Origin of the sequence: Mycolicibacterium sphagni (genome assembly GCF_002250655.1) — a bacterium.
Classification (GTDB): Bacteria; Actinomycetota; Actinomycetes; order Mycobacteriales; family Mycobacteriaceae; genus Mycobacterium; species Mycobacterium sphagni.
Genome location: NZ_NOZR01000033.1, coordinates 1 through 57,671, shown reverse-complemented (window position 1 = coordinate 57,671; position 57,671 = coordinate 1). Strand labels below are relative to the sequence as shown.

Annotated in this window: 41 protein-coding genes (1 of these 41 running past the window's edge); 24 read left to right on the top strand and 17 right to left on the bottom strand. The window is 63.8% G+C overall.

What is annotated here, in order from left to right; genetic code table 11:
* The 4 genes in view from CG716_RS26835 to CG716_RS26820 are tightly spaced (at most 16 nt apart) and all read left to right on the top strand, a layout consistent with a single transcriptional unit that may run on beyond the window.
* Nucleotides 1-288, top strand: partial view of a beta-ketoacyl synthase N-terminal-like domain-containing protein gene (locus tag CG716_RS26835; RefSeq protein ID WP_094484181.1) — the 3' end only. It extends 6,234 nt beyond the left edge of the window; only the last 288 of its 6,522 coding nucleotides appear in the window; the start codon falls outside the window, past its left edge; it ends in the stop codon at nt 286-288.
* 7 nt (nt 289-295) lie between these two features.
* On the top strand, nt 296-1,165 hold the full coding sequence (gene rfbA / locus CG716_RS26830; RefSeq protein WP_094484180.1) for a glucose-1-phosphate thymidylyltransferase RfbA: 870 nt from the start codon (nt 296-298) through the stop codon (nt 1,163-1,165).
* The gene (gene rfbB, locus CG716_RS26825; RefSeq protein ID WP_094484179.1) at nt 1,165-2,163 is read left to right on the top strand and encodes a dTDP-glucose 4,6-dehydratase; all 999 of its coding nucleotides are present in this window, start codon (nt 1,165-1,167) and stop codon (nt 2,161-2,163) included. Before rfbA ends, rfbB begins: the two co-directional genes overlap by 1 nt.
* A gap of 16 nt (nt 2,164-2,179) precedes the next feature.
* Nucleotides 2,180-3,616, top strand: a complete 1,437-nt coding sequence (locus tag CG716_RS26820) for a sugar nucleotide-binding protein (protein ID WP_094484178.1) — start codon at nt 2,180-2,182, stop codon at nt 3,614-3,616.
* 10 nt (nt 3,617-3,626) lie between these two features.
* Here the strand turns inward: CG716_RS26820 and CG716_RS26815 are convergent, their stop codons facing one another.
* From CG716_RS26815 to CG716_RS26800, 4 genes are all read right to left on the bottom strand, one after another.
* Nucleotides 3,627-6,566, bottom strand: coding sequence for an MMPL/RND family transporter (locus tag CG716_RS26815; RefSeq protein ID WP_094484177.1), 2,940 nt, complete (start codon nt 6,564-6,566; stop codon nt 3,627-3,629).
* A complete protein-coding gene (locus CG716_RS26810; protein ID WP_094484176.1) occupies nt 6,567-9,449 on the bottom strand; it encodes an MMPL/RND family transporter in 2,883 nt (960 codons plus the stop codon).
* On the bottom strand, nt 9,446-9,865 hold the full coding sequence (locus CG716_RS26805; protein WP_094484188.1) for an MmpS family transport accessory protein: 420 nt from the start codon (nt 9,863-9,865) through the stop codon (nt 9,446-9,448). Before CG716_RS26805 ends, CG716_RS26810 begins: the two co-directional genes overlap by 4 nt.
* A 546-nt stretch (nt 9,866-10,411) precedes the next feature.
* Nucleotides 10,412-11,809: a condensation domain-containing protein gene (locus tag CG716_RS26800; protein WP_094484175.1), complete on the bottom strand. Its 1,398-nt coding sequence runs from the start codon at nt 11,807-11,809 to the stop codon at nt 10,412-10,414.
* A 119-nt stretch (nt 11,810-11,928) separates the two neighbouring features.
* Here CG716_RS26800 and CG716_RS26795 point away from each other — a divergent pair, with 119 nt between their 5' ends.
* The 4 genes from CG716_RS26795 to CG716_RS26780 all read left to right on the top strand — a co-directional run bounded on the left by CG716_RS26795 (nt 11,929) and on the right by CG716_RS26780 (nt 16,098).
* Complete coding sequence (locus tag CG716_RS26795) at nt 11,929-12,912, top strand: sulfotransferase family protein (RefSeq protein ID WP_234818054.1); 984 nt, start codon at nt 11,929-11,931, stop codon at nt 12,910-12,912.
* Nucleotides 12,913-12,941: 29 nt separating this feature from the next.
* Nucleotides 12,942-14,210 carry a glycosyltransferase gene (locus CG716_RS26790; RefSeq protein ID WP_094484187.1) on the top strand — a complete coding sequence of 423 codons (1,269 nt, stop codon included), beginning with the start codon at nt 12,942-12,944 and terminating at the stop codon, nt 14,208-14,210.
* 64 nt (nt 14,211-14,274) lie between these two features.
* Entirely contained in the window at nt 14,275-15,105 is an 831-nt protein-coding gene (locus CG716_RS26785) for a TylF/MycF/NovP-related O-methyltransferase (RefSeq protein WP_420093231.1), read from the top strand.
* Nucleotides 15,106-15,108: 3 nt separating this feature from the next.
* Nucleotides 15,109-16,098: a Gfo/Idh/MocA family protein gene (locus tag CG716_RS26780; RefSeq protein WP_094484172.1), complete on the top strand. Its 990-nt coding sequence runs from the start codon at nt 15,109-15,111 to the stop codon at nt 16,096-16,098.
* Here CG716_RS26780 and CG716_RS26775 read toward each other — a convergent pair.
* Genes CG716_RS26775 through CG716_RS26765 form a run of 3 tightly spaced genes read right to left on the bottom strand, consistent with a single transcriptional unit; the run spans nt 16,095 to nt 19,770 of the window.
* Nucleotides 16,095-16,943, bottom strand: a complete 849-nt coding sequence (locus CG716_RS26775) for an alpha/beta fold hydrolase (protein WP_094484171.1) — start codon at nt 16,941-16,943, stop codon at nt 16,095-16,097. The genes CG716_RS26780 and CG716_RS26775 overlap by 4 nt on opposite strands.
* On the bottom strand, nt 16,894-18,543 hold the full coding sequence (locus tag CG716_RS26770; protein ID WP_094484170.1) for a GMC oxidoreductase: 1,650 nt from the start codon (nt 18,541-18,543) through the stop codon (nt 16,894-16,896). The genes CG716_RS26775 and CG716_RS26770 overlap by 50 nt, the downstream gene beginning before the upstream one ends.
* Before the next feature lie 60 nt (nt 18,544-18,603).
* Complete coding sequence (locus CG716_RS26765; RefSeq protein ID WP_094484169.1) at nt 18,604-19,770, bottom strand: glycosyltransferase family 4 protein; 1,167 nt, start codon at nt 19,768-19,770, stop codon at nt 18,604-18,606.
* A gap of 162 nt (nt 19,771-19,932) precedes the next feature.
* Here CG716_RS26765 and CG716_RS26760 point away from each other — a divergent pair, with 162 nt between their 5' ends.
* The 5 genes from CG716_RS26760 to CG716_RS26740 all read left to right on the top strand — a co-directional run bounded on the left by CG716_RS26760 (nt 19,933) and on the right by CG716_RS26740 (nt 25,345).
* Entirely contained in the window at nt 19,933-20,781 is an 849-nt protein-coding gene (locus tag CG716_RS26760) for a class I SAM-dependent methyltransferase (RefSeq protein WP_094484168.1), read from the top strand.
* Entirely contained in the window at nt 20,781-21,770 is a 990-nt protein-coding gene (locus CG716_RS26755) for a Gfo/Idh/MocA family protein (protein WP_094484167.1), read from the top strand. Before CG716_RS26760 ends, CG716_RS26755 begins: the two co-directional genes overlap by 1 nt.
* Nucleotides 21,771-21,860: 90 nt before the next feature.
* Nucleotides 21,861-22,856, top strand: coding sequence for a Gfo/Idh/MocA family protein (locus CG716_RS26750; protein WP_094484166.1), 996 nt, complete (start codon nt 21,861-21,863; stop codon nt 22,854-22,856).
* A gap of 40 nt (nt 22,857-22,896) precedes the next feature.
* Nucleotides 22,897-24,171, top strand: a complete 1,275-nt coding sequence (locus CG716_RS26745; RefSeq protein WP_094484165.1) for a glycosyltransferase — start codon at nt 22,897-22,899, stop codon at nt 24,169-24,171.
* A 1-nt stretch (nt 24,172) separates the two neighbouring features.
* Nucleotides 24,173-25,345 carry an acyltransferase family protein gene (locus CG716_RS26740; RefSeq protein ID WP_094484164.1) on the top strand — a complete coding sequence of 391 codons (1,173 nt, stop codon included), beginning with the start codon at nt 24,173-24,175 and terminating at the stop codon, nt 25,343-25,345.
* Here the strand turns inward: CG716_RS26740 and CG716_RS26735 are convergent.
* From CG716_RS26735 to CG716_RS26725, 3 genes are read right to left on the bottom strand one after another with little or no spacing between them, the layout of a single operon-like run.
* Nucleotides 25,342-27,540: an acyltransferase family protein gene (locus CG716_RS26735; RefSeq protein WP_094484186.1), complete on the bottom strand. Its 2,199-nt coding sequence runs from the start codon at nt 27,538-27,540 to the stop codon at nt 25,342-25,344. The genes CG716_RS26740 and CG716_RS26735 overlap by 4 nt on opposite strands.
* A gap of 24 nt (nt 27,541-27,564) precedes the next feature.
* Complete coding sequence (locus CG716_RS26730; protein ID WP_094484185.1) at nt 27,565-28,683, bottom strand: class I SAM-dependent methyltransferase; 1,119 nt, start codon at nt 28,681-28,683, stop codon at nt 27,565-27,567.
* A 47-nt stretch (nt 28,684-28,730) separates the two neighbouring features.
* Nucleotides 28,731-30,371, bottom strand: a complete 1,641-nt coding sequence (locus tag CG716_RS26725) for a GMC oxidoreductase (protein ID WP_094484163.1) — start codon at nt 30,369-30,371, stop codon at nt 28,731-28,733.
* Between the two features lie 175 nt (nt 30,372-30,546).
* Between CG716_RS26725 and CG716_RS26720 the strand changes: the two genes are divergently transcribed.
* The 6 genes from CG716_RS26720 (at nt 30,547) to CG716_RS26695 (ending at nt 38,163) form a co-directional block, all read left to right on the top strand.
* Nucleotides 30,547-31,815, top strand: coding sequence for a glycosyltransferase (locus CG716_RS26720; RefSeq protein ID WP_094484162.1), 1,269 nt, complete (start codon nt 30,547-30,549; stop codon nt 31,813-31,815).
* A gap of 132 nt (nt 31,816-31,947) precedes the next feature.
* Complete coding sequence (locus tag CG716_RS26715; RefSeq protein ID WP_094484161.1) at nt 31,948-33,330, top strand: nucleotide sugar dehydrogenase; 1,383 nt, start codon at nt 31,948-31,950, stop codon at nt 33,328-33,330.
* Nucleotides 33,331-33,378: 48 nt separating this feature from the next.
* Nucleotides 33,379-34,368 carry an NAD-dependent epimerase/dehydratase family protein gene (locus CG716_RS26710; RefSeq protein ID WP_094484160.1) on the top strand — a complete coding sequence of 330 codons (990 nt, stop codon included), beginning with the start codon at nt 33,379-33,381 and terminating at the stop codon, nt 34,366-34,368.
* A 12-nt stretch (nt 34,369-34,380) separates the two neighbouring features.
* A complete protein-coding gene (locus CG716_RS26705) occupies nt 34,381-35,604 on the top strand; it encodes an acyltransferase family protein (protein ID WP_094484159.1) in 1,224 nt (407 codons plus the stop codon).
* Nucleotides 35,601-36,875, top strand: a complete 1,275-nt coding sequence (locus tag CG716_RS26700) for a glycosyltransferase (RefSeq protein ID WP_094484158.1) — start codon at nt 35,601-35,603, stop codon at nt 36,873-36,875. Before CG716_RS26705 ends, CG716_RS26700 begins: the two co-directional genes overlap by 4 nt.
* A 10-nt stretch (nt 36,876-36,885) precedes the next feature.
* Entirely contained in the window at nt 36,886-38,163 is a 1,278-nt protein-coding gene (locus tag CG716_RS26695; RefSeq protein ID WP_094484157.1) for a glycosyltransferase, read from the top strand.
* A gap of 2 nt (nt 38,164-38,165) precedes the next feature.
* On the opposite strand, the gene CG716_RS30395 is transcribed toward CG716_RS26695, so the two are convergent.
* The 7 genes from CG716_RS30395 to CG716_RS26665 form a co-directional block, all read right to left on the bottom strand.
* Entirely contained in the window at nt 38,166-38,966 is an 801-nt protein-coding gene (locus CG716_RS30395) for an ABC transporter permease (protein WP_165774317.1), read from the bottom strand.
* A complete protein-coding gene (locus CG716_RS30390) occupies nt 38,963-39,718 on the bottom strand; it encodes an ABC transporter permease (protein WP_165774316.1) in 756 nt (251 codons plus the stop codon). The genes CG716_RS30395 and CG716_RS30390 overlap by 4 nt, the downstream gene beginning before the upstream one ends.
* Nucleotides 39,715-40,644, bottom strand: a complete 930-nt coding sequence (locus CG716_RS26685; RefSeq protein ID WP_094484156.1) for an efflux ABC transporter ATPase subunit, DrrA-related — start codon at nt 40,642-40,644, stop codon at nt 39,715-39,717. Before CG716_RS26685 ends, CG716_RS30390 begins: the two co-directional genes overlap by 4 nt.
* A gap of 111 nt (nt 40,645-40,755) precedes the next feature.
* The gene (locus CG716_RS26680; protein WP_094484155.1) at nt 40,756-41,802 is read right to left on the bottom strand and encodes an NAD-dependent epimerase/dehydratase family protein; all 1,047 of its coding nucleotides are present in this window, start codon (nt 41,800-41,802) and stop codon (nt 40,756-40,758) included.
* 27 nt (nt 41,803-41,829) lie between these two features.
* Nucleotides 41,830-44,028 carry an acyltransferase family protein gene (locus CG716_RS26675; RefSeq protein WP_094484154.1) on the bottom strand — a complete coding sequence of 733 codons (2,199 nt, stop codon included), beginning with the start codon at nt 44,026-44,028 and terminating at the stop codon, nt 41,830-41,832.
* Nucleotides 44,029-44,118: 90 nt separating this feature from the next.
* On the bottom strand, nt 44,119-46,320 hold the full coding sequence (locus CG716_RS26670) for an acyltransferase family protein (RefSeq protein ID WP_420093230.1): 2,202 nt from the start codon (nt 46,318-46,320) through the stop codon (nt 44,119-44,121).
* Nucleotides 46,321-46,391: 71 nt separating this feature from the next.
* Complete coding sequence (locus CG716_RS26665) at nt 46,392-46,892, bottom strand: DUF2505 domain-containing protein (RefSeq protein WP_094484153.1); 501 nt, start codon at nt 46,890-46,892, stop codon at nt 46,392-46,394.
* A 117-nt stretch (nt 46,893-47,009) separates the two neighbouring features.
* Between CG716_RS26665 and CG716_RS26660 the strand changes: the two genes are divergently transcribed.
* The 5 genes from CG716_RS26660 to CG716_RS31435 form a co-directional block, all read left to right on the top strand.
* Nucleotides 47,010-47,741, top strand: a complete 732-nt coding sequence (locus CG716_RS26660; RefSeq protein WP_094484183.1) for a class I SAM-dependent methyltransferase — start codon at nt 47,010-47,012, stop codon at nt 47,739-47,741.
* 13 nt (nt 47,742-47,754) lie between these two features.
* Nucleotides 47,755-49,032 carry a glycosyltransferase gene (locus CG716_RS26655; protein ID WP_094484152.1) on the top strand — a complete coding sequence of 426 codons (1,278 nt, stop codon included), beginning with the start codon at nt 47,755-47,757 and terminating at the stop codon, nt 49,030-49,032.
* 289 nt (nt 49,033-49,321) lie between these two features.
* A complete protein-coding gene (locus CG716_RS26650) occupies nt 49,322-49,549 on the top strand; it encodes an MbtH family protein (protein WP_094484151.1) in 228 nt (75 codons plus the stop codon).
* A 27-nt stretch (nt 49,550-49,576) separates the two neighbouring features.
* Nucleotides 49,577-54,142: a non-ribosomal peptide synthetase gene (locus CG716_RS31440; RefSeq protein WP_110883964.1), complete on the top strand. Its 4,566-nt coding sequence runs from the start codon at nt 49,577-49,579 to the stop codon at nt 54,140-54,142.
* Nucleotides 54,129-57,671 (top strand): non-ribosomal peptide synthetase (locus tag CG716_RS31435; RefSeq protein WP_474626736.1); only part of this gene is annotated, 3,543 nt, incomplete at its 3' end. The genes CG716_RS31440 and CG716_RS31435, both read left to right, overlap by 14 nt.

Genomic DNA, 57,671 nt, shown 5'->3' with positions numbered 1-57,671 from the left:
CTGGAGGCCATGCAGCAGGCGGCTCGGGCGCTGGCCCGGCTGGCCGGCCACGTCCCCACCGGTGCCGGTTACGAGTTCGAGCCCGTCGCCCTGGACCAGGTGTTCAGCTGGAAGTTCCGGGGCCAGGTGACGCCGACCAACAAGCGCACCCGATCCGAAATCGAAGTCCTGTCGGTGGAACGCGATGACCGCGGAGTTCTGGTCGTGTTCGACGGCCAGTTCTGGGTCGACGAATTGTGTATCTACGAGACGCGCGGGATGGGCGTGCGCGTCACCACGGCGTCATAATAGTGCGATGAGGGGAATAATCCTGGCGGGGGGCTCGGGGACCCGTCTGCACCCGATCACTCTTGGGGTATCCAAGCAACTGGTGCCGGTCTACGACAAGCCGATGATCTACTACCCGCTGTCCACGCTGATGCTGGCGGGTATCCGCGACATCTTGGTGATCACCACACCGCACGACGCGGACAGCTTCGAGCGGCTGTTGGGCGACGGATCGCGGTTCGGTGTGTCCATCACGTTCGCCCAACAGCCGTCGCCGGACGGTCTGGCTCAGGCGTTCACCATCGGCGCCGATTTCATCGGGGGCGAGAAGGTTGCGCTGGTGCTAGGCGACAACCTGATCTACGGACCAGGAATGGGCAACCAGCTCAAGAGCTTCGCCGATATCGACGGTGGCGCGATCTTCGCGTACTGGGTGGCCGAGCCGTCGGCCTACGGCGTCGTGGAGTTCGATTCCACGGGAATGGTGGTCTCGCTCGAGGAGAAGCCGAAACAGCCGAAGAGCAACTACGCGGTCCCCGGGCTGTACTTCTACGACAACGAGGTGGTCTCGATTGCCCGGGATCTGTCCCCGAGTGATCGCGGCGAGTACGAGATCACTGATGTCAACCGCGTCTACCTGGAGCAGGAACGGTTGCGGGTGCAGGTGCTCCCGCGCGGTACGGCGTGGTTGGACACCGGTACCTTCGACCAGATGACTGATGCTGCCGACTACGTGCGCACCATAGAACGCCGGACCGGTCTGAAGATCGGGGTGCCCGAGGAGATCGCCTGGCGGCAGGGCTTTCTCACCGAGGATGAAATGCGTGAGCGCGCTGAGAAGCTGGTGAAGTCAGGATACGGCTCCTACTTGCTGGACCTGCTGGAAAGAGGTTTCTAGTGACACAGCTTCTGGTTACCGGAGGTGCTGGGTTCATCGGATCCAACTTCGTGCATTACGCGGTGGAGCACACCGACCATCACATCACTGTGCTGGACAAACTCACCTACGCAGGGAACCGGGCGTCGCTGGCCGGGCTCCCCGAGCAGCGGGTGAGCTTCGTGCACGGCGACGTCGCCGACGCGGAGCTGGTTGACAAGCTGGTGGCGTCCGTCGACGGCGTCGTCCACTATGCCGCGGAAACTCACAATGACAATTCGCTGGACGACCCGGAACCATTTCTGCAGACGAACCTGATCGGCACGTTCACGTTGCTCGAGGCGGTCCGCAAATATGGTGTCCGCTATCACCACATCTCGACTGACGAGGTGTACGGGGATCTGGAGCTGGACGATCCCGCCCGGTTCACCGAAGCCAGCCCGTACAACCCGTCGTCACCGTATTCGTCGACGAAGGCGGGCAGCGACCTGCTGGTGCGAGCATGGATGCGTTCCTATGGGGTGCAGGCGACGATTTCGAACTGCTCCAACAACTACGGCCCCTACCAGCACGTCGAAAAATTCATTCCCCGTCAGATCACGAACGTGCTGCGTGGCACTCGTCCCAAGCTGTACGGCGACGGCCTCAACGTTCGTGATTGGATCCACGCTGACGACCACTCCTCGGCGGTGCTGCAGATCTTTGAAAAGGGTCGAATCGGCGAGACCTATCTGATCGGTGCCAACGGCGAAAAGGACAACAAGACCGTCGTCGAACTGATCTTGACGATCATGGGCCTGGACGCTGACGCGTACGAGAATGTTCCGGACCGGACCGGACACGATCTGCGCTACGCCATCGATGCGACCAAGTTGCGTGACGAACTCGGTTGGCGGCCAGAGTATCCCGACTTTGAGCATGGTCTGGCCGCAACGATCGAGTGGTACCGCAACCACGAAGACTGGTGGGCCCCCGCCAAAGATGCCACTGAAGCGTTCTACGCCCGTCTCGGGCAATGACAGGGAAGCGCAGACAATGACGGAGCTCGGCAAGGCACTCCGCGCTACAGAGACGGCGATTCCAGGACTGGTGCTCTGGGATCTGGCCGTTCACGGCGACAATCGCGGATGGTTCAAGGAGAACTGGCAGCGCGAAAAAATGGTGGCTGCCGGGATGCCCGACTTCGGGCCGGTTCAGAACAATGTCTCGTTCAACGAATCGGCGGGCACCACGCGTGGTATCCACGCCGAGCCGTGGGACAAGTACATCTCGGTGACCACCGGCAGGATCTTCGGTGCGTGGGTCGATCTGCGGGACGGACCGACGTTCGGGACGGTGGTGACCGCTGAGATCGATCCGTCGCGTGCCGTCTTCGTGCCGCAGGGCGTCGGCAACGGGTTCCAGACGCTGGAGCCCAACACCGCCTACACCTATCTGGTCAACGACCACTATTCACCCGACGGCGTGTACACCTCGCTGAATCCGGCGGACGAGACCATCGCCGTCGACTGGCCGATCCCGCTGGACCAAGCCGAGCTGTCTGCGAAAGATCGCGCGCAGGGCCCCCTTTCGGAGGTCGTCCCCGTCGCGCCCCGCAAGATTTTGGTGGTCGGCGCCAACGGCCAACTGGGCCGCGCCCTGCGCGAGTCGTACGACGGCGTTTCGCATGTCGAGTTCGTCGACCTCCCCGAATTCGATCTCACGTCAGCCGATTTCGCTTCGGCCCGCCCATGGCGCGAATACAGCACGATCATCAACGCCGCGGCCTACACGGCCGTGGACGTCGCCGAGACCGCCGAAGGGCGCGTTGCGGCGTGGGCCGCCAACGTCACCGGTGTCGCGAATCTGGCAAGGGTTGCGTTGGCGCACAGGCTGACCGTTGTGCACGTGTCGACCGACTACGTGTTCGACGGCACCGCGACCCGCCCCTACCGCGAGGATGATCCGATGGCGCCGCTCGGCGTCTACGGGCAGACGAAGGCTGCCGGCGATCAAGTCGTGGCCACGGTGAGCCGCCACTACATCCTGCGCACCTCTTGGGTGATCGGCGAGGGCCGAAACTTCGTGCGCACCATGCTTTCTCTGGCCGAACGGGGGATCGACCCGTCGGTGGTCGACGACCAATTCGGCCGCTTGACGTTCACCACCGAGTTGGCCCGGGCGATCCGGCACCTGATCGAGACTCGCGCGCCCTACGGGACGTACAACGTGACCGGCTCCGGGCCGGTCACCTCATGGGCAGATGTGGCACGCCATACGTTCGAGCTGGCCGGGCACGACCCGGACCGGGTGAGCGGCGTTTCGACCGCGGAGTACTTCGCGTCGGCCACGAATCCCGTATCGCCGCGGCCGGCGAGTGGTGTTCTCGACCTGACGAAAATCGAGTCCACCGGGTTCGTGCCCGCCGTCTCCGGCGAGAGCCTGGAGAACTATGTGCGGTTGGAGACCCGCGCGTCATCCGGGGCCGGCTAGCCCAACCGAATTAGACTGTTGTCCTTGGCATTTCAGCGGTGACCGTGTCGCCGTCGCGGTCCTCTCGGGGCAGCATGTAGGCCCGCACCGATGCGCGCGTACCTTGCGACCGGAGCATGGAGCTGGCCGGGCGCGGGCGTACCCGCTGCGGCCACCAGAACCAACGGCCGAGAAGCACAGCGATCGCCGGCGTCATGAACGACCGCACGACGAGGGTGTCGAACAGCAGACCCAGTCCGACGGTGGTGCCGACCTGACCGATGATCTGCAGATCGCTGGTAACCATCGCGGCCATGGTGAACGCGAAGACCAGGCCGGCGTTGGTCACGACCTTGCCGGTGCCGCCCATGGCTCGGATGATGCCGGTGTGGATACCGGCGGACAGTTCTTCTTTGATTCGGGATACCAAGAGCAGGTTGTAATCCGAGCCGACGGCCAACAGCACGATCACCGACATCGGCAGCACCATCCAGTGCAGTTTGATGCCCAGAATGTATTGCCAGAGCAACACGGAGAGCCCGAACGAAGCGCCCAGGGATAACGCCACCGTGCCCACGATCACCAGGGCTGCGATCAGGCTGCGGGTGATGATCAGCATGATGATGAAGATCAAACAGAGCGCGCCGACCGCCGCGATCCAGAGATCGTATTTGGAGCCGTCGCTGAAGTCCTTGAACGTGGCTGCGGTGCCGGCGATAGATATCTTGGCGCCCTGCAACGGGGTGGTCTTGAGGGCTTCCTCGGCGGCCGTTCGTATCTGGCCGATGCTGGCGATGCCCGCCGGCGATGCGGGGTCGTCCTTATGGGAAATGATGAACCGCGCGGATTTCCCGTCGGGGGACAGGTAGGCGGTCATTGCTCGCTGGAAATCCGGATTCTGGAAAACCTCCGGCGGCAGGTAGAACGAATCGTCGTCTTGGGCGGCGTCGAATGCCTGCCCCATGGCGCCGGTATCCGAATTCGAGTCGTCCAGCACGCCGAACGTGCCGGACATGGTGCTGTGCATTTTCAGCATCATGCCCCGCATGCCCTCCATGATCGCGATGATCTTGGGCATCTGTTCCAGGAGCTGCGGCATGATTTTGTCCAATGCTGCGAATTGGACAAGCATTTCTTTCATCTTGTCGTTGAGCGCACTGATGCCGTCGATCGCTTCGAAGATAGCTCGCACCGACCAGCACAGGGGAATGTCGTAGCAGTGCGGTTCCCAATACAGGTAATTACGGATCGGCCTGACGAAATCGTCGAAGTCTGCGGCGCTACCCATCAGCACTTTGATAACTTGCGACATTTCTACTGTCGTCAGAAATGATTTATGCGTGATGTCGTTGAGCTGCTTTTGCAACTCGTACATGCGTTTCATCAGCGCAATTTGTTTGTCCATCAACTTGACCTGCTCGAGCAGGTCATTCATGCGGGACTTCATGAAACTGATGCTGCCCTGCATTCCCGCGTTCTGCATGTCCATGAGGAACGGTATGGACGTATGCTCTATCGGCGTTCCCTCGGGCCGGGTGATTCCCTGCACTCGGGAGATACCCGGCACCTTGAAAATCGCTTTGGCCAATTTGTGCAGGATGAGGAAATCTGCCGGATTGCGCATATCGTGATCGGATTCGATCATCAGAATTTCGGGCATCATCCGCGCCTGGGTGAAGTGACGATCGGCGGCTGCGTTTCCCACGTTTGCCGGAAGATCCTGCGGAATGTAGAGCCGATCGTTGTAGCTCGTTTGGTAACCGGGGAGCGCAAGCAGACCGACCAGTGCGATCGCGATCGTGGTGATGAGAATCGGTACGGGCCAGCGAACCACCGCCGTGCCGATCCGTCGCCACCGTGCAGTCTTGATCCGATGCTTGGGATCGAACAGCCCGAGGCGGCCACCGGTTGCAAGAATCGCAGGAACCAGGGTAACCGCGACCGCGACGGCGACGAACAGACCGACCGCCGACGGGATGCCCATGCTTTGGAAGATCGGTATCCGGGTGGCGCTCAGGCAGAGCATTGCTCCGGCGATGGTCAAACCGCTGCCCAAGACGACCGGTGCGACGCTGCGGAAGGTGCTGTAGTACGCGGATTCGACGTCCTCGCCGGCCTGCCGCGCTTCTTGATAGCGACCGAAGAAGAAGATCCCGTAGTCGGTTCCGGCTGCCATCGCGAGGCCGACGAGCAAGCTGGTGGCAAACGTGGAGAGGCCAATGACGTTGTGATCGGCTAGAAATGCGACCGCGCCGCGGGCGATCAGTACCTCGAGACCGACCGTGAGCAGCAATCCCAGGACCGTGACTATCGAACGGTAGACGAAAAGCAAAACCGCCAAGATGATGACAGCTCCGACACCGGTCATCTTGATCATGGAGTGGTCGCCCGCATGCTGCATATCGGACACCAGTGCTGCCGGTCCGGTCACGTAGACCTTGACGCCGGGCGGCGCCGCAGTCCGTTCCGCGATGCTGCGGACTGCGGCAATTGACTGCTGGCCCAACGTCGTTCCGGTGTTACCGGCCAGATTCAATTGGATATAGACAGCCTTGCCGTCTTTACTCTGCGCGCCGGATGCGGTGAGTCGATCACTCCACAAATCCTGTACGTGCTGAACATGTTTCGTGTCGCTCCTGAGCGCGCGAATCAGCCCGTCGTAGTACGTATGCGCCTCGTCGCCGAGTTCCTGCTGACCTTCCATCACCAGCATGGCGAAACTGTCGGAGTTAGACTCCTTGAAGTTGCTCCCCATGTGCTGCATCGCGATCACCGATGGCGCGTCCTGCGGTGCCATCGGAACCGAATGGTCTCGGCTGACGGTCTCCAGCCAGGGCACGAAGAATGTCACGTAAACCGTGATCGCCACCCACGCCACGATGATGAGGGGCGATAGCGCTCGGATCGACTGCGCTATGCGCGGCCGACTGGGCGGTGTGGCCGGTTCGGCCCTGAGATCGGTAACCGACACTTACTTCTCTTGGTTCAACAACAAAGCGCGCACCAACGGACGCGGCCCGGTAGGTCGGAGCATCGAGCTTGCGGGGCGGGGGCGCACCTGTTGTGGCCACCAGAACCAGCGGCCCAGCAGCGCGGCGATCGATGGTGTCATGAACGCGCGGACCACCAGGGTGTCGAACAGCAGACCCACTGCGATGGTGGTGCCCACCTGGCCAATACTGATCACGTCGCTGACGATCATCGACGCCATAGTGAACGCGAACACGAGGCCAGCGGTGGTCACGACCTTGCCGGTGCCGGCCATGGCCCGAATGATGCCCGTATTAATGCCGGCGCCTATTTCTTCCTTCATTCTGGCGACCAACAACAAATTGTAATCGGAACCGACGGCCAAAAGAATGATCACCGTCATGACGAATACCGACCAGTGCAATTGTATTCCGAGCAGATACTGCCAAATGAAGACAGCCAAGCCGAATGATGCGCCCAACGACAGCAATACCGTACCGACGATAACCATGGCAGCAATCAGGCTTCTCGTCACAATCAGCATCACGACGAAGATCAGGCAGAGCGCCGAAACCACTGCGATGATCAAATCGTATTTCGTGCCGTTCACCAGATCTCGTACCAGGGCTGCGGTGCCGGCTAGCGAGATTTGTGACCCTTCCAGCGGCGTTCCCTTGAGTGCCTCCTCGGCAGCGCTCTTGATCGCGTCGACCCGAGCGATGCCGTCGGGCGATGTGGGGTCGCCCTTCTGTGAAATCAGCATCCGGGCGGCCTTCCCGTCCGGTGAGATGAAGATCTTCATGACCCGTTTGAAGTCTTCGTTCTTGAAGACCTCCGGCGGCACGTAGAACGAGTCGTCGTTCTGGGCGGCGTCGAACGCCTTGCCCATGGCGGTCGAATTGGTGCTGTTGTCGTCCATCTGTCCGAAGACGCCCGACATGGTGCTGTGCATCGTGAGCAGCATTCCGCGCATGCTCGTCATGATCGAGATCATCTCGGGGAACTGCGCCAGCAGCTGCGGCATGAGCACGTCCATCTGATCGAGATTGCCGACCAGTTCTTTCAGCTTGTCGGTCAGTCCGTCAACGCCGTCGAGAATGTCGAAAATGCTTCTGACCGACCAGCAGATCGGAATGTCGAAGCAGTGCGGTTCCCAGTACAGGTAGTTGCGAATGGGCCGGAAGAAATCCTCAAAATCGGCAATATGGTCCCGCAGCTGATCGGTAATTTCCTGCATTTCGTGCGTGCTCTTGACCATGGCGTGCATCGTCGATGACATCTGCTTCATCAAGTCGTACATATGCGACATGATGTCGATCGTCTGCCCCAACTGCTCGGCCTGCGTCAACAGGTCCGCCATACGCTGTTTCTGAAAGAACATGAATTGTTGCTGGCCGGCCTGCTGCGAGCTCATCAGGTAAGGAATCGTCGTGTGGGCGATCGGCGTTCCCTCCGGCCGGGTGACGGCCTGGACCTTTTCAATGCCCGGAACAGCAAGTACGGCTTTCGCCAGCTTGTTCAGCACCAGGAAATCTGCCGAATTGCGCAGATCATGGTCGGTCTCGACCATGAGAATCTCTGGCGACATCATTGCCGAAGGTGGGAAATGTCGCGCTGCGGCGTCGATTCCCTGAGCGGCCGGAATGTCCTTAGGCAAGAAGTGCTGGTCGTTGAAGTCGGGCTTGAATCCCGGCAACGTCAACAGGCCGACAAGCGTGACTGCCAGAGTCGCGACCAGAATAGGCCCGGGCCACCGGACGATCGCCGTCCCGATCCGTCGCCATCCGCGAGCCGCTGCTCTGCGCTTGGGCTCGAACAGGCCGAAACGGCTGCCGATGGCAATGACCGCCGGGACGAGCGTGAGGGCGACCGCGACCGCGACCAATATGCCAACGGCACACGGAACGCCGAGTGCTTCGAAGGCAGGCAAGCGGGTGAAGCTGAGGCAGAAGGTGGCTCCGGCGACGGTCAGACCGGTGGCCAAGACAACGTGGGCGACGCCGCGGTAGGTCGTGTAGAACGCCGTCTCTCGATCTTCCCCGGCCAGCCGTGCCTCGTGATAGCGGCCAATGAAGAAGATGCCGTAGTCGGTTCCCGCCGCGATCACCAGCGCCACCAAGAGGTTGACCGCGAAGGTGGTCAACCCGATGATCTCGTGATGGCCGAGTAGAGCGACGAATCCACGAGCGGCCTGCAGCTGTATACCGACCACTAACAGCAACGCGAGCACGGTGAGCGGCGCACGGTAGACGATGAGCAACGTCAGCAGGATCACCGCGATGCTGACCAACGTGATGGTGGTGACGGTGCTGTTGCCGCTGACGCTCATATCGGCAGCGAGCGCAGCTGGGCCGGTGACGTATGTCTTGACACCCGGCGGCGCCGGGGTCTGCGCGACGATGTGCTGGACAGCTTGTACCGACTCGTTGGCCACCGCGTCGCCCGGTTTGCCGGTCACAGCAATCTGAACGTAGGCGGCCTTGCCGTCGTCGCTTTGGGCGGCGGCACTGGTGAGTGGGTCACCCCAGAAGTTCTGGATGTGCTGGACGTGCTTGGTATCGCTTCGCAGCTGGCGGATCAGCCGGTCGTAATACTCGTGTGCGTCATCGCCGAGGGGTTGCTGACCTTCCAGGACGATCATCGCCGCGGCGCTTCCGGAGTTGGACTCCTGGAACACGTCGGTAATGCGCTGCGACGCGCGGAACGACGGTGCGTCGGTGGGGTTCGCGGATACCGCGTGCTCGGCCTCGACCTGCTCCAAGGTCGGAACTCCGAGGGTAAGGCCGACGACGACCGCCAGCCATCCCAAGATGACGAGCGCCGAGAACCGCCGGATTGTGTGCGCGACGAAGGGCCGGCTGGTCTCCAACTGATGGTTACTCATGCGGCCTTCAGAAGACAGGAGACAAAGGTGCTGACTTCGTGGGTGGCGGTCTTCTCGTCCTTGACGACGCCGTCCACCGATATCCGGCAACCGATGGTGTCGCTATTACCTTGCGCGGCAATGCTTCCAATACCCGCCGCTGCGGAGATCGGGAACTCCAAGGACCACGGCAGGGTCGCGTCTTGATGTACTGGGTTGCCGTCTTCGTCGAAGTAGCTGATCTGTGCCGTCGTTCCCGGGGGGCCGAAGATCTCGTACTTCATCTTCTTGGGGTTGTAAGGCTTGCCCTTTTCGTTCTTGGTGTCGCCATAGGAGAGGCTCTTCTCGCTCCCGAAGATGCCATGTAAACGGGACACGGTTAGCCCGCCGCCGGCAAGCACGGCGATCACAACCAGTGGAATCCACAGGCGCCTCAGCAATGTGAACACGAGTCCCCGATTTCGGCGGCCCTTTCGAGATCCACCTTCGACTCGAGGTGGGGGTGGCGGCGGGGCTACGACCTGGGGCGGGTTGTCCTCGCGGGGCCATGCAGTGACATCGGGCTGAGTTTGCTCAACGTCGGGCAAACGTCCATCGATCACCGCACGCCGACCTTTCCCATCTTCCAATCGCTCCCATTCCTGGCACCAGCCGTCGGATGGAGAGCACAGCTACACATCGACGCGGTACCTCAGGTTACCGCCCGTGTGGCGGGCGTCACAGTCTGGTCCTCCGACGATCCCCGCAAACGAGCGGTGCCGTCGAGAGCACGACCGATCTCGACGAGAGTCAACCATGCTGATGGCCTCCGTATGGGCTCTTTTCGGGATGCAACAGCGGAGCATACGCGCTTGCGTGTGCGTAAATCCGCGGTAATGGCTAACTGTTATGTTGCTGGCAGGCTGGCCACATTGACGCGCCCGCAAGCGGTAGGACGTCGGGAGGCAGGCTCTCATATCGGTAGGAATTCGGGGCACGATTCACTAGTCGATGTCACCGTCGAGGCCGAACTCGACCAAGGTCCGCTCGGCCAGCGCGCGCAACTCTGATCTCGTGGTCACCGAGCCCGGCTGGTAGCCGCGGACACAAACGCCGACTTGGTTGATATCGGCCGAGGTGCCGACGAAAACATGCAATTGGCTGCCCGTTCTCTCCAGCCAGCCACGTGTGAGGTGCTGGCTCGCACCGCGAGCGAACATCGCGTCGCACAGCGAGCCGTCGGGACGCACCGCCGCCGGTCCGGTATCGCCAAGACTCGAACAGACCGCTGGCTGGTCAGGGTCGCTGACCGCGTAGTCCATCAGATGCTTCCACGCCCGTCTCGGGGTGAAAGGAGTCAGCGCGACGAGCTCCGCCGACTCGTCGGGGGTGTCCTGTCCGGCCTTCAGCGCGAGCTTGATGGCGGAGCGGGCGTCGCCGAGGTGCGTCGTCACCCCGTCCGGGTCGATGCCGACTCGGACGAAGGAGACGGCAACAGCGCGGGCGTCGTCCATCGTGCGGTTGTTGACCGTGAGCAGCATTTTGACGTCGGCGGCGTCGCCATGCAGGCGCCCCATGTGCCGGTCGAGTCGCGCGGTGAACGCCGCTGACAATGCGCTGGCCGTTCCGCCCAACGCCTCCGCGCGGGCATTCCATCGATCCAACCGAATGCGGATCCAGACGTTGGGCACGATCACGAGGTCGTCCGCGCCGCTGGTCGGTGCGGCGGCCGGCAGCGACGCCTGTGCCTGGGTGTGGGCGACATCTTGCTGGCGGCGGCGGGCTTCTTTCACCGCCGCCAGGAGTGCCCGTCCAACGGCCGGCGCGTCTCGCACGGTTTCGCGGGCGTCTTGAACCAGTGCATTGAGGCCAGAGCGGGATCGTGGCGGCGGGTAGCCGAGTTCGCGGGATATGCCCCAGAGCGCCTCGGTCACCGCGACGGCCGCACCGATGCCGTCGATCACGTAGTGGGACAGCACCAGACTGATCGCGGTCGAGCCGTCGTCGAGGGGTTGGACGCTGATGCGCCAGCCGGGTCCCGATTCGGGGTCGATAGGTAGCTGTGTGCGCTCGTCGAACCAGTCGCCGAGTTCGACACGAGGGCGAAGTGTCGCGGCGACGTCGAGTTTTGCCGGCTGTGGGTCAGATACCCAGCGCCACCGGCCGAACGGCAGCGGCGAGCGCTCGATCAGCCGTCCCATCATCCCTTTGGCGAGTTCGACGCGAAACCGCTCCAACTGCTCGAGGTCGACGGGTTGCTGATAGAGCCATCCGACCTGCATCACTTCCTTCTGACCGGCGGCGTGATGCCCCGCGTAGAAGGCTTGGTCCATCAAGACGAGCCGATTGTCCACCCGCGCATCGTCGTTGAATGCGCGCGCAGGACGGTCCTGGATTGACACGAGCGTCAGAGTAACCGAAGGGCCGGTATCGGATGGCTGATGTTGCGACGTCGTTGACGCCGACTGTGCAACCGCGCAATACCTTGTCGAAGCGCTCGCAAGAACCCTATTCTGCGGCGGTGACCACAAGTCGATCGGGGGCTCGGGGCCGCCCGGTGGCTCTTTTTGTTCTGGGCAATGGTCGTTCGGGGACGTCAGCGCTGGCGCAGGTTCTCGCCCTGTGCGGCGCGTCGCTGCCGCCGGGTCTCCTGGGTGCCACTTCGGAGAACCCGCGCGGCTTTTTCGAACCGCGCGCAGTCATCACCCTCAACCAGGCGATGCTGCACGACCACGGCAGCTCCGGGTACGACATATCCCTCACGCCGCACAACGACGGTTCGTTCGACGTCGAACGCAACGCCGCCTGGGTCGCCAAGGTCAAGGACTACCTCAGTGGATTGCCTGCGGCTCCGGTCGTGGTCATCAAGGAGCCGAAGACGACGACCGTGTCCGGAATCTGGTTCGAGGGGGCGCGGCAAGCCGGCTTCGACGTTGCGACTGTGATCGCGGTGCGCAATCCGGAGGAGATCATCGGGTCGCTGGAAAAGCGCGCCGGTCAGCAGAATTACGTCGACTCCTCACCGGAGCTCACTTGCGCCTGGTGGCTCAAATACAGCCTGCTGGCCGAGCGGGACACACGTGGCGTGCCCCGGGTGTTCATCGAATACAACAACCTGCTTGAGGATTGGCGCCGGGAAGTAAAACGGATTGCGACGGCACTGGCGATCGATCTCGACGCAAAAGACGAGGCGGCGGTCGACGCATTTCTCACACCGAGTCTGCGGCACCACCAAAACCGTGGCCCGGTGACAGAACCCTTCGGCACCGACTGGATCAGCACGGTTTACTACTTGCTGGCGGCGGCAGCGAGGGACGAGCGCGTGGATGAGGCTGCGTTGGATCGTGTCTACAAGGCCTACGGTGCGAGCGCACGTGGTTTCGGGCAGGCGTTCAAGGACGCTCGCCGGTACGAGAATCTCGACCGGTTGCTGCCGCCGTTCCTCGTGAAGCTGGGCCTGGAGTCCCTGGCTCTGCTTCACCGGCGCAAGGGGACGTGGGCGTAGCCCCGCGACCGGAGAACCTGGACCATCCGATGAAATTTGTGCTGGCTTTTTACGGGACTCGTGGGGACGTCGACCCCGGCATCGCCCTTGGTCGCGAATTGAGGGGCCGCGGTCACGAGGTGCAGATGGCGGTGCCGCCCGACCTGATCGGGTCGGTGGAGTCGGTCGGACTTTCGGCCGTCGCCTACGGACCCGACACCAAGGTGTGGCTGGAGGACACCCGCGATTTCTGGGGCTACTTCTTCCGCAACTTCTGGAAGATCCGGGACGTACAGAAGTACTTCCGCGAGTCTCGGGAGCCCGGTACCCGGGCCTGGGCGGAGATGAGCAAAACGCTGGTGTCGGTCGCGGACGGCGCAGATCTTCTCGTCACCGGGATCAGTTACGAGGAACTCGTCTTCGACGTCGCCGAGTACAGCAATGTTCCGCTGGCAACGGTGTTGTGGTTCCCGATGCGGGTCAACGGGCGGCTCTTTCCGAACTTGCCTGCGCCCTTGATCCGCGCGGCGATGAGGGTTTACGAGTGGCTGATCTGGTTCGGGGTGAAGAAGGTCGTCGGCACCCAGCGGCGTGAACTGGGCCTTTCGCCGGCGATGGGCCCCGTCCCGGACCGGATCGCCGAACGAGAACTGCTGGAGATCCAGGCCTACGACGACGTGCTCTTCCCGGGGTTGGCGGCCGAGTGGGCGAAGTGGAACGGCCAACGGCCCTTCGTCGGGACCTTGACGCTGGAGTTGGCGACGGAAGCCGACCAGGACGTCATGTCGTGGATCGCCGCTGGCACGCCGCCGATCTGCTTCGGCTTCGGCAGTATTCCGGTGGAGTCTCCCGCCGACATGATCGCCATGATCGCCGGGGCCTGCGCGCAGGTGGGCGAGCGGGCGCTGGTGTGCGCCGGGTGGACCGACTTCAGCGACGTACCGCAGTTCGACCACGTCAAAGTGGTGGGTGCGGTGAACTACGCGACGATCTTTCCGTCCTGCCGTGCGGTCGTCCATCACGGCGGCGCAGGCACCACGGCGGCGGGCCTGCGTGCCGGAGTCCCCACGCTGATCCTGTGGATGGCCGACGTTCAGGTGATGTGGGGAGCTGCGGTCAAAGGGCTGAAGGTGGGAACCTCGCGGCGGTTCTCCTCGGCGACCGAGAAGACGCTGGTTGCCGATTTACGCACGATCCTCGCCCCGGAATACCTCGCCCGTGCACAGCAGCTGGCGACCGACATGATCAAACCCGCCGAAAGCGTCGCCAAGGCTGCTGATCGTGTCGAAGATTTCGCCCGCCGCATGCAGGTTGGCTAGGGATCCGCCAAAACGCCGCAAACTAACGACCTCGCAAGTTTAGACTCAGCGCCGAAATACTGGCATGCGAGATAGGGCCGTTTTGACCATCACCGACTACGACGTGCGATCGCTGTACCTCGATCTGCTCCGACGCAACTTGACCAGGTTCGGGATGCACGAACGGATGCCCTCGGACTGGCCGTTGCGGCGACGTCTGCTTCTCAAGGCCGCGAATACCTTCGGCCCCAAACTTCGCGGTGGCGGCGTGAGCGGTCAAAACTATCGCGAGGCCGGCCTGGATTGGCCGGCCGAAGCCGAGACGATGATCGGGATGAAGCGGCTCACCAGCCTGCAGGAGTGCGTGGAGACCGTACTGGCCGACGATATCCCCGGTGACCTCGTCGAAACCGGCGTGTGGCGGGGTGGCGCCTGCATTTTGATGCGAGCTGTTCTAGCCGCCTACGGTGACACCACGCGCAACGTGTGGCTGTGCGACTCCTTCCAGGGCGTTCCGCGCTCGGACACCGCTAATTACAAGGCCGACAAAGGGATTCACGCAGAAATAGTTTCGGGCATCCTGGGTGTGTCGGAAGCCGACGTCAAGAAGAACTTCGAGCGCTACGGGCTGCTGGATGACCAGGTCCGTTTTCTCCCCGGCTGGTTCAAGGACACGCTGCAGGACGCCCCGATCGACAGCATCTCGGTGCTGAGGCTCGACGGTGACCTCTACGAGTCCACGATCCAGGCCCTGGACGCGCTATACCCGCGCCTGTCGCCCGGTGGCTTCTGCATCGTCGACGACTACCTGGCGGTGAAGGCGTGCGAACAAGCTGTCACCGACTACCGCACGAAGCATGGGATTACCGCGGAGATCGTCGATATCGACGGCACAGGCGTGCTGTGGCGCAAATAGCGCATGCCTGACGGCGCCCCAGTACGGATCGGCATTCTGGGCGCAGCACGCATCGCACCTGCCGCGGTGATCAAGCCGGCGACGAAAAATGCCGAGGTTGTCGTGGCAGCGGTGGCCGCCCGTGATGTGTCGCGTGGCGAAGCCTTCGCCGCCAAACACGGCATCGGCCGGGTGCATGGCAGCTATGAGGCGTTGATCGCCGATCCGGACGTGGATGCGATCTATAACCCGCTGCCAAATGCGTTGCATGGCAGGTGGACTCGCGGGGCAATCGAGGCAGGCAAGCACATCCTGTGCGAGAAGCCTTTTGCGGCAAACGCCGATGAGGCGCGCGAGATTGCCGATCTGGCTTCTCGGTCAGATCGGGTGGTGATGGAGGCATTTCACTACCGCTATCACCCGTTCGCGGCGCGCGTCGAGCAGATCATCGCCTCAGGCGAACTGGGCACCCTGCAGCGGGTGGAAGCGGCCGACTGCTTCTGGCTGACGAAGTTCTCGGCCAACGCCTATAACTACTCCCTTGGCGGCGGAGCGCTCATGGACCTCGGCAGCTATGTCGTCGACATGCTTCGCACGTTCGGCGGTTCGACCCCGGAAGTCGTTTCCGCACAGGCGAAGCTACGCGGCTCCCGTATCGATCGGGCGATGACAGCCGAGTTGCGTTTTGCCGGTGGACATACCGGCCGGCTCAAGTGTTCGCTCTGGTCGACCGACCCGCCGCACTACACCGCAAGGGTGGTCGGCGATCGAGGTGAACTGCGGCTCAATCCGGTCATTCCGTTCCAGCAGTTCTCGGTCCGATCCGCTGATGGCCACCGTAAGGAACGCTTCTTCGGAAAGCGCACTACCTACGACTACCAGCTGGAGGCCTTCGCCGCGGCGGTGCTGCGTGGTGAACCGGTGAAAACGACTGCCGCAGAGGCGGTCGAGAACATGACCGTGATCGATGCGATCTATCGTGCTGCCGGCCTTCCCGTCCGCGAGCCGGCCTAGCGCGTCGCCAGTCCGATCTCGGGCGGCAGGGGACTCCCCGATAGCCAGGCGTCGACGGTGCAGGCGAAGAGGTCGGGATCGCGCTGCGGCCAATCGTGTCTCATGTCGGTCGCTACGCCGTTTACTCCATTGGGCATCGAATGGGCGAGCGTAGCGGCCCAGCGGCGCGCGATTCGCAGTTCCTGGCCACCGGTTACGAATAACGTTGGTAAATCTGCCTTGTCGAGCCCGGCTGGCAGGGTGAATCCCGCAGACGCCACGGCGATGTGGGCGAGTTGCGGGCCCGCATTGAGGCGTGCGTCGTCCCGGTAGTTGGCGTTCTGGGCGGCGTAATGGGTGTCCCAGTGCCGGTTTATCACGAACCATCGGGCCCATGCGGTACGGGCGAGCAGCCCCGCCAGGCGTCGCGTCAGTTGAACAGCGGGCATCGTGTTGACGAACGTGCTGCTGAGCACCGCCCGGTCGATGAGTTGCGGCTCGGTTGCAAGCAGCTGCACGCCAACTTGGGCTCCGAGGGAATAGCCCACCAGGTGGGCTCGGCCGGTGTTGACTCTGGCACGGATGAGTTCGGCCACCGCAGAGGCGGCTCTAGTCATCTCGAAGGGGCCGTGATGAAAACTCTTGCCGTACTGGGGCAAATCTGGGACCAGACAGCGGTAGTTCTGCATCCGTTCAACCACGGGCTGCCAGGTCCAGCCACTCATGAGCCCGCCGTGTAGGAAGACGACGGCGGGAGCATCGACTGGGCCGGATTCGCGCACGAACAAATCCACTCCTGTGATGCTATCGATCAGATCAACTGGCGAAATGCGCGCTGTGGATGTGCTCGGCGACCCGCAAGGCATTGGCGGCGACGGTCAGACTCGGGTTGATACCGCTGCTGGACGGGAAGAACGACGCGTCTACCACATAGAGATTGTCCACGTCGTGTGCCCGGTTTTGGGGGTCCAGCACGCTGGTAGCGGGATCGGTACCGAAGCGGACGGTGCCGCACACGTGGCCCAGGGTTCCGTTGTTTTCGCCGGTGCGGAGAGTAAGTGTTCGGAACGGCTGTAAGACGTCCTTGAGCGCGCTCAGAAACACCTCGCGGCGTTCTTTCTCGTTCGGGTGCAAGCGGTATTGGAGTCGCAGCCGCTGTCGGCCATCGGTACTGGGCCGATCGCTGGGCAGGACGCGGTTGTCCCGATAGGGAAGGTCTTCCATGATCGCGGCGAGTACCAGTCCGCCGCTGATCACCCGGTCGTAGATCGGGCGGGCTGCGGGGCTGGTCCACCGCAGCGCCTTCGATACCCAGCCTGGCTGGTTCATCATCATGTCGATGGGTGCCAACGAGGCCATCGAGCTGGCCGACTGCACCGTGCCGTATTTCTGGCCGTCGATGAAGTAGAAGTCGTTGAGCCCGATTTCCTTGTTTTCAGCGGTGATCTTGCTGCCGCGTTGCGGCCAGATCTCGATCCAGTCCATCACGTGGCGCATCAGGTTGCGGCCCACCATGTCTGAGCCGTTGGCCAGTCCACGCGACCAATCGCCGGACCGGGAATTGAGCAGCAGCACCGGGGTGGCCAGCGCACCGGCGGCCAGCACCACCACCTTGGCTTTGAGTGCGAGCATGTCGTTGCGGCGCTGACAGATCACCCGTTGTACCCGGGTGCGGTCGGACTCGAGCCGCAGGACTCGGCATTCGTCCAACAGCTGAGCGCCGTATTCGGTGACGGCGGGCAGGACACCGGCGCGGGCCCCGTCGTTCTTGCACCCCTTCGCGCAGAGGTAGGCCTGACAGGTCGCGCAATCGTCGGTGTAGTCACAGGCCATCGGCAGGTGATAGGGATGCAACCCGCGCCCGGCCAGATAGTTGACCAGCGGTTGGTTGTCTGCTGAAAAGGGCGGAGCCGCGGGTAGCCGGAGGTCGGCTGCTTCCGGCCGTAAGGGGTCAGCATCGCCCCGAACCCCGAGTAGCTTCTCGGCCTCCGCGTACCAGGGCGCCAGCTGCTCGTAGGTGATCGGCCAGGACTCCGGAACAGTCGATTCGCCGGGGTCGGTGAAGAACTGGCGCGGAGTGAAGTCGTCGACGAAAAACCGTTCGCAGACCATCCCGTAGAGGGCCGATGATCCGCCGGGGCCGGCGCCGATGTAGGGCACGAATCGCCTCGGGCGCCGGCCGCTGATATCGGTGATTTCGTCGTTGCTGCGTCCGGCACGAGCCAGGGTGTCGTAGTAGGTCTTCTTCGACCGGGAGGCTTGCGGCTCAGCCAGTTCGGGCATTGCCGAGCGAATAGTTCCCGGTGTCCCGGGCAGCGTCGAGCGTCCCTTTTCCACGAACAGAACTCGGCGGCCTGCACGTGCAAGCCGCTGGCCGAGCATGCCGCCGCCCATACCGGCACCGACGACGATGACGTCCCACTCGACGCGTTCGGCTTCGCGTCCAGTCAGTTCGCCGTCAGGCACAATCGAGCTCCTCGTTGAGATGGCCCAAAACTGGCCTGATCTGGGCGATTCGGGATGCTATCAACGCAGGCCAAGAAAGGTGGCGAGTTCGTCGTCGTGGCGGTCTCGTTGGAAGCGCTGAGACGATTCCAACGCGCCGTGGGCGAGCCGTCGGCGTAGATCCTCGTCTGCTTCCAGCGTCATGAGGTTGGCCGCGAGGGCGTGTGCGTCTCCGGCCGGGCTGAGCAATCCGGCGACGGCAGGTTCGATGATCTCCGGGGTGCCACCCGAGTTCGTTCCGCACACCGGCAGCCCCGCTCGCATGGCCTCGACGGTGACGCGGCCAAACGCCTCGCTCTGGCTGCACATCAGACCGACATGGGCGGCGGCCCAGTAGGGCCGCAGGTCCGGCGTGGGCCCGTGAATGGTGAGCAGATCGGCGACGCCCAAGCTTTCGGCAAGGCTGTGAAGTGGCTGGTGACTCCCGGTGCCCACCAACGTCAACTCGATATCGACCCCGGCCTTTCGGGCAATCGCTATGGCCTCGATGGCCAGGTTCTGCCCCTTGGCGTCGGAGAAATAACCGACAAGCACGGTGCGCATGCGCTCGCCAGGCTGACGCTGGGGTGGCGTGCCCAGGTCGGTGTCGACGACGGGATACAGCACATGCGTTTTCATCGTCGGGGCCAACGTGAGCATCGCTTGCTCAACGGCGTGCGAATTGCAGATCACCGACTCCGACAGCCAGCCGACCATGCGGACCGTCCTGCGGTAGCCGAACAGGAACCAGAGCTGATGGTCGTCCCTGCCGAACTCGCGGACCATCCAGTAGTGCGGGATGCCGAGGATCTTGGCGGCGATGGCGTGCGAGGGAATGGTCATGGTGTTGGTGAGGACCAACGTCGGACGGCGCCGGCGAAAAAACGTCAATGCCTGCACAATGCCAGGCAGGAGTATCAGGGTGTAGGGCAGCCAGCCGATCAGCACATGCGGGTCGATTCGGGAGCGCGACCATTTGCCAAAGCCCCACCACGGCGTCCAGGCGATCTTTGTCTGGATGCCGTCGTCGATACAGCGCGCTGCGACGTCTCCCTTTTGTGGGATCACCGCGACGAGATCCACGTCGGGCCGCTTGGTCCGCAGAGCCAGCAGCATGTCGCGGAATCCGACTACGCCGCCGCCGCCGAACTTGCTGACGTTTGAGACCACCACGACCCGCGGCGCGGGGCTGTCTCGGGCGGCAAACACGGCCAGAGTTTATGCGACAACCCCCGGGCCTTAATCCGTAATCGGTGCTACGAAATCGTGGGTTGGCGTACCCTTCACCACGGCAACCTGCGCGCCGGAACTTGGCGAACTGATGTTAGCTGTGCGCGAGGTGAAGAAGTTTATGCAAGGAGCACCTGCCCGATGACCGACGTCATGCCGGTAACCGATACGGCGCTGGTGACGTTGTGGTGCCGTGCAAGCGAAGCCCGGCGTGCCGACGCGATCGTCGACGATCCGATGGCGATTCGTCTGGTCGATTCGCTGGACTACGACTTCAGCAGGTTCAAGCTTTCTGCCGACCGGCAAGATCTCGCGCTGCGCGCACTTGCTTTCGACCACGGCGCACGCAACTATCTCGCGGCACACCCGCAAGCCACAGTGGTCGCCCTCGGTGAAGGGCTGCAGACCAGCTTCTGGCGCCTCGATGCTGCCGGTCTCGGCAATGAATTTCGTTGGCTGACAGTGGATCTGCCGCCGAATATCGCGCTGCGCGAGCAGCTGCTTCCGCACTCGCCCCGGATGTCGGCATGTGCTCAGTCGGTTCTGGATTTCAGCTGGATGGATCAGGTGGGACCGGATCACGGTGTGTTCGTCACTGCGGAGGGTCTGCTGCCCTATCTGGAGCCCAGCGAGGCGCTCAGCCTGATCGCGGAGTGCGCGCGCCGGTTCCGGGGTGGCCAGATGATGTTCGACCTGCCGCCCAAGTCGCAGGCGCTGCTGGCTGCACGACCACGGTTATGGAAGTTGATGCGCGGCGACTGGCCGAGGACGCCGTTCAGTCTCACCGTGCGTGAACTCGGCAAGCTGGCCGGCACCGTGCCGGGCGTGCGGGCAGTGCATGACCTGCAATTGCCCCGGGGTCGTGGCCCGGTGTTCGACACGTTGTTGTCGAAGACGCAGGGGCTGCCAATACACCGGCCGCTGCGGCGCTGGGTTGGCATGAACTGGCCGACCATCGCGACGTTGACCCTTCTCGAGTTCGACAGCTAGTGGCGGACCGGTTGCGGATCGGCGTTCTGGGGGCAGCCCACATCACGCCGGCAGCGTTGATCGATCCGGCGAAGGACAATGCCGAGGTTGTGGTGTCCGCGGTGGCTGCGCGTGACATTTCGCGGGCCCAGGATTTTGCGGCCAAGCACGGCATCGGCCGGGTACATGACAGTTACGAGGCGTTGCTCGCCGATCCAGACGTGGATGCGGTGTACAACCCGTTGCCAAATGGCTTGCACGGCAGGTGGACCCGCGCTGCGATCGAGGCCGGCAAGCATGTGCTGTGTGAGAAGCCCTTTAGCGCCAATGCCGACGAGGCCCGACAGGTCGCCGAGTTGGCCGCGGCGTCGGACCGCGTGGTGATGGAGGCGTTCCACTACCGCTATCACCCGTTTGCCCTGCGGGCGCAGGAGATCATCGCCTCGGGGGAGTTGGGCACCCTGCAGCGGGTGGATGCCGCGTTCTGCTTTCCGCTGCCCAAGTTCTCCGACATCCGTTACAACTATGGCCTTGCCGGTGGGGCCACCATGGATGCCGGGTGCTACGCGGTGCACATGCTGCGAACGTTCGGCGGTGAGACTCCGGAAGTTGTTTCCGCACAAGCGAAGTTGCGTGACAGCAACGTGGACCGGGCGATGACGGCGCAGTTGCGGTTCCCCGGCGGGCACACCGGGCGGCTCCGCTGCTCGATGTGGTCGGCCGATCTGCTGAGAATAAGCCTGCGGGTGACTGGTGACCGCGGCGAGTTGTATGTGCTCAACCCATTGCTGCCGCATCTCTTCAACCGGTTCTCCGTACGGACTGGTGGCGACAAACGGGTGGAGCGTTTCCCACGCCGTTCCACCTACGCGTATCAGCTGGATGCGTTCGCCGCTGCTGTGCTGCGGGGCGAGCCGGTGCGGACGACGCCCGAGGACGCGATCGAGAACATGACCGTCATCGATTCGATCTACCGCGCCGCGGGCCTACCCGTGCGCGAGCCGAGTTGAGCTGTTGCTGACGGGAATGTCAATTCCAGCCACGCTAGTTAGAGCGTCTTCTAGTATCGCCGCGGTGGCTTGACACAGAGAGAGAGGCCCATGCCAGACAGCGGCCCGGTTCGGATCGGCATCTTGGGTGCTTCTAGCTTTGCGCCTACGACGATGATCAACCCAGCTAAGGGCAACCGCGACGTTGTGGTGGCCGCGGTAGGGGCCCGCGATCAGCCCAGTGCCGATGAGTTCGCCGCCAAGCATGGCATCGCCAAGGCATACGGCAGCTATGAGGCGGTGCTCGCCGATCCGGACATCGATGCCATCTACGTGTTGGTGCCGACCAGCATGCACGGAAAGTGGACCAAGGCGGCGCTGGCCGCGGGCAAACACGTGCTGGTGGAGAAACCGTTCACGGCGAACGCCGCTGAAGCCCAGGAAATCGCCGATCTTGCTGCCAAATCGGACCGCGTGGTGATGGAGGCGATTCAATTCCGCCACCATCCGTTGACCCGGCGTGTTGAGCAGATCATCGCCTCGGGGGAGCTGGGCACGCTGCAGCGGGTGGATGTCACGTTGTGCGTGATGCTGCCGACGTTCAAGGCCAACTGCTACAACTACGCCATGGCCGGCGGCGCGATGATGGACGCCGGCAGCTACGTGACGAATATGGCCCGCACCTTCGGCGGTTCGACTCCGGAAGTTGTTTCCGCACAGGCGAAACTTCAGAAGCCCCAGGTGGACCGAGCGATGAAGGCCGAGTTGCGGTTCGCCGACGGCCACACCGGCCGACTGCAGTGCGCGCTGTGGTCGGGGAACCTGTTTCGCGCCAACGCCAAAGTCGTGGGGGATGACGGCGAACTGCGCTGGCTCAGTCCTGCGGCACCCAACCTGTTCCCGAGGCTTTCGATCCGGTCGGCCAATGGAAAGAGGACCGAGCGCTTCTCGCGCCGTCCCACCTACTCCTTCCAGCTGGAGGCGTTCGCGGACTCGGTGCTGCGCGGCGAGCCGGTACGGACATCGCCCCAGGACGCGGTCGAAAACATGAGTGTGATCGACGCGGTCTATCGCGCCGCAGGACTTCCGATCCGTGAGCCGAGCTGACTCATGTGCCTACGCATGATCTTGGAAGGCTAGATCCGCGATGAAGGTGGTTCTGGCCTGCCATGGCGTCCGCGGCGATGTCGAGCCTTCAGTCGTCATCGGTCGTGAGCTGCTGCGCAGAGGCCATGACGTCACGATCGCGGTCCCGCCGAACGTGGTCGGCTTCGCCGAGGCGGCCGGACTCACGGCGGTGCCGTGGGGCGATGAATCGCAAGCGATGATGGACGCCCAACGCGACTACTGGACGTGCTTCTTTCAAATGCCTTGGAAACAAAAGGATCTGAAGTGGCTGGGGGCTCAAATCGGGGATATCGTCACCCAGTGCTGGACGGAGGGAGCGTTCGCGACCCTGACATCTCTGGCGGAGGGCGCTGATCTGATCATCGCCGGTTACGGATTCGAGCAGTTCTCGGCCAACGTCGCGGAGTATTACGGCATCCCCTTGGTCACGGTGGACTTCTTTCCGACCCGAGCCAATGGGAAGGTCCTGCCGCTGCTGCCGGCGCCGGTGGGGAGGGCGGTGATGAAGGCATACGAGCGGATGGCGTGGAGCGGACCGGTCAAGGACGTCGAAGCCCTTCAGCGTCGTGCGCTTGGGTTGCCGGAGGCGACAGGGCCGTGGCCGGAACGAATCGCCGAACGTGGCTCGCTGGAAATTCAAGGGTACGACGAGGCGTGGATTCCCGGCCTGGCGGCGGAGTGGGCGAGTTGGGGGAGCCAGCGCCCCTTTGTCGGCACGCTGACCCTTGAGTCAGCGACGGAGTCCGATGGCGAGGTCGCATCGTGGATCGCCGACGGCACACCACCGATCTTTTTTGGATTCGGCAGCGTTCCGGTTGGTTCCCCGGTCGACACGATCGCGATGATCAGTGCTGTCAGTGAACAATTGGGTGAGCGGGCGTTGGTGGGTGCAGGCTCCACCGACTTCAGCACGATCTCCTACCCCGAGCACGTCAAGGTGGTGGGTCTGGTGAATTTCGCGGAGATCTTCCCGCTCTGCCGCGCGGTCGTGCACCACAGCGGCGCAGGCACCATCGCCGCCTGTCTGCGGGCGGGCGTCCCCCAGGTGGGGCTGTGGACGTTGCCCGATCAGGGGCTTAGGACCAGGCAACTCAAACGGTTGGAGGTGGGTACCGGGCGGCGCTTCGCCGGCACCAGCGAAGAGTCATTGATCGCGGACTTACGGAAGGTATTGGCCCCGCGATATGTCATGCGAGCTAGGGAGTTCGCGTCTCAGATGACAACGCCTGCCGAAAGCGTAGCTGCCGCTGCTGATTTGGTAGAAAACTTTGTTCGCGTGGATCGAGTTTGTTGAGATGGGCGCTGACCCGAAAGTCGTTGGTGACAACGAAGATGAAAGTGTCAGTCGCTCGGGAAGGCGCACGCTCGCAGAGGTATTCGACCCTCAAAACAACGCTCTCAACGCGTGGCGACTGGCGATGGCGACGGGCGTCATTCTCTGGCACTCTTGGCTTATCACCGGCCGCACAATATCCTTCGAGCCGGCACACCAACTGCTGCGAGATGTGTGGGTGGACGGGTTCTTCGCCATTTCGGGATTTCTCATCACCTGGAGTTGGGTTCGGCGACCGCGGTTGCGTGACTATTTCGCCGCTCGAGGGTTGCGCATACTCCCAGCGTTCTGGGTGTGTTTAGTTGTCGTCGCGTTCGTCATCGCACCAATCGGTGTGGCGATCCAGGGCGGTTCTCCTGGCAAGCTCCTGCTGTCGCCTGGGCCGGTCCACTACGTCCTGAATAACAGTGCGTTGATGATCAAGCAAAACGATATCTCCGGCACTCCTCTGGGAGTTCCGCTGCCGGGCGAGTGGGATAGTTCGCTGTGGACGCTCTATTGGGAAGCGCTGTGTTACATCGCCATTGCGATTCTCGGAGTGACCGGATTAATCCGCCGGCGATGGGTGATTCCAGGGCTGCTGGCATTGGCGGTGCTCTGGTCCACCCAGCTGCCGTCGATGAGTGCCATCGTCGAAGCGCCGCCCGACAAACGGCCACCGATGACCGCGGCGACTCAGATACTGATCGCTGAGGGCGCGGCTGCGCGATTCGCGGCAATGTTCCTCGCTGGTGCGCTGCTGTATCAATTGCGCAACGTCATTCCCGCTCGTTGGTCACTCGTCGCGCTGAGTGTCGGGATCGTTCTGGCAGCCAGTCTGCTGCCCAACTATCGCTGGATTGCGGCATTCCCGTTGGCATATGCGCTCGTGGTTTCGGGTGCACTTATCCACCATCCGCGCCTGCGATTGAGGACTGACTTGTCGTATGGCGTCTACATTTACGCGTTTCCCATTCAGCAGATCCTGGTCATCTGCGGACTCGCCTTCCTGGCTCCACCCGTTTTCGCGATCATCGCCGCGGCAGTGACCCTGCCGTTGGCGGCTTTGAGTTGGTTCCTGGTCGAGAAGCCTGCGATGTCGTTGAAAGCGCGTCTCGGCCGGCGAAGTTCTCCGGCTGTTGCACCGCCTGCTTAGCCCTGGGCGAGCGCCCGATCAGTCAAGGTCCCGATGACCGGGCTTAACGCTCGGGAGTATTCGAGGGTCAGATGATTCCAATCGAAATAGACCAAGGTGTTGCCGACAATGACCGGGCAGCGGTCTGCGGTGCAGAACAGGTCGGTGAGGTCGGCGTAGTGTCCGCCGCCAGACTTGACAGCTGCGGCCTCTGCAGCGATCCCGGACGCATTGACAGCACTGGAACGCTGTGGCTCGCAGGCTGTCGCGTCATTCAGGTGGGCAGACAGACAGACCGGCACCACCGACTGGGGATCGGGGATCGGGCCGAGAACCAGGACCTGCGTGCCGCTGTCGCGGAGCTGGTGGACCATGCGGGTCAGGCTGTCGAGCCAGGCCGGATCGTAGGACGTGAATCCCGATGGCCAGCCGACCGAACCATATCCGCGCCACATGCTGAGGACGACAAGTCGCGGATGCTCCGTACGCAGCCGGTTGATGATCTCGGTACGCCACTGCTCACACTCGGTGTACTCCCGGTGCAGTAGCGGGCTGCTGATAGGCAGGTCCAAGAGTGGACAGCCGGTTTTCGCCAAGGTCTCAACCCGCCAGTGGCGCAAAGCAGCGAGCTGCTGGAATGCTGGATTCCACATCGCGGCATGAGAATCGCCGATCAGCGCCACTGTGGTGGCTGAGGCCGTATCGCCCGATGCGCATTCCGGGTGACCGGTCTCGAGGAAGTCGCGCATGCAGCCGCGAAGGTACACGTCCTTGTCTTCGAGAGCTGCATTCGCCAGCGGAGGAACAAGATTCGATGGGACGGACTGGATGCCGGCGGAGGCGACGAGTGCGGTTTGTACTTGAGCGAAGGCCTGGCGCACAGCGGCGTCATAAGCGTCGAGGCCGGCTCCTTCTTGCGCGGGAGACGCTGTGACAGCCAGTTGCTTCCTAGGGGCGCCTCGCCCGACCGTGGTCGGTACGACTTGCAGCAGCGCCAGACCGGCACAGACCGCGACAGCGGTGGCCGTGGCGCCGAGACCGAGACTGCGCCAGGGGGAGTGACGGATGCTCGGCCGAAAGCGCAGCGGGTTTTCGATGAATCGCATTGTGAGCCAAGCCAGCCCGGCGGATAGCAGAGCCGTGATCAACCGGGCGACCAATCCCAATGAGTGGCCAACCAGGAGGGGAGCCAACACCAGCACTGGCCAGTGCCATAGGTACCACGAGTAGGAGATGCGGCCGATGGCACGCATCGGTGGCAGCCCCAGCAAGCGCCCGCAACCCTGCGTCGGTGTGGCGCAGCCGGCGCCGATGATCAGTGCCGCGCCGAGCGTGGGCAGCAATGCGGCGGTGCCTGGAAAGGGTGTGGCGGGGCTGAACCAGGTGCAGGACAACAGGATCAGTGCCAATCCGGCCCATCCCGCGATACCTGCGGGCAAGGCAGGAAGCCGGCGCCAATGGCGGGCCGCGAGAGCAACAAGCCCACCGATCGCTAGTTGCCACGCTCGTGTGGGCAGCGAGTAGAACGCGGCGGCGGGCACGACGTCGGTGAGGACCAACGACATCCCGAAGGACATAACCGCGACCAGGGCTAGAGCGACCAGATACGGGCGTTGCGTCTTGGCGACACCAGATTGCGGGCTCTTCCTTGCCCGGCGAACCGACCGGATCAACCAGGTCACGCCAAGGATCAAAGGCGCCCACACCAGATAGAACTGTTCCTCGACACCCAGCGACCAATAATGCAGGAACGGCGAAGGTGACAGGTGGTTGGCAGCGCTGAAGTAGTTGACGCCGTCGAGCATGAATCGGTAGTTGCTCACGTACAACGCGCTGAAGATCCCGTCGTACAGAACCGTTGGTGCTTGCAGCGGCGGTAGGAGGAACGTCGCGGCAATCATCGTGACGACGCCGACCGCAGCCGAGGCCGGCAGCAGTCGGCGCGCCCGCGCGCCGTAAAACGCGCGCAGCCCTACAGAGCCGGTGCCGCTCACCTCACGCCACAGCAGCCCGGTGATCAAGAAGCCCGAGATGACAAAGAACACGTCGACACCGACGTACCCGCCACCGAGGCCGGGTACCGAAGCGTGGAACAGGACCACGGCCACCACCGCGACTGCGCGTAAACCCTCGATATCGAGTCGGAACCCGTTCTGTTCCGCGTGCGTACCCTGTCGCTCCTCGGCGGGGCTAAAGCTGTTGTCCCGGCTCACGATCAACCACCTCGGCAAGGGGTGTGGTTATCGCCGCGTTGGATCGAGCTTTCCCAGGCCGGTGATCTCAAGACTCACCGACTTTCGCAATCCGGCTGCGCCGAGCATGAAGGCGATGTCGCCGATAGGTGCACCCAGCCAGAAGCGCCAATAGCGCTTGGTCAGGAACTTCCAGAGGTAGCGACCGTCCAGCAGGTGCATGGTGATCGCGGCCAGGTAGTACATGGCGCGCTTCCAAGGCGCGGTCACCATCTCGGCATTCATCTCGCCGACCTCGAGACCCCAAGAGCGATAACGCCATTCGAGGCCGTAGCGATTCTGGAACTCAAAGAATGCCCGCATTTCTCCGTTGGTGACCAGGTACTCGTCAAAGACGAGAATCGAGCCCTCGACAAAGTGGTCCTTGCACGTTTCCAGCCCGTGCAGGCAGCTTTCGTAGGTGTCCAGATCCATGTGAAATAGCCTGATCGGGGCTTGCGGCCGTTCAGCCAGGAAGGGAGCCAGCGTGTCATAGGTGCTTCCCTTGACGTACTGCACCTTGCGCCCGAGTGTTGCAGGAACGCCGTCCTGCAAGGTCACACCGGTGTCGTGGATGAAGCGCTTCGCCAGCGGATCTGACAGAGAGAAGGTGCCCTGCTTGATCAAGAATTGGTCCTCGATCTGCCAGTCTTCCACCAGTCCTTCGAAGGTATCGAACCCGTACACCGTCCGGCCCGATGCATCCGATGTGAGTCGTGTCGACCATCCGATCCAGACGCCGAGATCGAGCAGTAGTTCGTCGGAATTCTCAGTAGTCGGCTCCGGCAGCCGCGATGCTTCCCATAACAGTGGATGCCCTGGAATCTTTTGGCTGCGAATCTCTGGAAGCGACCGTCGAATGAACGCTTGGTACTCGTCGTCGTAAACCCTGATATCTCGCGCATACAGATTGGGGATGTAGCGGTCTCGGCCGCGATATATCAGGCGGGCGCAGAGCAGCAGGACTGCCAGCACGCCAATCGCGATGAGAAGTATTGGTGCGAAGTAACACGCCGTCGCGACACCGAGCGCGATGACAATGAGGACCAATCGCCACAGGCGATGAATGTTCGTCCGATCCACCGTCTGGTTCGTCCGACCCACGGTCCCGCTATCGACAACGCCCAACGTTTTCACCTCCAGGTTTCCGGACAGACTAGGACCTACTCCATAGCTCAGGTGGCGAAGTGCGCCTGGTTCACATGCTCAGCCACACGCAGCGCATTGGCTGCCACCGTCAGGCTCGGATTGAGGCCGGCGCTGGACGGAAAGAACGAGGTGTCCACCACGTACAGGTTGTCCACTTCGTGCGCGCGGTTCTGCGGATCCAGCACGCTGGTCGTGGGATCGGCACCGAACCGGCACGTGCCGCACACGTGGCCCATATTCGAGTTTTCCTTGCCGCTGCCCAGACCGCGGGTGCGGAACGGTTCCAGCACCCCTTTGAACAACCGCAAAAAGGCCGAATGGCGTTCAAGTTCATTGGCGTGCAAGCGGTACTGCATCCGCATCCGCTGCCGCCCGTCGGAGCCCGGGTGATCCGACAGCAGCACCCGGTTGTCCAGGTAGGGGAGGTCTTCCATCATCGCAGCCAGAATCAGCCCGCCGGTGAAGAACTTTTCGTAGACCCGGCGCACCGCCGGGCGCATCAGGCGTAGTGCTCTGCCCTGCGGACCGGGACGGTTCAGCAGCCACTCCATCGGCGGTATCGCGCCGAACGACTGCACGGTCCCGTACTTCTGGCCCTCATAGAAGTAGAAGTCGTTGAGCCCGATCTCCTTGTTGGCGGCGGTGATCGTGGAGTCCGTCTGCGGCCAGATTTCGACCGGGTCCAGGAGATGACGCATCAGGTTGCGCCCCACCCAGTCCGACCCGTTTGCCAGCCCACGGGGCCAGTCACCCGATCGGGAATTGAGTAGCAGCACGGGGGTGGCCAGCGCGCCGGCGGCGAGCACGACCACCTTCGCGCGCAAGGTCAGTTGGCCGGACGGGTGCTCGCAGACCACCTGCCGGGCCGTGGTGCGGTCGGCGTCGATCCGCACGACCCGGCATTCGGTTAGCAGCTGGGCGCCGTGCTCGGTGACGGCGGGCAATACGCAGTTGCGCGCGGAGTCGTTCTTGCACGACTGGGAGCACAGAAAGGTCTGACAGGTCGCACAGTCGTCGGTGTAGTCGCAGGCCATCGGCAAGTGATAAGGATGCAACCCGCGACCCGTCAGATAGTCGACCAGTGGCTGGTTGTCGTTCGAGAATGGGGGTGCGGCAGGGAGATTGACGTTCGCCTCCTCCGGCCGCAGCGGATCAGGCTCGCCCCGGACGTTCATAAGTCTCTCGGCCTCGGCGTACCAGGGCCGCATCTGGTCGAAGGTGACAGGCCAGGCCTCGGGCACGGTCGATTCGCCGGGATCGGTGAAGTTCTGCCGGGGAGTGAAATCTTGAGCGAAGAACCTTTCGCAGACCATGCCGTAGAGCGCCGAGGAGCCGCCGGTACCGCTGCCGATGAACGGCACAAAGCGCTTGGCGGAGCGTCCGCTGACGTCTTCGACCTCATCCGTCGAGCGCCCGCCGCGAGCCAAGGCGTCGTAGTAGGTCGCCGCGGAACGGGTTGCTGCCGGTTCGGCCAGTTCGGGCATTGCCGAGCGAATCGTTCCCGGTACGCCCGGCAGCGTGGAGCGCCCCTTTTCGACAAACAGCACTCGGCGTCCCGCGCGGGCCAGGGAGTATCCGAGCGTCCCGCCGCCCATGCCAGTGCCCACGACAATCACGTCCCACTCGAGACGTTCTATGTCGCGCGCGCTCAATGCGCCGTCAGCCAAAATCGGGCTCCTCAGCGTGGTGGCCCAAAGATGGCCTGGTCTGGGCGATTCGGGATGGTATCAACGATGAGCCGACGTCATGGCCGAACGCTGACTAGCCCGTCAAAAAAACGGTAATAATGGCCGTTGCTCCTGGCACTGCGGGCACAGGACGACGGAAAGGCCACAACCGGCGATGAAATTGGTCCTGTCGAGCTACGGCGGACGCGGTGATATCGAGCCCGCCGTCGTGGTCGGCCGTGAGCTGCTGCGCCGAGGGCACGACGTACGCATGGTGGTCCCGCCCAATCTCGTCGCCTTCGCCGAGGCCGCTGGACTGCCCGCCGTTGCCTACGGACTGGACTCCACAGCCATCCTGGAGCTGCAGTGGAAGTACTTCACGCTCTACGGTCGCACCCCCTGGAAGCTCAAAGAGCTCAACCGGATGGCTGCAGAAACCGCGCAGTTTGCCGAGGAGTGCTGGGCGGAGATGACGAAGACCCTGGCTGTGGTGGCCGAGGGGGCCGACCTTCTGCTCACCGGCCTGATCTTCGAGCAGCCCGCCGCCAACGTGGCCGAGGCCTACGACATTCCCCTGGTCACCCTGCACTACTTCCCGTACCGGGTGCACGGTCAGTTGATGCCGATCCTGCCCGCGCCGCTGAGCCGCATCGCCATGAAGGTGAACGAATGGACGGCGTGGCGGGGCACGCGCAAGGGTGAGGACTCCCAGCGCCGCGACCTGGGCCTGCCCAACGCCTCCAGCCCCGCTCCGCAGCGGATCGCAGGGCGAGGATCACTCGAGATCCAGGCCTACGACGAATTGGTCTTTCCGGGCCTGGCGAGCGAATGGTCGCAATGGGCCGGCGAGCGACCGTTCGTCGGTGCGCTGGCGATGGCGTCACCGACGGATGCCGACGACGAGGTCGCGGCGTGGATCGCCGACGGAACGCCGCCGATTTTCTTCGGGTTCGGCAGCGTCCCGATCGGATCGCCAGCAAACACCATCGCCATGATCGATGCGGCCTGCACGCAGTTGGGGGAGCGGGCGATTGTCGGTGCCGGCGGCACCGATTACGGCAACGTGCCGCACGGCGACCACGTGAAGGTCGTCGGCCAGGTGAATTACGCGACGATCTTCCCGACGTGCCGTGCGGTGGTACACCACGGCGGCTCGGGCACCCTGGCTGCATGCCTGCGGGCAGGCGTTCCGCAATTGGTGCTCTGGACGTTGCCCGATCAGCCATTTTTTGCCGCTCAGCTCAAACGGCTCAAGGTCGGCGCTGGGCGGCGTTTCTCGACCACAACCGAAAAATCGCTGGTCAAGGATCTGAAACGAATCCTGAAGCCCGAATATGCGGCGCGCGCTCGCGAGATCGCTCCGCAGATGATGACGCGCGCCGACAGCGTTGCTGCCGCCGCTGACCGGGTGGAAGCATTTGCGCGGCTGAAATGCCGTAGCTGATCACTTTGGGCAGCCGTCCGAATTCCAGGTCGAGGTCGTCAATATTCGATTAGGCTGCGTCCCGACCAACCGTGGTCGGGAGACCCGGTTAATTCCAGGACGCGCGGGGAAGTCGAAGGAGCTAGAACGGCAATGTCTAGAGGCGCGTTCGGACGTAGCGACGCTGAGATTGACCTTTTGGTACGCGGCATGCGGTCGGGGATCGCCGTGGTGGGCTTCGGTTACATCGGCACAGTGATCGGCGCCGTGCTGGCTGACCGTGGCTGGCCGGTGACGGGAATCGACGTACGACAGCATGTCGTCGACGAGATCAACCAGGGCAAGAGTCATGTGCCTGAGCCGGGCCTCGGCGACATTGTTGCCAGCAGTGTCGAGGTCGGCCGCCTTCGGGCCACCACCGACTTCAGCGTCGTCGCGGACAACGACTTCATCATCGTCACCGTCGGCACCCCGCTCGGTCCGGACTATGAGCCCATCGTCGACGACATCAAGGCGGCAGCGCGGGCCGTCGGCGAGCACCTGCGCCCCGGCCACCTCGTGATTCTCAAGAGCACCGTGCCGCCGGACACCACCGAAACCCTCGTCCAGCCGATATTGGAAGAGGTGTCGGGCCTCAAGGCCGGCGTCGACTTCGGGCTGGCGTTCTGCCCCGAGCGGCTCGCTGAAGGCCAGGCAATCCGTGAGCTGACGTCGATCCCCGTCGTGGTCGGCGCCGTCGACGAGCGCAGCGCCCGCAGCTGCGCCACGCTGTGGCGCCACGCCCTCGGGCTGGAATCGATCGTCGTCGAGGATCCGCGTACGGCCGAGATGGTCAAGCTCGCCGACAACCTCTGGATTGACCTCAACATCGCGATGGCGAACGAACTGGCCAAGGTCTGCGACCGCCTCGACATGGACGTGCTCCAGGTCATCGCCGCGGCGAACTCAATGCCGAAAGGCATGCACAACGTCAACATTCTGTCGCCCAGCATGGGTGTCGGCGGCTACTGCTTGACGAAGGATCCGTGGTTCGTCAACCACCTTGGCGAGAACCTGGGCTTGGAGTTGCGGGTGCCGCGGACGTCGCGGACGGTCAACGACACGATGCCCAGCTACACCTATGGTTTGCTGACCCAACTGTTGGCCGATCAGGGCAAGGCGATCGAAAACAGCAAGATCGCGGTACTGGGCATTGCGTTCAAGAACAACACTGGCGACTGCCGGCTCACCCCCACCAAGTACGTCGTCGAATTACTCGAAGGGTCCGGCTGCCAGCTGACCGTCCACGACCCATGGGTGCCCGATGAAGAGGCCCACACTGTGACCAAGATCCCGCTGAGCCCGGACATCGAATCCGCGGTCAAGGACGCCGACGCCCTGGTGGTCCTTGCCGGTCACCGAGAATTTCACCAGATTCCTTTGGTCCGGCTCGCGGACCTCGCGGCCGATCGCTGCGTGTTCCTCGACGGCCGCAATAGCTTCGACCCCGCGGCCGCCCGGGCGGCGGGCTTCGTCTATAAGGGGATCGGTCGCTAAGCGGCTCAAAGTTATTCGCCCACCCACACGCAAAACGAAAGAGCAACTATGTCCAATGTCGTCGTGACCGGCGGCTACGGTTTCATCGGATCGCACTTGGTGACTGCACTGCTGGAACGCGGCGACACTGTCACCATTTTCGACTTCGCGAAGAACACGCGTGACAGCAGCCTGGACTTCGACCGAAATCCCAACTTCCGGTTCGTACAGGGCGATGTCACCGATCTCGCGGCGCTTGAGGAAGCCCTGACTCCCGATGTCGACACGGTGTTTCACTTGGCGGCGGTGGTCGGCGTAAAGAACTACATGAACGATCCGCTTCAGGTTCTCGACGTCAACGTCATCGGCACTCGCCACGTGCTGGAACTGAGCCACCGCAATGGAATACGAGTGGTGTTCGCCAGCACATCGGAGGTGTTCGGCAAGAACCCCAACCCGCCGTGGGCCGAAGACGACGACCGTGTTCTCGGTTCGACGAAGACTGCGCGGTGGAGCTACAGCACCAGCAAGGGCATGGCCGAGCATCTGGTCTTCGCGATGCACGCCGCCCATGGGCTGCCGGTGACGGTGGTCCGGTACTTCAATGTCTATGGCCCGCGCCAGAATCCGATCTTCGTGGTGTCCCAGACCGTTCACCGGATCCTCAATGGTCGCCGGCCTCTGCTGTACGACTCCGGTGAACAGACTCGCTGCTTCACCTACGTCGATGACGCAGTCGCGGGAACTTTGCTTGCCGCCGAGAGCGACGCGGCGATCGGCGAGGCCTTCAACGTCGGGAGCATGACCGAGACGACCATGCGTGAGGCGGTGGACCTGGCGATCAAGCTTGCCGCTGTCGACGGGGTGTCCAGCGCCGAATCCGTCGATACAGCAGAACGTTTCGGCATTCGGTATGAAGACATTCCTCGCCGCATCCCGGACTCGACGAAGGCGCAGCGGGAGCTGGGCTGGCGTCTGAAGGTCGACGTCGAGGAAGGGATCCGCCGCACCATCGAGTGGGCGCGGGCCAACCCGTGGTACCTCAAAGAATTCGGCTAGGGATCGGTCGGGATGACCGCTGAGCCCAAATCCGCCGCTGACAGCGCCCCCGTCGTCCCCCGCGGTGGGAGCCTGGAGAGCGCATTCGATCCTCGACGCAATGCACTCAACGCCTGCCGATTGGTCATGGCCACGGGTGTCATCGTGTACCACTCCTGGCTGCTCACGGGTCGCCACCTGTCGTTCGCGCCCGCCCACCAGCTTCTCCGGGACGTATGGGTCGACGGATTCTTCACGATCTCCGGGTTCCTGATCACATGGAGTTGGTTCAGGCATCCGCGAGTCCGCCAATATTTCGTCGCTCGCGGGCTGCGGATCCTGCCCGGCCTGTGGTTTTGCCTGATCGTCACAGCGTTTGTGATCGCTCCGATCGGGGTGGCCATCCAGGGCGGTTCGGCGGGGAAGTTGCTGCTGTCTCCCGCGCCGTTCGAATACGTTGTCGGAAACAGCGCGGTGATGCTGACCCAGCAAGGAGTCGGTGCTACACCGTCCGGCATCCCGGTGCCGGGAGTGTGGAACGGTTCACTCTGGACTCTGATCTGGGAAGTGTTGTGCTACATCGCTGTTGCGGTGTTCGGTGCGGTTGGTTTGTTGCGTCGTCGTTGGTTCATTCCCACACTGTTCGCGCTGACGCTGTTGTGGTCGATCCGATTGCCGGCGTGGAGCGTCTTCGCGGATCTTGCAGAGTCACAACAGAAGATGGACGCGGCCACCGCCACGCTTTTTGTGCAAGCGATCGTCGCCAGATTCGCTCTTATGTTCCTGGCCGGCGCGTTGATCTACCAGTTCCGAAACGTTATTCCGGCTCGATGGTCGCTGGTGGTACTGAGTGTCGCCATCGTTCTTGTGTCGAGCTTTCTGCCCAATTATCGGGTACTCGCGGCGCTTCCACTGGCCTACGCCGTCATCGTCACGGGCGCGCTCATCCACAACAGGCGGTTCCGGCTACGAACCGATCTGTCCTATGGCGTGTATGTCTATGCGTGGCCTATCCAGCAGTTGCTGGTCATCTGTGGGTTGGCCGTTCTGAGTCCGGTTGTCTTCGCGATCGTCGCAACCGCTGTCACTGTGCCACTTGCCGCAGTGAGTTGGTTCGTCGTCGAGAAGCCGGCGATCGCACTCAAGTCTCGCTTCGAGCGGCGAAAGGCTACGGCCCAGGAATCGGGGGCGGGATCCACCCCGCCGGCCGCGCCAGCGCCGACCGCCGCACCTAGAACAACGGAGACGCCGCGATGAAAGTTGCGTTGGCAGCGTACGGAACTCGAGGCGATGTCGAGCCATGCCTGGCAGTCGGATACGAGTTGTCGCGCCGGGGGCATGAGGTGCTGGTGGCCGTCCCGCCCGACCAGATCGCCTTCGTCGAATCGGCGGGGTTCACAGCCGTCGCATATGGCCCGGATTCCCAGATGGCGCTGGCAAAGAATTCCGGGGCGAACCAAAAGGGCGAATCCGCCCACCGCCCTTGGCAACTGAGCCGTCAGCGACAGATGTACCGCGAAGACTGGGAATTCCAGAAACGATGCCGGTCGGAACTCGCCCACGCGTTGATGTCCGTGACCGAAGGCGCGGATTTGTTGTTCCATGGCCAGGTTTTCGAGGACCTCGCCGGCAATGTCGCGGAGTACTACGACATCCCGATGGTCACGCTTCATTACTATCCACTGCGCCCCAACGGCCAGCTTCTGCAATTTCTGCCTGCGCCGTTAGGTCGGGCGACAATGGCTGCCTTTTGGTGGATTACGTCGCGCGTGGCGGGCAATGCCGAGAAGGAGCAGCGCCAGGAACTAGGGCTACCGAAGGACTCCAGGTCTGCCACGCGTCGGATCTCGGAGCGCGGATCGCTGGAACTCCAGGCCTATGACGACGCGTGCTTTCCCGGCTTGGCGCAGGAGTGGGCGAATTGGCGCGACCAGCGGCCGTTCGTCGGCGCACTGACCTTGGAGGTCGCCACGCAGGCGGACGACGAGGTCACCTCGTGGATTGCCGCGGGTACTCCGCCGATTTGTTTTGCCTTCGGCAGCATGTCGATGAGGTCTCCCGCCGACACGTTGGCCATGATCAGCGACGCCTGCGCACAGCTGGGTGAACGGGCATTGATCTGTGCGGGCTCAAGCGGGTTCAACAGCGCTGATTCGCATGCCGACCACGTCAAGGTGGTCAATCGGATGAACTACGCCGCGATCTTCCCGACGTGCCGCGCGATCGTTCACCACGGCGGGGCCGGCACCGCCGCAGGTGCCTTGCGCGCGGGTGTCCCTACGCTGATCCTCTGGTCGGCACCCGACCGTCAGATGTGGGGATCAGTCATCAAACGGCTGAAAGTGGGCACCAGCCGCCGCTTTTCACGCACTACCGCTAAGTCGCTGGTCGCGGATCTGCGCCAGATACTCACTCCGCAGTATGCCGACCGGGCTCGCCAGGTCGCCGCCCAGATGACCAAGCCCGCCGAAGGCGCTGCGGCTGCCGCAGACCTTGTCGAGACTTTCGCCAACGTGCGTTGCAGGTGAAGGACTCGCGGTGAAATTTGTCTTGGCGAACTGGGGAAGTCGTGGCGAAGTGGAACCGTTCGCGGCGGTCGGTCGCGAGTTGGTCCGCCGCGGGCACGACGTCAGCTTGGTTGTGGCCCCCGACATGGTCGGCTTCGCTGCGTCCGCTGGACCTGAAGCCGTCGCCTACGGCCCGGCCGTAGAGGAGGTTATCGAGCCGCATCATGACTACTTCACACTGCTTTTCAGCAAGCCCTGGCGCGGGCAGGAACTGAACAGGTTGATGCGCGAACTCGCCGACCCCATCGACCAATGCCGAGAAGAGGCCGGCAAGACGCTGATGTCACTGGCTGAGGATGCCGACCTCATCCTCACCGGTATGAATTACGAAGGCATCGCCGCCAATGTCGCGGAGTACTACGGCATTCCGTTGGCCACACTGCAGATTTTCCCGCTGCGCGCCAACGGTCGCCTAGTGCCCTTCCTGCCGGCACCGGCGGGCCGTGCGTTGATGGCTGCAATGGAGCACCTGACCTGGCGCGGGCATCGGACCGCCGACGACGCGCAGCGACTCGAGCTCGGCCTGCCCAAGTCCACAGGCCACTGGACCCAGCGAATCGCCGAACGCGGAGCGATGGAAATCCAGGCCTACGATGCGGTCTGCTACCCCGGGCTCGCGGACGACTGGGCGAAATGGAACAGGCACTCTCCGCCCCAGCGGCCGTTCGTCGGCGCTCTGACGCTGGAATTGGCGGCGGATGACGACGAGGACGTCGCGTCGTGGATCGCGGCGGGAACAGCGCCGATCTTCTTCGGCTTCGGCAGCATGCCGCTCGCATCTTTCGGTGAAATGGTCGCGATGATCGCCAGGGCCTGCGCGCAACTGGGGGAGCGGGCGTTGATCGGGGCGGGTTCCACCGACTTCAGCAGCGTTCCGCAGTTCGACCATGTCAAGGTGGTCGGCGCCATGAACTACGCCGAGATCTTCCCGGCCTGCCGCGCGGTTGTGCACCATGGTGGAGCAGGCACCACCAACGCGGGGCTGCGGGCTGGCTGCCCGTCGTTGATTCTGTGGATATTGCCGGATCAGGGCTTTTGGGGAGCGCGGGTCAAGCGACTGAAGGTGGGCACTGGCCGGCGCCTGGTGGCGACTACCGAGAAAACGTTGATTGCTGACTTGCGTACAGTCCTGGCTCCGGAGTACCTCGACAATGCCCGTCAACTCGCGTCACGGATGACCAAACCTGCCGAAAGTGTGGCTGTCACAGCAGATCTCGTGGAGAAGTTCGCACTGTCCAGCCGAAACTGACGTCAGCCGCGGGCGCCGCCGGATTCGGCAGCTGCACGGTACCCGCGGACCGCGAGTGGCCCGACGATGGCTGCGCCCACAACGGTCCATAGCACGCCGATCAACAGTGGCACCAGCGGAAAGCCGCCTCGAGCAAGTGTCCGCATGGTCTCGACAATCGGCTCCATCGGCTGGAATCGGAGCAGCGGCCACATCCACGAGGGCAGCGATTCAACCGGCGGAGATCCAGAACTCGCGAACACCGCGGTGATAGCCGGCAGGCCCAGCCAGATGAGCACCGTTCCGTCCTTGGCGCGCACCGCCAGTGCAATCACTGCCATCGCAAAGACGATCACGACCATCACCGGCACGAAGAGAAACAGGAGCAGAGCGAGCCAGTTGCCGTGGAAGCGCAGTCCGAGCCCGACGCCGACCGCGGTGATCACGGCCGTACTTGCCAGCGTGCGCACCGCTTCTGCGAGCAGCCTGCCGGTCATGGCACTGGCGCGGTGCACCGGCAACACCCACATTTGGCTGATCAGACCGCCGTCGCGCTCGAGGGACAAAGTGAGGCCGGCCGCCAGAGCCCCGGAAAAAGCGCCGGCGATGGCGCATGTAGGCACCAAACCGTAGAGGCTGTCGGTCCCGGTGATTCGCATGATCGACTTGCCGACCAGTAGGTAGTACGTGATCAGCAGAAACGTTGGGAACAGCACAGATTGGATCGGTACCACCGGGGCCCGGCGCCAGTGGGTGAGGAGCTGGCCCGCAAACACCAGGCTCTCGCTGACCAGGGAGCTCCGTAGTGGTGTGTTCGTGGTCATTGTGTCCGCCTCTGCACCCGTACAGCCAGTACTCCGCATGCCACGAACAATGCAATGCACCATGCGAAGCTGCTCACAAGGTCGCCGACGGCGATAGTGCCAGCGGTGAGCTGTCGCAGGGTTGCGGTGATCAAGGAAACTGGCTGATATTGCACGAATCCATGCAGCCAGTCAGGAAATGACTCGACGGGGGCCATCCCGGTGGACAGCATGACGAGCAGCAGTTGGGGCACCAGCAGGACTTGACTGGTGCCGCCTTCGCTGGCGATCGAAGAGCCCGAGAGCCATACTCCGGTGGCATCCGAGACGAGCGACAATGCCAGTGTGAATGTCAGGACGAGCACGACGAACGCCGCCAGATAGCCGAATCCTCCGCCCATTCGGAACCCGAAGGCGTACCCGATGCCGAGAGTGGCGAGCAACGCGATCGCTGCGCGGACGAGGCAGTACAGCATGCGCGCTGCCAGCGGTGTCAACGTGGACAGGGGCATCGTGCGGAGCCGAACCCCGAGCTCGGACTGGTGTTCTCGGGCGGCGCGGTCGACGGTGGTCAGCGCACCGAGCAGTGTCACTTGGACGAGGATGACCGGCAGGACGTACTGGGCGTAGGTGATCCCACCGGTGTCGATCACATTGCGCAGCGCGAGATTGAAGATGACGAAGTTGCCGGCCGGCGCGAGAACCGCGAACGGCAAGTCACCGCGCAGCGATTCCCGAACGATCCGTTCGGTGAGAACGGCAACTGCGGTCACGCGGTAACGCTGCCTGTGAGATGGAGGAATACCTCGTCTAGGGACGGTTTGCGCAGCGAGATGTCGGCAAGCTCGATATGAAGTTGGTCGACCCGGCGAAATACCTCGCTGAGCGTCGCAACGCCGTTGGTTGCCAACACCGACACCGTGTTGGCCTCTTCATCGGCCTCGGCGTCCCTGAGATCGGCGAGCACGGCCAGGATCTTGGGCAGATCGGCGGGATCTACCGGACTCACTGTGCAGTAGCTGAATCCCATGCGGCTCTTGAGGTCTTCGGCAGTGCCACTGGCAATCACCCGGCCGTGGTCGATGACGACGATCGAATCGCTGAGTACGTCCGCCTCTTCGAGATATTGAGTAGTGAGCAGGACTGTCACACCGTCGGCCGCCAACGACGACACCAGATCCCACACCGTACGACGGCTGCGCGGATCCAAACCGGTCGTGGGCTCGTCGAGGAAGAGGACCTTCGGCGGCACGACCAATGCGGCGGCAATGTCGATGCGGCGCCGCATGCCACCCGAATACGTGACCACGCGCCGGTCAGCGGCATGTGCAAGATCGAACTGGTCGATCAACGCATCGGCCCGGGCGCGCGCGTCCTTGCGACGCATGCCGTGCAGCCGGCCGAACATCACCAGGTTCTCCCGACCGCTGAGCTGCCAGTCGAGCGCGGCGTGCTGCCCAGTCATGCCGATAGAAGCGCGCACTCGGCCCGCTTCTTTGACGACGTCGTATCCGGCCACAATCGCCTGGCCATAGGTTGGCCGCGTCAACGTGGACAAGATGTTGATGGTGGTGGTCTTTCCTGCGCCGTTGTGACCGAGCAGGGCACAGATCGACCCGGTGGCGACGGAAAAACTCACGTCCTGCAGCGCGAGGACGTTTCCGTCGAACGTCTTTGCTACCCCGTCAAGCTCGATCACAAATATTGACCATAGCGTGAGCGGAGTTGCTGCGGGCCAAGTAGCGACGTCTTCGTCGCAACCGAGAAACTCAAGACTTTGACCTCTCTGTTCGGGTTGTGATCAGCGGACCTACGACGTTGCGATCCAGTCGAGAAGTGCGCGCATCCCTTCCTCGAGCGACCACTTGGGACGCCAACCGAGCTCGTTCGTCGCCAGATCGATGTCACAGCGTGCGGCGCGCACGTCACCGTCGCGGAACTTCCCTACGACCACCGGTTCGGGCGCGCCGCAGATGGCCGCGAGCTGCTGGGCCAGCTCATGGATGGTCGTGGGCACACCCGACCCGATATCGACGTAGCGCGACGGCGCTGCGGGGCTCTCGATCGCCGCGAAGAGCCCCTCGACAACGTCGTCGATGAAGACGAAATCGCGCATGATCCGGCCGTCTTCGTAGACCTCCAAGGCGTTCTTCTCCCTGGCCAGGCGTGCGAAGAGCGCGACGATCCCGGTGTAGGAATTCGTGAGCGACTGGCCCGGCCCGTAGACGTTTTGCAGACGCAGCACGCTGAGCTTGGTGTCGTGCGCGGACGTCCACGCCGCCAAGATGTGCTCCTGGGCGAGTTTGGTCGCGGCGTAGATGTTGGTCGGCCGCGGCTCGGTGCGGACTGCACTGCTGGCGAGCGGCTCAGCGGCAGCACCGTTGGGACCCTGGGGATCCCACTGGCCTGCGACCAGTTGGGCATGGCTGCGAGGCAGCGGGTAGAACACGTCGTCGCCGGACTGCCAGGCGCCCTCGCCGTAGACGGCGCGCGACGACGCCAGCACCAACTGGTCGGGCACATGTCCGCAGCGGCTCAATGCGTCGAGCACTTGCGTCGTTCCGACGACATTGACCGAACCATGGCGGGTGGCTTCCGAAAGTGACTGTGCCGTGCCGGTTTCGGCCGCAAGATGCACGATCTGAGAAGGCTTGAACAGTCGGAGCGCAGCGTCGCAGTCCGCCGCGTGAGTGACGTCGCCGGTGAACAACCGCACCGACGACGGGAGGTCGATCGTTGCGCCCTCGGCGTGTACCTGCGGGTGCAGGATGTCCATGACGGCGACGTCGTAGTCAGCTTCTACGAGACGCCGCGCGAGCGCGGACCCGATGAATCCTGCCCCGCCGGTGATCAGCACGGATGGTGACAAGGTAAAGCCTCCTGATTAGTGACCGTAGGCCAGCGTGCGGTCGGTCAGCGCCCCGATGGCCGGTGCTAACTGTCGCGCGTAGGGAATCGACAAGTGGCTGACATCCATATAGATCAACGTGTTGCCGACGATGACCGGGCAGCGTTGTGCGGTGCAGAACAGGTCAGTGAGGTCGGCGTATTGACCCCCGCCTGCGGTGGTGGCGGCCGCTTCGGCGGCGATGCCGGATTGGTCCACGGCGGCTGACCGGGACAGCGCGCAGGCTGTCGCGTCGTCGAGGTGGCCGGATAGGCAGATCGGCACGTTCGAATGCGGACCCGGGATCGGACCGAGCACCAGTACCCGCGAGCCGATGTCGCGGATTTGTCGCACGAGCCGGGTGAGGCTGTCGATCCAGGCGGGGTTGTATGCCTTGAATCCGGTCATGACTTCATCGACCCCGTACCCGCGGAACACGCTCACCACGACGAGTCGAGGAGGTTGGGCCTTCAGCCGGGCCATGACCTCGGCCCGCCATTCCTCGCAGTGCTGAAAATCTTCGATCAGACGACGGAAAGCGGTGCCCACAGCTACGTCCATGATTGGGCAGGCTTCCTTGGCCATCATGTCTAGTCGCCAATGTTGTTGGGCGGCAATCTGTTGGAATGCCGGAGTCCACATCGCGGCGTGTGAGTCCCCGATGAGGGCGACGCTGGTCGTCGACGTGGTGTCACCCATTGCGCACTCAGGCTGCCCGCTTTCGTACGGGTTGCGCAGGCAGCCGTTGTAGGTGAGGTTGCGCTGCTCACCGCTGAGCTTGTCCAGCGGCGGGTTCAGGTTTGACGGGACGGCCCTGGCGTCCAAGGACGCCGCGAGCACGGTCTGCACCTCAGCGAAGGTCTGCGCCACGGCAGCGTCGTAGGCCGCCGTGGTCGAGCCGGTGGGTAACGGTTGCGCGGCGGTGAAGGCCACGGGAGTGATCGGTGCGCCCTGCCCGACCGGGGTGGGCACGACCTTCAGCAGCCCTATGCCGACAAAGACCGCGACCAGGGTAGCGACCGCGCCGACGCCGAGGCTGCGCCACGGGAAGTCGCGGATCTTCGGGGTGAAGCGCAGCGGGTTTTCCAGATAGCGAAGAGTCAGCCATGCCAGCCCAGCGGCGAGCAGGGCTGCGATGATTCGTTCGGCCAGCCCCAGCTGGTGGCCGAGCAGTGCGGGTGCGAGGACCAGCACCGGCCAGTGCCACAGGTACCACGAGTAGGAGATGCGGCCGACCGCGCGCATCGGCGACGTGCTCAGGAACTGTCCGCAGCCCTGCGTGGGTGTGGCGCAACCCGCGCCGATCACGAGCACCGCACCGAGGGTGGGCAGCAGCGCGGCGGTACCCGGGAATGGCGTAGTCGAGGTGAACCACACGCAGGCGATCACGATCATGGCCAGCCCGGCCCACGCGCCGATTGCTGCGTGCCGCGGGTTCAGCCGTTGCCAGTGAATGGCGGTCAGCGCGACCAGTCCGCCGACTGCCAATTGCCATGCGCGGGTGGCCAGTGAAAAGAATGCCATGGCGGGGATGACGTAGGTGATTACCAGCGACATGGCAAAGGAGATGGCGGCGACCAGACTGAGGACGACCAGATAGGGACGCCGCGACGAGGCGATGGCGCGCGTCCTTTTCCGTCGGAACCTCCGGATGCACCACGCCGTGCCGAGGATCAGCGGTGCCCACACCAGATAGAACTGTTCCTCGACACCCAACGACCAGTAGTGCAGGAAGGGTGAGGGCGTCAGGGAGTCGGCGAAGTAGTTGATGTTGTCGAGAATGAACCAGTAATTGCCGACGTAGAGCGCGCTGGCGATGCCGTCGTAGAGGACCGTGGGGACCCGCAGCGGCGCCAGCAGGAATACCGACGCGATCATCGTGATGATCCCGACGGTGGCCGACGCCGGCAGCAGCCGGCGGGCGCGCGCGCCGTAGAACTTGCGCAGCCGCACGCTGCCGGTTCCGCTCACTTCACGCCAGAGCAGGCCGGTGATCAGGAACCCGGAGATGACGAAGAAGACGTCGACCCCGACGTAGCCGCCACGGATGCCGGGGATTGCAGCGTGAAACATGACGACGCCCAGGACGGCAACGGCGCGCAAGCCCTCGATGTCCGGGCGGAAGTAGTCCTGTTCGGAGCGCCGACTTTGCTGTCCTTCGCTAGCCCTGAGGCTGTCGGCGTGGGCCAATGTCACCTACCTGCATAATCAGCGAACACGTCAATTGAGTCGAGGCATTCTTACACTTGCGCGCGAGTGCCAGAGGCGGTTTGCGTCTGTTCCCCGCTAGTTGTGCGCGAGTGCGCGGTCGGCCAGCGCCGCGACCACGGGGGCCAGCGCTCGTGAGTATTCGAGCGTCATGTGGTTCTCGTCGAGGTAGACCAGGGTGTTGTCGACGATGACCGGGCAGCGTTCGGCAGTGCAGAACAGGTCCGTGGTGTCGACGTATTGCGCCCCGCCGGCCTTGGTGGCGGCGGCTTCGGCGGCGATGCCTGATTCGTTGACCGCGGCGGAGCGGTTCGGTGTGCAGGCAAGCACGTTGTCGAGGTTGCCCGACAGGCACACCGGCACGTGGAAGTGCGGATCCGGGATGGGGCCGAGCACCAGCACCTGAGCACCCGTCGCGCGCAGGCGTTGAACCAGACGGGTGAAGCCAGCGATCCATGCGCTGTCGTAGGCGTGGTATCCGGACAGCGATTCCCCGGTGCCGTAGCCGCGCCACAGGCTCAGCACGATCAGCCGCGGGCGTTCGGATGCCAACCGATCGAGAATCTGACCGCGCCACTGAGCGCAGTGTTCGAACAACTCAGCCAGGCGACTCAGCGGGTTGGTGATCGGCAGATCCAGCAGCGGGCACGCGCCCTTGGCCAGCATCTCGAGCCGCCAGTGCCGTTGGGTGGCGACCTGCTGGAACGCCGGGGTCCACATTGCGGCGTGCGAATCGCCGATCAGGGCGACCGTCGTCGATGAGCCGGTGTCTCCCATCGCGCATTCGGGCTGTCCACTCTCGAATGGCTCACGCAGACAGCCGTTGTACGCGAGGTCGGCCTTCTCGGCGTATGCCTCCCAGAGCGGCGGTGTCAGGTTGGAGGGGATCGATGTGACGCCGGCCGATGCGGCCACCGACGCCTGCACGCGCGCAAAGGTCTGTTGTACCGCAGTGTCGTAAGTGCCGAGTGAAGCGTCGGCGGGGACGGGAATTGCGCCGAAGCTCAGTGGTTTCGCGGCGGCACCGTGCCCGACCGGGGTTGGCATCACCTTGAGCAGCGTCACCCCGACACACACCGCGATGACGGTGGCTCCCGCGCCCAATCCGAGGCTGCGCCAGGCGGAGTTACGGATCTTCGGGGCGAACCGCAGGGGGTTCTCCAGGTAGCGCGTGGTCAGCCACGCGAGCCCGGCGGACAGCAGCGCTGCGGTGACGCGGGCCGCCAACCCGAGTTGATGGCCCAGCACGAACGGAGCGAGTATCAGCACCGGCCAGTGCCATAGGTACCATGAGTAGGAGATGCGGCCGATGGCGCGCATCGGCGGTAGTCCGAGCGGGCGACCAGCCCCTTGCGTGGGGGTGGCGCAGCCGGCGCCGATGACCAGCGCCGCGCCCAGGGTGGGCAGCAGGGCTGCGGCACCCGGGTAGAGAGTCTTCGGGGTAAACCAGACACAGGCCAGCAGGATCAGGGCCAGTCCGGCCCAGCCGACGGTCAGGCCGACTCGTGGTGACAGGCGTTGCCAGTGAATCGCGGTCAGCGCCACCAGGCCGCCGGCCGCCAGTTGCCACGCCCGGGTCGGCAGTGAATAGAAGGCCGCTGCGGGCACGATGTATGTCCCCAAGAACGAGAGCGCAAAGGACAGGAACGCGACCACCGCGAGCAGCACCACGAACGGGCGCTTGGAGGCGATGGCGTCAGCCGTCGGCCGGCGGCGGGCCCGGCGCGCCAACCGGATCAGCCAGGCCGTGCCGAGCAGCATCGGTGCCCACACCAGATAGAACTGCTCTTCGACGCCCAGGGACCAGTAGTGCAAGAACGGCGACGGCGTCACGTTATTGGCGAAGTAGTCGACGCCCCGCATGACGAATTGGTAGTTGCTGACGTAAAGCGCGCTGGCGATGCCGTCGCTGATCGCGGGCCCCGCCTGCAGTGGCGGGAGCAGGAGTGCGGAGCCGATCATGGTGATGACGCCGACGGTGGCCGACGCCGGCAGCAGCCGGCGGGCGCGCGCGCCGTAGAAGCTGCGCAGCCGTACCGTGCCGGTGCTACTGACCTCGCGCCAGAGCAACCCGGTGATCAGGAACCCGGAGATCACGAAGAACACGTCGACGCCGACGTAGCCCCCGCTCAGCCCGGGAACCGATGCGTGAAACAGCACGACAGCCACGACGGCGACGGCGCGCAGGCCCTCGATATCCGTGCGAAAAGTCTTCTGTTCTGAGCGCGCAGTCGGCTGGTTGTCGGTAGGGCTAACGCTCTGCGCCTGGCGCAAGATCACCTACCTACTTGAAGAGCGGACGCGCTGCGGTCGAGGCATTCTTACATTCGCGCCCGTCAATAAGCGGTGCTTTAGGTGTGTTCGGCGATCCACCTGGTGGTGTAGCGCAGCGTCGCGGGGATGCTCGCCTCCAGACTTGAGCCGATCGACTTCTCGAGTTTGCCGCCCACCAACGGGATCTTGACTTCCACTTTTCCGGTGGCGCGTAGTTGAGACGCGGCGCCCGTCGGCGTCAGCCAGTTCTCCGCACGCGTGGAACCCAGCCCGCCGGACGCCAGCACGCGGCTCTGCCCGCGCACCGTGCCGTCACCGGTTGGGCGCCAAGTCTCGCGGTAGACCAGCTTGAGGTCGCCGGGGACGAAATTCGCCACCAAGGCGGGCAGGATCTGGCGACCGAGGTGCTGAGTGATCTGCACGTCCACGACACCGTCGGCATCGACACGCAACGAGTCCAAGGTGGATGAGCCGTCTCCGGCGACGCGATCCCGCCAGTAGTCCTCGCGAACGAACGCCGCATGAATCTGGTCGACGCTGGCGGCTGATTCGGTGACGATCTCGAATGAACGCGACATAGTCGACCATTCTTACGCCCACCGGTTAGTGAGCTGAAACCCTCATGCCGCGCAACCCCTTTGTGGTAGGAACCTCGCGTGAATATCAACGGCGTCAGTTTCAACAGCGGCCTGGTCATGTTGGCAGACGCAATGCCAGGCGTGAACCGGATCAGGGCCGTGCAACAGGCACTCGCCATGCGGTCCAACCCCGTGTACCTGGAGATCGGCGTCTCCCGCGGACAAGCGTTCCAGCGGATCAGCGCCGACGTGAAGCTCGCTGTCGACCCGGCGTTCCGGCTGACCGAGCGCACCCGCGAGCTCGCCGATGCCAAGGGCCGCGTCGTCAAGTATTTCGAGACCACCAGCGACGCCTTCTTCGAGAACGAGACCACGCTGCTCGAACAGAACCCTGTCGACGTCGCGTTGATCGACGGGCTGCACACCTACGAGCAGGTGGTGCGCGACGTCGAGAACACCGTGCGTTTCCTGAAAGACGACGGCGTCATGTTCCTGCATGACTGCAACCCGCCGTTCGAGCTGGCCGGCCGCCGCGCAGATTCGTGGGACGAGTTCATGGCGCAGCAGTCGGGCCCGCTGAAGATCGGCATCTGGAACGGCGACGTCTGGAAAGCCATCGTCGAACTCCGCAGCACCCGCCCCGACCTCGTGGTCGGCGTGCTCAAGTGCGACCAGGGCGTCGGATTCGTCCGCAAGGGCTCCCCGGAATCGACGCTGTCCTACTCGCCGACGCAGGTCGCGGCGCTCACCTACGCCGACCTCAAGGCCGACCGTAAGCGTCTGCTCAACCTCAAGCCACCGCGATATCTCGACGAATTCCTCGCCGCGAGCACCGCATCCCCGCAGTAAGGGTCGGCGCGCGATGAAATTCGTGCTGGCAACCTGGGGAAGTCGCGGCGATATCGAGCCCAGCGCAGCCGTCGGTCGCGAGCTGGTCCGCCGCGGGCATGACGTCTGCATGGCGGTGCCGCCGGACCTGATCGAATTCACCCAGGCGGCGGTGCCGCACACGGTCGGATTCGGGCCGAACTCGCGGTCGATACTGGATGCGCACCGCGATTACTGGACGTGCTTCTTCAGTAGCCCGTGGAAACTCCGGCGGATGGCGAAAGCGCGCAGTGAAATCGCCGGCCCCCTATTCCGGGGTTGGCAGGAGATGAGCGCGACGCTGATGGAATTGGCCGACGGGGCCGATTTGATATTCAGCGGTATCAACTTCGAAGATGCCGCGGCCAATGTCGCTGAGCACTTCGGCATTCCGATGGCCACCCTGCACTACTTCCCGTTGCGCCCCAACGCCCAGGTGCTGCCGTTCCTGCCTGCCCCGGTCGGCCGGGCGATAGTCCAGGCGTTCTGGTGGGTGTCCTGGCGCGGAACCAAAAAAGTCGAGGACGTCCAGCGCGCCGAACTGGGGCTACCGAAGGCGACCCACTCCGCACCACGGCGGATCACCGAGCGCGGGTCGCTGGAAATCCAGGCCTACGACGAGGCGTGCTTTCCCGGCCTCGCGGCTGATTGGGCGCAAAGTGCTGCTCAGCGCCCGTTTGTCGGGACTCTGACGCTGGAACTGGCCACCGACACCGATGACGAGGTGGCGTCATGGATCGCTTCGGGCACCCCGCCGATCTTCTTCGGCTTCGGCAGCATTCCGGTCGAATCGCCGTCCGACACGATCGCGATGATTGACGCGGCATGTGCGCGGCTGGGGGAGCGGGCGCTAGTCGGCGCGGCTGGCACCGACTTCAGTAATGCTCCGCATTCCGAGCGTGTCAAAGTGGTCGGCTTGATGAACTACGCGACCGTCTTCCCCGCCTGCCGCGCGGTCGTCCACCACGGCGGCTCGAGCACAACGCCCATCGGGATGCGTGCGGGAGTTCCGCAACTGATCCTGTTCTGGGACCTCGTTCACGCGATCTACGGTGCCGCGGTGAAGCGGCTGAAGGTGGGCACCGCGCGGCGCTTTTCCACCGTCACGGAGGAGTCGTTGGTGGCCGATCTGCGCGCCATCCTTGCTCCCGATTACGTCGCCCGGGCGCGTGACCTCGCCACCCGGATCACCGAACCTGCGCGAAGTGCCGCGGCCGCCGCCGATCAGTTGGAGGATTTCGTCCGCCAGGGCCAAGCCGGGCGGGTCCGGTAACCGGCGAGTGCCCACTCGGTGCTTGCTGGCGTGGCTGCACTACGGATCGTAGCTAGATTGTGCGCCGCCTGGGCAGACTCACGGCGCGGACGCGAAATGCCACAAAGGCGCACGCAAGGGGCGCCATCTGAGAGAAACCAGTGGCAACCGCTGTCAGAAAGGTGTGCCATTCCACAGAAGGTTGCTGCTCGTGATGTGAGTCACAACCAACTTCGTGACATGGGTCATACCCAGCCAGTATGGTTTGGAACTTGTTCTACCCAAATTGACGAGTGTGTCGGGAGCTGCAGTGAGCACCAATCCGTTCGATGACGACGAGGGCACGTTCGTCGTTTTGGTCAACGACGAGGAGCAGCACAGCCTGTGGCCGACGTTCGCCGACGTCCCGGCCGGCTGGCGGGTTGTGTACGGCGAAGCCGACCGCGCTGCGTGCCTGGACTACATCGAACAGAACTGGCCCGACATTCGGCCGAAAAGTCTGCGCGACCGGCTGGCAGGTAGCCGAGCGTCTGACTAATCGAACGTTTTGGTTCTGGGAGTTTTGATGGAGTTCAACGAGGACGCGCTTCCGCTGACGCGGGCGCAGCTGGATATCTGGCTGTCGCAGGAAACGGGTGGCGGCGAGACAGACTGGCAGCTTGGCATGCTGCTCAAGGTCGAAGGCGCGCTGGAACGCGACGCCATCGAGTGGGCGCTGCAACGCGCGACCCGCGAGGCCGAACCGGTGCGGGCCGCATTCTTCGAGGAGGATGGCCAGGTCTTCCAGCGGTTGATCGATTACCCCGAGATCGACCTGGATTTCTACGACGTCAGCGGCGCGAGCGATCCCGCCGAGGAGGTACAGCGGATCGCGCTGTCGATCCAGCGCACGCCGATGCCGTTCACCGGCCCGCTGTTTAAATACGCGCTATTCGAGGCTGGACCCTCCGAATTTTATATTTTCGGTTGTTTTCATCACATTGTCATTGATGGTGCCGGAATTTGGTTGCTCGTTAATCGCGTCGCATCGATTTACTCTGCCACTATTGCGGGAGATCTCATTCCTCCCGCATTCTTCGGTTCCTTGACGGAACTGCTCGAGTGCGAATTGGAATACGAGGAATCCAGCGACTACCGCGCGGATCAGGCGTACTGGACCGAGCACCTTCCGTCGGCCAGTGGATCGGGCGCTGGGGCGCCAGAAGCCGTCGGGGAAGCCGATCCCGGTTGGCGTTCGGCGGCGGTCCGGCTGGATCCGGCCGTCCTTCGCGGGGTGGACGATCTCGCCCACGTCTGGGACATCCCCCGAACCTCCGTCATCGCCGCCGCCAGCGCACTGCTGGTGCGCGGCCGCTCCTCCGAGGGCTCGGAGGTGGTGTTCGACTTCCCCGTCAACCGTCGAATCCGGCCCGAGTTGAAAACCCTGCCCGGGATGGCCGCGGGGTTGGTGCCGCTGGTGTTGCGCACGCCGGCCGAATCCTCGGTCCGTGATTTCTGTAAGCAAGTCGACACGCGAATCCAGGAAGCGCTGCAGCATCAGCGATTCCCGGTACACGCGCTCGAACGCGGTACGCAATCCGCCGACCGGATGGCCATCAACTTCTTTCCCGCCGCATTCACCTTGGACTTCGGCGGTGTGCCCGCTTCGGCGTCGATGACGGACTCTGGCCTTGCGGGGAGCTCCGGCTTGACCTTCTCCGGGCTCGGCGACGACCTCTTCCTCAGCACGCTGGGCAGCGGGCACGTTTTCTCTGGCTGGGATGCCGCCGAGGTGACCAGGCGCTTGGTGCAGGTGCTGGTGGCAATGACCGCCGACCCGACGCGGCGACTCTCAACGATCGATGTGCTGGACGCCGCAGAGCGCGATTCGCTTGCGGCGTGGGGCAATCGGGCAGTGCTGGCCGAGCCGCTGAGTGCGCCGGTGTCGATTCCCGCGGCATTTGCCGCGCAGGTGGCTCGCGTCCCGGACGCAGTGGCACTGCGATGCGGAGAACAGTCCTGGACGTATCGTCAGCTCGACGAGACGTCCAACCGGTACGCCCACTTGCTGACAGCTCACGGTGCAGGCGCCGGGCAGCGCGTGGCGTTGTTGCTGCCGCGCTCGGCCGAGGCGATCGTGGCAATCCTGGCGGTGCTGAAAACCGGGGCGACCTATCTCGCCATCGATCCGACGGTGCCCGAGGCGCGGATGCAATTCGTGCTGGACGATGCCGCACCGATCGCTGCCATCACCACGTCCGAGCTGCGCCCGCGTTTCGACGGACGGGACCTGATGGTCGTCGAGTTCGACGATCCCGCCGTTGCCGGCCAACCCGATACGGCGCTGCCGGCACCGGCTCCGGACGGCATCGCATACGTCATCTATACGTCGGGCACCACCGGAACGCCCAAGGGCGTGGCGATCCCGCACCATAACGTGACTCGCCTGCTCGAGGCGCTGGCCACCGATATGGAACTCGCAGAGCAGGTTTGGACGCAGTGCCATTCTCTGGCCTTCGATTTCTCCGTGTGGGAGATCTGGGGCGCCCTGCTCTACGGCGGCCGGGTGGTCGTGGTTCCCGACGCAGTGGTGCGCTCGCCGGAAGACTTCCACGCCTTGTTGGTGTCCGAACACGTCGACATCCTCAGCCAGACCCCGACGGCGTTCTACGCGCTGCAGAGCATTGACGCGGCGTCAACCGAGTCGAACCAACTGGCGCTCAAGGCTGTGGTGTTCGGCGGCGAAGCCCTTGAACCACACAGACTTCGGGCCTGGATGCAGAGCCATCTTGGCTCGCCGCGAATGATCAACATGTACGGCATCACCGAGACGACCGTGCACGCGTCGTTCCGGGAGATCGCTCAAGCGGATACTGTGGCGGTTCCGAACGTCAGCCCGATCGGGCGCCCGCTGGCCAACCTGGGCTTCTTCGTGCTCGACGGCTGGTTGCAGCCGGTGCCCGCGGGCGTGGTCGGCGAACTGTATGTGGCCGGGTCCGGCCTGGCCTACGGCTATGTGGGCCGGCCCGGGTTGTCCGGAACACGTTTTGTGGCTTGCCCGTTCGGGGCGCCGGGGGCGCGGATGTATCGCACCGGTGACCTGGTGCGGTGGAACGCCAGCGGCGAGCTCGAGTACATCGGGCGCGCCGACGAGCAGGTCAAGATCCGCGGCTATCGCATCGAACTCGGTGAAATCCAGTCTGCTTTCAGCGAACTGGATGGTGTCGAGCAGGCGGTGGTGATCGCTCGCGAGGACCGTGCCGGTGACAAGCGATTGGTGGCGTACATCACCGGGTCCGCGGACACGGCGACGGCACGCGCCGCGGTGGCTGAGAATCTGCCGGCCTACATGGTTCCGGCCGCCGTGGTCGCTATCGATGCGTTGCCACTGACGGTCAACGGAAAACTCGACACCAAGGCGCTGCCGGCGCCGGAGTATCAGGACGCCGATTCGTATCGCGCCCCGGCCGACGCGGTGGAGGAGATCCTGGCCGGGATCTACGCCCAGGTACTCGGTTTGGAACGAGTCGGGGTGGACGAGTCGTTCTTCGAGCTGGGCGGCGACAGCATCCTGTCAATGCAGGTGGTGGCGCGTGCGCGGGCGGCCGGCGTGCTGTGCCGCCCGCGTGATGTGTTCGTCGAGCAGACCGTCGCCCGGTTGGCTCAGGTGGCCGCGGTGATCGACGCCGAGTCCGCTTTGGACGCCGGCGGAGTCGGTCCGGTGATTGCCACCCCGATCATTCGGTGGCTCGAGAGCCTGGAGGCCGCGGGCAGCCCCGTTGCCCACTTCAACCAGACAGTGGTGGTGCAGGCTCCGGTGGGCACCACCGAAGCCGATGTGCTGGACATGCTGCAGCTCTTGCTGGATCGGCACGCCATGTTGCGGCTGCGGGTCGACCGCGACGACGCCGGCAGCTGGTCGCTGGAGGTGCCCGAGGCCGGCTCGGTAGATGCCCGTTCGCGCCTGCACACGGTCGACGTGCTGACCGACGACGCGCTATTGCATGCCGGAACGCAGTTGAACCCGGCTGCGGGCGTCATGCTGAGCGCGGTGTGGGTGACCTCGACGAGTCGCCTGGTGGCGATCATTCACCATCTGGCGATCGATGGGGTGTCCTGGCGGATCCTCTTGGAGGACCTCAATTTCGCCTGGGCTCAGCACCGCGCCGGCGAGCCGGTAGCCCTGCCGGAGCCGGGGACATCTTTCGCCCGCTGGGCATCGCTGCTCGATGAGCACGCACAGCGCGCCGATGTGGTGGCTGAGGCGGATGTCTGGCGGGAGATCGCGGCGACGCCTGCCGCACTGCCCGAAGTGGATCCCTTCGTGGACACGTTTGTGACCGCGGGGAACCTCGCGGCAGTTCTCGATATCGAGACCACTCAGACACTGCTCGGCGAGGTGCCGGCGGCGTTCCACGCCGGCGTGCACGAGATCATGCTGATCGCATTCGCTTTGGCAGCAACGGAATTCCTGGGCACCGGTGGGGCACCGATCGCCATCGATGTCGAGGGGCACGGGCGCGACGAAGAGTTGGTGGCCGCCGCGGGCGAGCCGGTCGACCTGTCGCGCACGGTGGGCTGGTTCACCGCCAAGTATCCGGTGGCACTTGAAGTGGGCGGATTGAGCTGGGCGCAGGTGGTAGCCGGCGACGCGAGGCTGGGCGCGGTGATCAAAGCCGCCAAGGAACAGCTCCGGGGACTGCCTGAGGGCCTGAACTACGGAGCCCTGCGTTATCTGAACCCCGAGGTCGACTTGGAAGGACCCGACCCGGTGATCGGCTTCAACTACCTGGGGCGTCAGGGTGCGACGTCGGCTGAAACATCCGGTGACACATGGCAGATCTGCTGGGACGGCTTGGCGAATATCAGTCCGAGCGTGAAGCCGCCGATTCCGCTGATGCATACCTTGGAACTCAATGCCGGCACGGTGGACACCGATGCGGGGCCGTGCTTGTCCGCGGCGTGGACGTGGGCGCCGTCGGCATTGAACCAGGCGCAGGTTAATCGCTTGAGCCAGTTGTGGTTTGACGCCTTGACCGGTATCTGCGCGCATGTGCTGAGCGGCGGTGGTGGGCTGACACCGTCGGATATCGCTGCCTCGCTGACCCAGGAGCAGATCGACGAACTTCAGCGGCAGTATGCGGATAGCTGATGTTCTGCCGCTGACTCCTCTGCAGCAGGGGTTGTTGTTTCACGCCAGTGCGGCGCTGGGTGGCGACGATGTGTATGCGGTCCAGCTGTATGTGAGTTTGAGCGGTCCGCTGGATCCCGACCGGTTGCATGAGGCGGTGCAGGCGGTGGTGGCGCGCCACCCCAACCTGGCGGCCCGATTCTCCCAGCAGTACGACGCCCCGGTTCAGATCATCCTCGATGAACCGGTGGTGCCCTGGCAGTACGTCGAGCTCGATACCGAGGATCAGATCGCGCAGCTGTGCGCCACCGAGCGTCTTGCGGTGTGCGAGTTGGGTAATCAGCCGGCCTTTCGGGCGGCGTTGATTCGCACGGGGGCCGACCAGTACCGGTTCGTGCTGACCAACCACCACATTGTGTTGGACGGGTGGTCGTTACCGATCCTGCTGGGCGAGGTGTTCGCCAGCTATTACGGGCAGCGGCTGCCGCCTGCGGCGCCCTATCGGCGCTTTGTCACCTGGTTGACTGGCCGTGATCTCGATGCCGCGCGTGCGGCATGGGGACAGGTGCTGGCCGGGTTCGACACGCCGACATTGGTCGGTCCGGCGGGACATGTGCCGGGCGGACGCAGTGTGGCGTCTTTCCAGGTGTCCGAGGACGCCACCCGTGCACTCGGTGAGCTCGCGCGGTCATGTCATACGACCGTCAGCACGGTGCTGCAGGGTGCTTATGCGCGGGTGTTGATGTCGCTGACGGGTCAGCGTGATGTTGCGTTCGGTACGACGGTGTCGGGTCGCCCGGATGAGGTGCTGGGCTCCGGCTCGATGGTGGGTCTGCTGATCAATACGGTGCCGGTGCGGGTGAGCATTGACGCGACGACCACCACCGCCGGACTGCTGGAGCAACTGCAGAACGATTACGCCCAGACATTGGATCATCAGCACCTGGCGCTCAACGAGATTCACCGTGTGACGGGTCAAGACCACTTGTTTGACACGTTCTTCGTGTACGAGAACTATCCGATTGATGCCGCCAAGCTCTCGGGTAGCGACGGCCTTGCCGTCACGAACTTCGCGCACCACGAATACAACCACTACCCATTGTCCGTTCAGGCGATCCCGGGCGACGAACTGACACTGCGCGTCGAATACGACACCGAGGTGTTCGACGCCGCGGCCATTGAATCGCTGATCACGCGACTCCAGCGAGTCTTGGCCGACATGATCGTCGATCCGGCCCAACCGCTTTCGGCCATGGACTTGCTGGAGGCCGACGAGCACGCGCTGCTGGATCGCTGGGGCAACCGGGCGGTGCTGGACCAGCCGGCGTCCACGTCATCATCGATTCCTGAGTTGTTCGCGGCGCAGGTGGCGCGTGACCCGGATGCGCCTGCGCTGAGCTTCCGGGGCCGCTCGATGACCTATCGCGAGCTCGATGAGGCCAGCAACCGCTTCGCACAGTTGTTGGTGGACAAGGGTATTGGTCCCGGTGAACGGGTCGCACTGTTACTGCCGCGATCGGCTGACGCGATCGTGTCGATTCTGGCGGTGCTCAAGACCGGGGCGGCGTACGTGCCGATCGACCCCGCCGCGCCGTCAGCGCGCATGCAGCTGGTGCTCGATGACGCAGCGCCGGTAGCCGCGATCACCAATTCCGAATTGGCGCAGCGGCTGGCAGGGCAGGCCCTGCGTATTGTCGACGTCAACGATCCCGCCATCGGCCGCCAGCCCAACACCGCTTCGGCGGGGCCCTCACCCGACGACATGGCGTATGTGATCTACACCTCCGGCACCACCGGAGTGCCCAAAGGTGTTGCCGTCAGCCATCGCAACGTCGCCCAACTGATGGATGCGCTGCACGCGACGCCTCTGCCGCCGGCTCGGGTCTGGTCGCAGTGCCGGTCTTACGGCTTCGATGTGTCGATCCAGGAGATCTTCGGCGCGCTGCTGGGTGGTGGCCGGTTGGCCGTGGTACCCGAGTCGGTGGCCCGCGTACCCGAAGACCTCCAGGCCCTCTTGGTCGCCGAACACGTCAACGTGTTCAGCACCACCCCGTCCGAGGTCGGGATGCTTTCGCCCGGCGTCCTCGAATCGGTGTCGTTGATCATCGGCGCGGAGCCCTGTCCGACGTCACTGGTGGATCAGTGGTCGCCAGGGCGCGTCATGATCAACGCATACGGGCCCACCGAGACAACGGTCGATGTGGCGTTGAGCGCGCCGCTGACCGCCGGGTCGGGGGCGGTGCCCATCGGTCCACCCATCGGGGGCGCTGCGTTATTCGTGCTGGACAACTGGCTGCGGCCGGTGCCACCTGGCGTGGCGGGCGAGTTGTACGTCGCCGGCCACGGCGTCGGCGTCGGCTATCTGGGCCGCGCGGCGCTGACAGGGTCGCGGTTTGTGCCGTGCCCGTTCGGCGGGTCGGGGGCCCGCATGTATCGCACCGGGGATCTCGTTTACTGGGGTGCCGACGGGCAACTGCGATATGTGGGCCGCGCCGACGAGCAGGTCAAGATCCGCGGGTACCGCATCGAACTCGGTGAAGTTCGCGCGGTACTGGCCGGACAGGAGGGCGTCCAGCAGGCGGTCGTGATCGCCCGCGAGGACCGCCCCGGCGAAAAGCGACTGGTCGGCTACGTCACCGGAGCCCGCGCCGACCTCGAACCGGCGACGCTACGTGCGGCGCTGGCCGAGCGGCTACCCGAGTACATGGTTCCCGCCGCGATCGTGGTGATCGACGCAATCCCGTTGACAGTCAACGGGAAACTCGACCGGCGTGCCCTGCCGGCACCGGAGTTCCAGGACGCCAGTCACTACCGTGCCCCGGCGACCGCGGTCGAGGAGGTTTTGGCCGACATCTACGCAAAGGTGTTGGGTGTCAACCGCGTTGGTGTCGACGACTCCTTCTTCAACCTGGGCGGGGATTCGCTGTCGGCGATGCGCCTGATCGCGGCGGTCAATACCGGTCTGAACACCCGCCTGTCAGTGCGGGCGTTGTTCGAGGCGCCCACGGTTGCCCAGTTGGCGTTGCGCGCCGGAGGAGAAGAGGCTCGCCCGCAGCCGGCGGCCGCCCCGCCGCAGGCACCGGCCGTGCGGGCCAAGACCAAATCGGCCCCTGCCGGCGGCAGTATGCGGATAGCTGATGTTCTGCCGCTGACTCCTCTGCAGCAGGGGTTGTTGTTTCACGCCAGTGCGGCGCTGGGTGGCGACGATGTGTATGCGGTCCAGCTGTATGTGAGTTTGAGCGGTCCGCTGGATCCCGACCGGTTGCATGAGGCGGTGCAGGCGGTGGTGGCGCGCCACCCCAACCTGGCGGCCCGATTCTCCCAGCAGTACGACGCCCCGGTTCAGATCATCCTCGATGAACCGGTGGTGCCCTGGCAGTACGTCGAGCTCGATACCGAGGATCAGATTGCGCAGGTGTGCGCGGCCGAGCGTCTTGCAGTGTGCGAGTTGGGTAATCAGCCGGCCTTTCGGGCGGCGTTGATTCGCACGGGGGCCGACCAGTACCGGTTCGTGCTGACCAACCACCACATTGTGTTGGACGGGTGGTCG

Bases quoted from the DNA above. Each gene is read 5' to 3' on its own strand.
- rfbA (WP_094484180.1), top strand. From the start codon at position 296: ATGAGGGGAATAATCCTGGCGGGGGGCTCGGGGACCCGTCTGCACCCG.
- CG716_RS26820 (WP_094484178.1), top strand. From the start codon at position 2,180: ATGACGGAGCTCGGCAAGGCACTCCGCGCTACAGAGACGGCGATTCCA.
- CG716_RS26810 (WP_094484176.1), bottom strand. From the start codon at position 9,449: ATGAGTAACCATCAGTTGGAGACCAGCCGGCCCTTCGTCGCGCACACA.
- CG716_RS26790 (WP_094484187.1), top strand. From the start codon at position 12,942: ATGAAATTTGTGCTGGCTTTTTACGGGACTCGTGGGGACGTCGACCCC.
- CG716_RS26785 (WP_420093231.1), top strand. From the start codon at position 14,275: ATGCGAGATAGGGCCGTTTTGACCATCACCGACTACGACGTGCGATCG.
- CG716_RS26780 (WP_094484172.1), top strand. From the start codon at position 15,109: ATGCCTGACGGCGCCCCAGTACGGATCGGCATTCTGGGCGCAGCACGC.
- CG716_RS26775 (WP_094484171.1), bottom strand. From the start codon at position 16,943: ATGCCTTGCGGGTCGCCGAGCACATCCACAGCGCGCATTTCGCCAGTT.
- CG716_RS26760 (WP_094484168.1), top strand. From the start codon at position 19,933: ATGACCGACGTCATGCCGGTAACCGATACGGCGCTGGTGACGTTGTGG.
- CG716_RS26750 (WP_094484166.1), top strand. From the start codon at position 21,861: ATGCCAGACAGCGGCCCGGTTCGGATCGGCATCTTGGGTGCTTCTAGC.
- CG716_RS26745 (WP_094484165.1), top strand. From the start codon at position 22,897: ATGAAGGTGGTTCTGGCCTGCCATGGCGTCCGCGGCGATGTCGAGCCT.
- CG716_RS26740 (WP_094484164.1), top strand. From the start codon at position 24,173: ATGGGCGCTGACCCGAAAGTCGTTGGTGACAACGAAGATGAAAGTGTC.
- CG716_RS26720 (WP_094484162.1), top strand. From the start codon at position 30,547: ATGAAATTGGTCCTGTCGAGCTACGGCGGACGCGGTGATATCGAGCCC.
- CG716_RS26715 (WP_094484161.1), top strand. From the start codon at position 31,948: ATGTCTAGAGGCGCGTTCGGACGTAGCGACGCTGAGATTGACCTTTTG.
- CG716_RS26710 (WP_094484160.1), top strand. From the start codon at position 33,379: ATGTCCAATGTCGTCGTGACCGGCGGCTACGGTTTCATCGGATCGCAC.
- CG716_RS26705 (WP_094484159.1), top strand. From the start codon at position 34,381: ATGACCGCTGAGCCCAAATCCGCCGCTGACAGCGCCCCCGTCGTCCCC.
- CG716_RS26700 (WP_094484158.1), top strand. From the start codon at position 35,601: ATGAAAGTTGCGTTGGCAGCGTACGGAACTCGAGGCGATGTCGAGCCA.
- CG716_RS30395 (WP_165774317.1), bottom strand. From the start codon at position 38,966: ATGACCACGAACACACCACTACGGAGCTCCCTGGTCAGCGAGAGCCTG.
- CG716_RS26665 (WP_094484153.1), bottom strand. From the start codon at position 46,892: ATGTCGCGTTCATTCGAGATCGTCACCGAATCAGCCGCCAGCGTCGAC.
- CG716_RS26660 (WP_094484183.1), top strand. From the start codon at position 47,010: ATGTTGGCAGACGCAATGCCAGGCGTGAACCGGATCAGGGCCGTGCAA.
- CG716_RS26655 (WP_094484152.1), top strand. From the start codon at position 47,755: ATGAAATTCGTGCTGGCAACCTGGGGAAGTCGCGGCGATATCGAGCCC.
- CG716_RS31440 (WP_110883964.1), top strand. From the start codon at position 49,577: ATGGAGTTCAACGAGGACGCGCTTCCGCTGACGCGGGCGCAGCTGGAT.